Annotated in this window: 61 protein-coding genes, 1 pseudogene and 1 riboswitch (1 of these 63 cut by a window edge); of the genes and pseudogenes, 17 read left to right on the top strand and 45 right to left on the bottom strand. The window is 40.0% G+C overall.

The annotated features are described in order from the left end of the window. The 3 genes from sauS to ACO1D1_RS14760 form a co-directional block, all read right to left on the bottom strand. A protein-coding gene (sauS, locus tag ACO1D1_RS14770; protein ID WP_423336356.1) for an acylating sulfoacetaldehyde dehydrogenase crosses the window boundary here: on the bottom strand, positions 1-1,218 show its 5' portion. 219 nt of this gene lie to the left of the window's left edge; the window shows 1,218 of its 1,437 coding nt (coding positions 1-1,218); its start codon is at positions 1,216-1,218; the stop codon falls past the left edge of the window. Positions 1,219-1,461: 243 nt separating this feature from the next. Next, positions 1,462-2,367: a selenium metabolism-associated LysR family transcriptional regulator gene (locus ACO1D1_RS14765; protein WP_423336355.1), complete on the bottom strand. Its 906-nt coding sequence runs from the start codon at positions 2,365-2,367 to the stop codon at positions 1,462-1,464. A 196-nt stretch (positions 2,368-2,563) separates the two neighbouring features. Continuing rightward, positions 2,564-2,791 carry a hypothetical protein gene (locus ACO1D1_RS14760; protein ID WP_423336354.1) on the bottom strand — a complete coding sequence of 76 codons (228 nt, stop codon included), beginning with the start codon at positions 2,789-2,791 and terminating at the stop codon, positions 2,564-2,566. A gap of 717 nt (positions 2,792-3,508) precedes the next feature. Between ACO1D1_RS14760 and ACO1D1_RS14755 the strand changes: the two genes are divergently transcribed. Beyond that, a complete protein-coding gene (locus tag ACO1D1_RS14755) occupies positions 3,509-3,976 on the top strand; it encodes a DUF3291 domain-containing protein (protein ID WP_423336353.1) in 468 nt (155 codons plus the stop codon). A 93-nt stretch (positions 3,977-4,069) separates the two neighbouring features. On the opposite strand, the gene ACO1D1_RS14750 is transcribed toward ACO1D1_RS14755, so the two are convergent. Both ACO1D1_RS14750 and ACO1D1_RS14745 read right to left on the bottom strand, forming a co-directional pair. Then, positions 4,070-4,840, bottom strand: coding sequence for a hypothetical protein (locus tag ACO1D1_RS14750; protein ID WP_423336352.1), 771 nt, complete (start codon positions 4,838-4,840; stop codon positions 4,070-4,072). Then, complete coding sequence (locus ACO1D1_RS14745) at positions 4,827-5,906, bottom strand: hypothetical protein (RefSeq protein ID WP_423336351.1); 1,080 nt, start codon at positions 5,904-5,906, stop codon at positions 4,827-4,829. Before ACO1D1_RS14745 ends, ACO1D1_RS14750 begins: the two co-directional genes overlap by 14 nt. A gap of 239 nt (positions 5,907-6,145) precedes the next feature. On the opposite strand from ACO1D1_RS14745, the gene ACO1D1_RS14740 reads away from it, so the two are divergent. The 4 genes from ACO1D1_RS14740 to ACO1D1_RS14725 all read left to right on the top strand — a co-directional run bounded on the left by ACO1D1_RS14740 (position 6,146) and on the right by ACO1D1_RS14725 (position 9,163). Beyond that, positions 6,146-6,562 carry a DUF1284 domain-containing protein gene (locus tag ACO1D1_RS14740; protein ID WP_423336350.1) on the top strand — a complete coding sequence of 139 codons (417 nt, stop codon included), beginning with the start codon at positions 6,146-6,148 and terminating at the stop codon, positions 6,560-6,562. A gap of 211 nt (positions 6,563-6,773) precedes the next feature. Continuing rightward, a complete protein-coding gene (locus ACO1D1_RS14735; protein ID WP_423336349.1) occupies positions 6,774-6,932 on the top strand; it encodes a hypothetical protein in 159 nt (52 codons plus the stop codon). 170 nt (positions 6,933-7,102) lie between these two features. Then, positions 7,103-8,071 carry an NAD(P)-dependent alcohol dehydrogenase gene (locus ACO1D1_RS14730; RefSeq protein WP_423336348.1) on the top strand — a complete coding sequence of 323 codons (969 nt, stop codon included), beginning with the start codon at positions 7,103-7,105 and terminating at the stop codon, positions 8,069-8,071. A 141-nt stretch (positions 8,072-8,212) separates the two neighbouring features. Beyond that, on the top strand, positions 8,213-9,163 hold the full coding sequence (locus tag ACO1D1_RS14725; protein ID WP_423336347.1) for an aromatic acid exporter family protein: 951 nt from the start codon (positions 8,213-8,215) through the stop codon (positions 9,161-9,163). A gap of 86 nt (positions 9,164-9,249) precedes the next feature. Here ACO1D1_RS14725 and ACO1D1_RS14720 read toward each other — a convergent pair whose 3' ends face one another. Further along, positions 9,250-10,005 carry a TerC family protein gene (locus ACO1D1_RS14720; protein WP_423336346.1) on the bottom strand — a complete coding sequence of 252 codons (756 nt, stop codon included), beginning with the start codon at positions 10,003-10,005 and terminating at the stop codon, positions 9,250-9,252. Positions 10,006-10,229: 224 nt separating this feature from the next. Beyond that, a riboswitch (guanidine-I (ykkC/yxkD leader) is annotated at positions 10,230-10,326 on the top strand. Positions 10,327-10,390: 64 nt separating this feature from the next. Between ACO1D1_RS14720 and ACO1D1_RS14715 the strand changes: the two genes are divergently transcribed. The 3 genes from ACO1D1_RS14715 to ACO1D1_RS14705 all read left to right on the top strand — a co-directional run bounded on the left by ACO1D1_RS14715 (position 10,391) and on the right by ACO1D1_RS14705 (position 11,870). Next, a complete protein-coding gene (locus ACO1D1_RS14715) occupies positions 10,391-10,732 on the top strand; it encodes a DMT family transporter (protein ID WP_149870055.1) in 342 nt (113 codons plus the stop codon). Beyond that, complete coding sequence (locus ACO1D1_RS14710) at positions 10,732-11,046, top strand: DMT family transporter (RefSeq protein WP_149870054.1); 315 nt, start codon at positions 10,732-10,734, stop codon at positions 11,044-11,046. The genes ACO1D1_RS14715 and ACO1D1_RS14710 overlap by 1 nt, the downstream gene beginning before the upstream one ends. Before the next feature lie 140 nt (positions 11,047-11,186). Next, positions 11,187-11,870 (top strand): diphthine--ammonia ligase, encoded by a 684-nt coding sequence (locus tag ACO1D1_RS14705; protein ID WP_149870053.1) that lies wholly within the window; start codon positions 11,187-11,189, stop codon positions 11,868-11,870. Positions 11,871-11,879: 9 nt separating this feature from the next. Here the strand turns inward: ACO1D1_RS14705 and ACO1D1_RS14700 are convergent, their stop codons facing one another. The 22 genes from ACO1D1_RS14700 to ACO1D1_RS14595 all read right to left on the bottom strand — a co-directional run bounded on the left by ACO1D1_RS14700 (position 11,880) and on the right by ACO1D1_RS14595 (position 34,844). Beyond that, entirely contained in the window at positions 11,880-12,314 is a 435-nt protein-coding gene (locus ACO1D1_RS14700; protein ID WP_149870052.1) for a DMT family transporter, read from the bottom strand. A gap of 197 nt (positions 12,315-12,511) precedes the next feature. Next, entirely contained in the window at positions 12,512-14,455 is a 1,944-nt protein-coding gene (locus ACO1D1_RS14695) for an NAD(P)/FAD-dependent oxidoreductase (protein WP_149870051.1), read from the bottom strand. Positions 14,456-14,550: 95 nt separating this feature from the next. After that, on the bottom strand, positions 14,551-16,197 hold the full coding sequence (locus tag ACO1D1_RS14690; protein WP_149870050.1) for a purine-cytosine permease family protein: 1,647 nt from the start codon (positions 16,195-16,197) through the stop codon (positions 14,551-14,553). Positions 16,198-16,400: 203 nt separating this feature from the next. After that, entirely contained in the window at positions 16,401-17,192 is a 792-nt protein-coding gene (locus ACO1D1_RS14685) for an SDR family oxidoreductase (protein WP_149870049.1), read from the bottom strand. Positions 17,193-17,207: 15 nt separating this feature from the next. After that, on the bottom strand, positions 17,208-18,047 hold the full coding sequence (locus ACO1D1_RS14680; protein ID WP_149870048.1) for a carbon-nitrogen hydrolase family protein: 840 nt from the start codon (positions 18,045-18,047) through the stop codon (positions 17,208-17,210). Between the two features lie 14 nt (positions 18,048-18,061). Beyond that, positions 18,062-19,111: a leucyl aminopeptidase gene (locus ACO1D1_RS14675; RefSeq protein WP_149870047.1), complete on the bottom strand. Its 1,050-nt coding sequence runs from the start codon at positions 19,109-19,111 to the stop codon at positions 18,062-18,064. Between the two features lie 48 nt (positions 19,112-19,159). Continuing rightward, positions 19,160-19,825: a hypothetical protein gene (locus tag ACO1D1_RS14670; RefSeq protein WP_423336345.1), complete on the bottom strand. Its 666-nt coding sequence runs from the start codon at positions 19,823-19,825 to the stop codon at positions 19,160-19,162. Continuing rightward, positions 19,794-20,738 carry a hypothetical protein gene (locus ACO1D1_RS14665; RefSeq protein ID WP_423336344.1) on the bottom strand — a complete coding sequence of 315 codons (945 nt, stop codon included), beginning with the start codon at positions 20,736-20,738 and terminating at the stop codon, positions 19,794-19,796. The genes ACO1D1_RS14670 and ACO1D1_RS14665 overlap by 32 nt, the downstream gene beginning before the upstream one ends. 114 nt (positions 20,739-20,852) lie before the next feature. Then, positions 20,853-21,650, bottom strand: coding sequence for an SDR family NAD(P)-dependent oxidoreductase (locus tag ACO1D1_RS14660; RefSeq protein ID WP_223820948.1), 798 nt, complete (start codon positions 21,648-21,650; stop codon positions 20,853-20,855). 12 nt (positions 21,651-21,662) lie between these two features. After that, complete coding sequence (locus ACO1D1_RS14655; protein ID WP_423336343.1) at positions 21,663-22,562, bottom strand: VOC family protein; 900 nt, start codon at positions 22,560-22,562, stop codon at positions 21,663-21,665. Positions 22,563-22,597: 35 nt separating this feature from the next. Continuing rightward, positions 22,598-22,828 (bottom strand): hypothetical protein, encoded by a 231-nt coding sequence (locus tag ACO1D1_RS14650; protein ID WP_423336342.1) that lies wholly within the window; start codon positions 22,826-22,828, stop codon positions 22,598-22,600. A gap of 32 nt (positions 22,829-22,860) precedes the next feature. After that, positions 22,861-23,370, bottom strand: a complete 510-nt coding sequence (locus tag ACO1D1_RS14645; protein WP_149870044.1) for an aromatic-ring-hydroxylating dioxygenase subunit beta — start codon at positions 23,368-23,370, stop codon at positions 22,861-22,863. A 15-nt stretch (positions 23,371-23,385) separates the two neighbouring features. Further along, positions 23,386-24,735 carry an aromatic ring-hydroxylating oxygenase subunit alpha gene (locus ACO1D1_RS14640; protein WP_190284884.1) on the bottom strand — a complete coding sequence of 450 codons (1,350 nt, stop codon included), beginning with the start codon at positions 24,733-24,735 and terminating at the stop codon, positions 23,386-23,388. A 76-nt stretch (positions 24,736-24,811) separates the two neighbouring features. Next, positions 24,812-26,752: an FAD-dependent oxidoreductase gene (locus ACO1D1_RS14635; protein WP_423336341.1), complete on the bottom strand. Its 1,941-nt coding sequence runs from the start codon at positions 26,750-26,752 to the stop codon at positions 24,812-24,814. 79 nt (positions 26,753-26,831) lie between these two features. Then, on the bottom strand, positions 26,832-27,581 hold the full coding sequence (locus tag ACO1D1_RS14630) for a maleate cis-trans isomerase family protein (RefSeq protein WP_423336340.1): 750 nt from the start codon (positions 27,579-27,581) through the stop codon (positions 26,832-26,834). A gap of 42 nt (positions 27,582-27,623) precedes the next feature. Next, the gene (locus ACO1D1_RS14625; protein ID WP_149870040.1) at positions 27,624-28,322 is read right to left on the bottom strand and encodes an isochorismatase family protein; all 699 of its coding nucleotides are present in this window, start codon (positions 28,320-28,322) and stop codon (positions 27,624-27,626) included. A 55-nt stretch (positions 28,323-28,377) separates the two neighbouring features. Beyond that, the gene (locus ACO1D1_RS14620) at positions 28,378-29,037 is read right to left on the bottom strand and encodes a GntR family transcriptional regulator (RefSeq protein WP_423336339.1); all 660 of its coding nucleotides are present in this window, start codon (positions 29,035-29,037) and stop codon (positions 28,378-28,380) included. A gap of 197 nt (positions 29,038-29,234) precedes the next feature. After that, positions 29,235-30,077, bottom strand: coding sequence for an aldo/keto reductase (locus tag ACO1D1_RS14615; RefSeq protein ID WP_423336338.1), 843 nt, complete (start codon positions 30,075-30,077; stop codon positions 29,235-29,237). A gap of 76 nt (positions 30,078-30,153) precedes the next feature. Next, the gene (locus tag ACO1D1_RS14610) at positions 30,154-31,188 is read right to left on the bottom strand and encodes a DUF3231 family protein (RefSeq protein ID WP_423336337.1); all 1,035 of its coding nucleotides are present in this window, start codon (positions 31,186-31,188) and stop codon (positions 30,154-30,156) included. A gap of 321 nt (positions 31,189-31,509) precedes the next feature. Then, positions 31,510-33,816 (bottom strand): RNA polymerase recycling motor HelD, encoded by a 2,307-nt coding sequence (gene helD / locus ACO1D1_RS14605; RefSeq protein ID WP_423336336.1) that lies wholly within the window; start codon positions 33,814-33,816, stop codon positions 31,510-31,512. A gap of 131 nt (positions 33,817-33,947) precedes the next feature. Further along, complete coding sequence (locus ACO1D1_RS14600) at positions 33,948-34,385, bottom strand: cell wall hydrolase (protein ID WP_423336335.1); 438 nt, start codon at positions 34,383-34,385, stop codon at positions 33,948-33,950. A gap of 48 nt (positions 34,386-34,433) precedes the next feature. After that, positions 34,434-34,844, bottom strand: a complete 411-nt coding sequence (locus ACO1D1_RS14595) for a hypothetical protein (protein ID WP_423336334.1) — start codon at positions 34,842-34,844, stop codon at positions 34,434-34,436. Between the two features lie 138 nt (positions 34,845-34,982). Between ACO1D1_RS14595 and ACO1D1_RS14590 the strand changes: the two genes are divergently transcribed. The 4 genes from ACO1D1_RS14590 (at position 34,983) to ACO1D1_RS14575 (ending at position 36,747) form a co-directional block, all read left to right on the top strand. Continuing rightward, positions 34,983-35,177 (top strand): hypothetical protein, encoded by a 195-nt coding sequence (locus tag ACO1D1_RS14590; protein WP_149870034.1) that lies wholly within the window; start codon positions 34,983-34,985, stop codon positions 35,175-35,177. Next, positions 35,177-35,374 carry a YwbE family protein gene (locus ACO1D1_RS14585; protein WP_423336333.1) on the top strand — a complete coding sequence of 66 codons (198 nt, stop codon included), beginning with the start codon at positions 35,177-35,179 and terminating at the stop codon, positions 35,372-35,374. The genes ACO1D1_RS14590 and ACO1D1_RS14585 overlap by 1 nt, the downstream gene beginning before the upstream one ends. Before the next feature lie 346 nt (positions 35,375-35,720). Next, positions 35,721-36,578 carry an SPFH domain-containing protein gene (locus ACO1D1_RS14580; RefSeq protein WP_423336332.1) on the top strand — a complete coding sequence of 286 codons (858 nt, stop codon included), beginning with the start codon at positions 35,721-35,723 and terminating at the stop codon, positions 36,576-36,578. Positions 36,579-36,591: 13 nt separating this feature from the next. Continuing rightward, the gene (locus tag ACO1D1_RS14575; protein ID WP_149870031.1) at positions 36,592-36,747 is read left to right on the top strand and encodes an Arc family DNA-binding protein; all 156 of its coding nucleotides are present in this window, start codon (positions 36,592-36,594) and stop codon (positions 36,745-36,747) included. Between the two features lie 73 nt (positions 36,748-36,820). Here the strand turns inward: ACO1D1_RS14575 and ACO1D1_RS14570 are convergent, their stop codons facing one another. The 6 genes from ACO1D1_RS14570 to ACO1D1_RS14545 all read right to left on the bottom strand — a co-directional run bounded on the left by ACO1D1_RS14570 (position 36,821) and on the right by ACO1D1_RS14545 (position 43,537). Then, positions 36,821-37,522: an ABC transporter ATP-binding protein gene (locus ACO1D1_RS14570; RefSeq protein WP_149870030.1), complete on the bottom strand. Its 702-nt coding sequence runs from the start codon at positions 37,520-37,522 to the stop codon at positions 36,821-36,823. An 11-nt stretch (positions 37,523-37,533) separates the two neighbouring features. Continuing rightward, a complete protein-coding gene (locus tag ACO1D1_RS14565) occupies positions 37,534-38,310 on the bottom strand; it encodes an ABC transporter ATP-binding protein (RefSeq protein ID WP_423336331.1) in 777 nt (258 codons plus the stop codon). Between the two features lie 3 nt (positions 38,311-38,313). After that, complete coding sequence (locus tag ACO1D1_RS14560; RefSeq protein ID WP_423336378.1) at positions 38,314-39,609, bottom strand: branched-chain amino acid ABC transporter permease; 1,296 nt, start codon at positions 39,607-39,609, stop codon at positions 38,314-38,316. 9 nt (positions 39,610-39,618) lie between these two features. Then, positions 39,619-40,605 carry a branched-chain amino acid ABC transporter permease gene (locus ACO1D1_RS14555; RefSeq protein WP_149870028.1) on the bottom strand — a complete coding sequence of 329 codons (987 nt, stop codon included), beginning with the start codon at positions 40,603-40,605 and terminating at the stop codon, positions 39,619-39,621. An 86-nt stretch (positions 40,606-40,691) separates the two neighbouring features. Continuing rightward, positions 40,692-41,882: a branched-chain amino acid ABC transporter substrate-binding protein gene (locus ACO1D1_RS14550; RefSeq protein ID WP_423336330.1), complete on the bottom strand. Its 1,191-nt coding sequence runs from the start codon at positions 41,880-41,882 to the stop codon at positions 40,692-40,694. A 212-nt stretch (positions 41,883-42,094) separates the two neighbouring features. Then, a complete protein-coding gene (locus tag ACO1D1_RS14545; protein ID WP_423336329.1) occupies positions 42,095-43,537 on the bottom strand; it encodes an MDR family MFS transporter in 1,443 nt (480 codons plus the stop codon). A gap of 243 nt (positions 43,538-43,780) precedes the next feature. Here ACO1D1_RS14545 and ACO1D1_RS14540 point away from each other — a divergent pair, with 243 nt between their 5' ends. Both ACO1D1_RS14540 and ACO1D1_RS14535 read left to right on the top strand, forming a co-directional pair. Beyond that, complete coding sequence (locus ACO1D1_RS14540) at positions 43,781-44,128, top strand: PadR family transcriptional regulator (protein WP_423336328.1); 348 nt, start codon at positions 43,781-43,783, stop codon at positions 44,126-44,128. Beyond that, entirely contained in the window at positions 44,115-45,125 is a 1,011-nt protein-coding gene (locus ACO1D1_RS14535) for a hypothetical protein (protein WP_423336327.1), read from the top strand. Before ACO1D1_RS14540 ends, ACO1D1_RS14535 begins: the two co-directional genes overlap by 14 nt. Positions 45,126-45,193: 68 nt before the next feature. Here the strand turns inward: ACO1D1_RS14535 and ACO1D1_RS14530 are convergent, their stop codons facing one another. The 3 genes from ACO1D1_RS14530 to ACO1D1_RS14520 form a co-directional block, all read right to left on the bottom strand. Further along, a complete protein-coding gene (locus ACO1D1_RS14530) occupies positions 45,194-46,189 on the bottom strand; it encodes a hypothetical protein (protein WP_423336326.1) in 996 nt (331 codons plus the stop codon). Positions 46,190-46,485: 296 nt separating this feature from the next. Continuing rightward, positions 46,486-47,043, bottom strand: a complete 558-nt coding sequence (locus ACO1D1_RS14525) for a hypothetical protein (protein WP_149870022.1) — start codon at positions 47,041-47,043, stop codon at positions 46,486-46,488. 104 nt (positions 47,044-47,147) lie between these two features. Next, on the bottom strand, positions 47,148-47,783 hold the full coding sequence (locus ACO1D1_RS14520) for a pentapeptide repeat-containing protein (RefSeq protein WP_423336325.1): 636 nt from the start codon (positions 47,781-47,783) through the stop codon (positions 47,148-47,150). Between the two features lie 159 nt (positions 47,784-47,942). Between ACO1D1_RS14520 and ACO1D1_RS14515 the strand changes: the two genes are divergently transcribed. Together ACO1D1_RS14515 and ACO1D1_RS14510 are read left to right on the top strand one after the other, a co-directional pair. Continuing rightward, positions 47,943-48,053 (top strand): YjcZ family sporulation protein, encoded by a 111-nt coding sequence (locus tag ACO1D1_RS14515; RefSeq protein WP_149870020.1) that lies wholly within the window; start codon positions 47,943-47,945, stop codon positions 48,051-48,053. Positions 48,054-48,095: 42 nt separating this feature from the next. Then, entirely contained in the window at positions 48,096-48,233 is a 138-nt protein-coding gene (locus ACO1D1_RS14510; protein ID WP_149870019.1) for a YjcZ family sporulation protein, read from the top strand. Between the two features lie 74 nt (positions 48,234-48,307). Here ACO1D1_RS14510 and ACO1D1_RS14505 read toward each other — a convergent pair whose 3' ends face one another. The 8 genes and pseudogenes from ACO1D1_RS14505 to ACO1D1_RS14470 form a co-directional block, all read right to left on the bottom strand. Then, positions 48,308-48,463 (bottom strand): hypothetical protein, encoded by a 156-nt coding sequence (locus ACO1D1_RS14505; RefSeq protein ID WP_423336324.1) that lies wholly within the window; start codon positions 48,461-48,463, stop codon positions 48,308-48,310. Between the two features lie 97 nt (positions 48,464-48,560). Then, positions 48,561-49,268: a response regulator gene (locus tag ACO1D1_RS14500; protein WP_423336323.1), complete on the bottom strand. Its 708-nt coding sequence runs from the start codon at positions 49,266-49,268 to the stop codon at positions 48,561-48,563. After that, positions 49,246-50,856, bottom strand: coding sequence for an ATP-binding protein (locus ACO1D1_RS14495; protein WP_423336322.1), 1,611 nt, complete (start codon positions 50,854-50,856; stop codon positions 49,246-49,248). The genes ACO1D1_RS14500 and ACO1D1_RS14495 overlap by 23 nt, the downstream gene beginning before the upstream one ends. A gap of 72 nt (positions 50,857-50,928) precedes the next feature. Then, positions 50,929-52,458, bottom strand: a pseudogene (locus ACO1D1_RS14490) (tripartite tricarboxylate transporter permease). Positions 52,459-52,485: 27 nt separating this feature from the next. Then, positions 52,486-52,938 carry a tripartite tricarboxylate transporter TctB family protein gene (locus ACO1D1_RS14485; protein ID WP_423336321.1) on the bottom strand — a complete coding sequence of 151 codons (453 nt, stop codon included), beginning with the start codon at positions 52,936-52,938 and terminating at the stop codon, positions 52,486-52,488. A 56-nt stretch (positions 52,939-52,994) separates the two neighbouring features. Beyond that, complete coding sequence (locus ACO1D1_RS14480; RefSeq protein ID WP_149870014.1) at positions 52,995-54,026, bottom strand: Bug family tripartite tricarboxylate transporter substrate binding protein; 1,032 nt, start codon at positions 54,024-54,026, stop codon at positions 52,995-52,997. Between the two features lie 283 nt (positions 54,027-54,309). Beyond that, positions 54,310-55,341 (bottom strand): threonine aldolase family protein, encoded by a 1,032-nt coding sequence (locus ACO1D1_RS14475; protein ID WP_423336320.1) that lies wholly within the window; start codon positions 55,339-55,341, stop codon positions 54,310-54,312. A gap of 129 nt (positions 55,342-55,470) precedes the next feature. Further along, a complete protein-coding gene (locus tag ACO1D1_RS14470) occupies positions 55,471-55,938 on the bottom strand; it encodes a CoxG family protein (RefSeq protein WP_423336319.1) in 468 nt (155 codons plus the stop codon). Between the two features lie 172 nt (positions 55,939-56,110). On the opposite strand from ACO1D1_RS14470, the gene chrA reads away from it, so the two are divergent. After that, the coding region (gene chrA / locus ACO1D1_RS14465) for a chromate efflux transporter (protein WP_423336318.1) at positions 56,111-57,088 on the top strand (978 nt) is incomplete at its 3' end.

Below are 57,088 nucleotides of genomic sequence, written 5' to 3'. Positions count from 1 at the left end.
TAACAGTCTGCATACATCCATTTCATACCCTATTTGCTCCATATGTTTTTCATCGGTCGTATGCAGTCCGCATGAATGGCCTCTGCCCTGGTAATTTAAAATTTCCTTTGCTTGGTTAATGGCTTCTTGGAAGTTAGCAGCTTTATACACGGTTAAGACAACGGCTAATTTTTCCCCGGAAAAAGGATAGTCCCTTCCAATTCCAGTTTCCTCCACCATAAAAAAGGTAGCCCTTTGTGCATCTGGATGAGCCAAACCTGCCTCCTGTGCAATCACATGAGGATCTTTAGCTAGTGTTCGAGCATTTCTTTTTCCATCGATCCACATTGCACCTTGCAAGAGATCTTTTTCTTCCGTATTACAAAGGTATCCACCTTGCTGTTTTAGCGCTTCGAGCATTTGATCATAAATTGCCGCTTCGATCACAACTGAGTTATCGTTTGAACAGCTGGTGGCATTGTCGAAGGTTTTACTTAAGAAAATTTTACGAGCGGCCTCTTCAATATTTGCTGTTCGATCCACAATAGACACGACATTTCCGGCTCCTACACAGGCGTTTGGCTTCCCGCTTGTCTGTCCGTTATGAACATTGTTAGCTGAACCCGTCACCGTTAAAAAATCCGCCTGACTCATTAATTCTTTTGTAATCGCTTTATTTACTGGGGCAGGGAGTACTTGGAATAGATCTTTAGGTGCACCGATTTTTTCGAATTCTTTGTGTATATAATTGAGAAGTAGTTGACTTGTGGAATGTCCTTTTGGTGAAGGGGCGATAATAATGGCATTTCGCCCTTTTAATGCCATCATAGCAATATTCGCAGGTGTTGCACCCGGGTTTGTAGATGGTACGATTGCCGCTACCACCCCAACAGGTTTGGCAATTTCAGTGATTCCCTTTGCCTCGTCAATATGAATGATCCCTACCGATTTTGCTCCTTTAAGGTCACGTAAGGTACCCATTGTTTTCCGGCGTTTTTTTAATACTTTATCTTCATATCGACCCAATCCTGTATCTTTTAAGGCCAATTCAGCCAAACTTTCAGCATGACCGGGCTTATAGATTGCCCATGCCACAGCTTGAACCACTTCATCGACCTGTTCCTGGCTATAGTGATGAAAGATTTTCATCGCTTCTCTTGCTTTTTTGACCATTTCTGAGACTGTTTGTTGAACATTCACCTCGACAGCTTGCATTTCACGATTTTTAACTTCTTTCATGGATTCCCCTCCATCTCGTTCATTTTTTCTAAACCAGCTTTATAGGTTGACCTTGCATGTTTAATACTAATCGATGCAGGCGCAATAATTCAATAAATTTCAAATATTCGTTATATTCAGATATAAAATCAGAGTTATCCGAATTACTTATGAATCGTTCTTGACCTAGACAATAGTAGTATATAAAAGTAAAAAAGAGACCTGCGCTGACAAGTGAGCAGGTCTCGGATATCTAAAATATGTTTATTGTTCCTTATCCCTATGGATAAATGACAGGAATGTTTCGCCGGCAGGTGTTAATTTCCTTTCATCATAAACGGAATAAAAAAACCTCTTTAATTGTAAATCTTGGATGGATAATTCGCGGATGGTTTTTAAAGACAGTTCATGTTGGACAGAGGCTTTAGAGATGATGGAAATACCTATACCTGCTTCAACAGCCGATTTTATTGACTGAGTATTGTCTAGTTCAAGAATCACATTTAATTTTGAAGGAAACAAATTCATTTTGATTAGCTGCTCTTCAATTAATTGTCTAGTACCCGAACCTGCTTCACGAAGGATAAAAGGTAATGAATAAATTTCATCCAGGCTTAAGGTTTTCTGACAATCAAGTGAATCGTGCAGGATATAGTCCTTCGCAGCGATAAAGATGAGTTCATCCTCAAAGAAGTAACGCTGGCGATATTCTGGGGAATTGATCATAGATTGAACAAATCCAATATGAATTTTCTCGTTCTTCAGCTTTTCAATAATCTGTTCCGAATTGTTAATTTCTAATACAATTTGAACATGAGGGAATTCCTTTTTGAAATGTCCTATCATCCGGGGAAGTATTTGCTCTCCCAGCGTCAAACTGGCAACAATATTTAATACTCCGTGAGTGGAATTGGAAAGGAGTGTAATATCTTTTTGGGTTTGATGAATGATATAAATTATTTTTTCAGCTGATTGAAATAAAATCTCACCTGCTTGGGTTAAGTCAACTTTTCTAGTAGTCCTTTTAAATAGCTTCGTGTCCAAAAATTCTTCGAGTTGCCGAATTTGAGAACTGATATTTGGTTGAGACATATGAAGGATTTTTGCCGTTTTAGAAAAACTTTTTTCCCTTGCTACAGTATAAAATACTTTTAGATGGTCAAAATTCAATCCTTGTCCTCCTTTCTATCATTCTTATCACGAGCAATAACTTATGTAGAACTCTTTGCTTTATTTTTTGTATATTCAGATTATTGCACAAATAAACCAAAAAAGATAGTAGACAAGTCTAGTCAAGAAACTAACCTATCCGTATGAAGATAGGTTAGTTTTTTCCAGTGTATACATATTTACAACGTTTAAAAACCTAGATTCTTTTTTTAACCTCTTCCCTAATCGATTCGACTACTTCATCTGGAACAAACGCTGGAAATGAGGTACCATCCTCAAAAACCCATGCATTGATGATCTCAAGATCCGCTTTTTTAAATGTCAGGCTGTACATTTTTTGATTAAAGGAAAATTCAGCGGTCACATATTCCTCAACAGCAAAATCATCATCAATAATCATGTTGGTTATTTTATATGGCTCCATCAATTCATCTCCTTTTTTTATCAACTCCCTATATCGTTAGCCTAAAAAAATTGTTTATTCACTTTCAATCACCGTCCTGATTTAAACTATTTCCGTTATTTTTTAGACACTAGCTGATTTTACCTGAGAACGGGTACAAAACCTAAAGCATGTCCTACCGTTGAGACATATAAATACAGTACAAATCCACATCAGGGATAGTTGGAAGGGTGGTCCAAATATGGATTAACTATAGAGAAGGTTTCTGCAACGTCTATACAATAAAAAAATTCCCAAAAGGAGATGGATGATTATTAAAACAATTAGATTTGATAACACGTCATGTAGTGATGTATTATCAGCAATATTTGATGAAAACTGGAAGCGTGAATGGACAAATGATCATATAGTTTACATTGCTACATCGTACAACGCGGAAGTTACACTATATCTGAAAGGCGGCTATAGGCAAGACCTTGTTTTCGATTATGGCAGCGAAATATTGGTCGCAGGAAAGACCTATCATCTCCCCCCACACAAAGAGTTTAGATAAAATAAATAAATGAGAAGCAGAGGGTGTCCCACTTGAGGACACCTTCTTTTCTATAAAATAAGATGGTTTGACCATTAAAATGATTATCTATTCAGTTTTAATCTCTATAGCCATTTTGGTCAACAGGAATCAGTCCAGTCCTTCTTGAATATAAGTAGGTAAAAAGTGTAAATGGGGTAATCATTATGGCTTTTGTTGCGATCTTTACTATTGGCAGGCTAAAACATCCTTATGAACATCCTGCCTCACGTGAGTTTTTTGAAGCAGGATATAAAATCATGCGGCAGGCATCTATATCAGGGCAGCTTATAAAGGAATTTTCACCTGATAAAGCAGCAATCCCTGAGGAAGCGATCGTCGGAGAGGGTCCGCCTATTCTGACCCTAACAGTATGGGAAAACCTTCAGTCTTTATATCGCTTTACCTATTCAGGTAAACATCAACAAGCCTTACGGGACAGAAACAAGTGGATTGACCCTCATCAAGAGAAGCAGCCTACATATGTGGTGTGGTGGACGGAGAAGGTAAAGGATGTATCCTGGGAGGAGGCTTTCAAAAGATACAACTATTATATTCAGCATGGACCAACTCCTTTTGCGTTTGACTATAAGCACGCATTTGATGAACTAGGTGAGCCGTTCTTGATAAAATAGCAAGGGGCAGATCTCCTGTTCCCGAATAGGAAGATGACATTCCCCTAAATTAGAAGATCAATCAAAAAAGTAGTGGCATTGAATAAAATGCCACTACTTAAAAATAATAAACACCACCAATAATAGAATGGAAACCCCCTGCCCGACAGCTAGCCCAATGAGCCACTTTTTAAAAAGATCTTCTCTCTTCTTCGAGTTATCCTCATGCAGCTTCCATTTTTCTTCCCATTTCACTTGAAATTCCTTTTGGTCGTGCTGTTGCTGTATGTTCCACTCCTCTGCCACCGCCATAAGATTAGCTTCTACCGCGCTAAAGTTTTTAATAATATAGGATAACCTTTCACTAACGGATTCAAATTTTACATTCGTGATGGATGCCTGTTCATTCATCTCTTTTGTTAACAGAACATGGATCTGCTCCTGAGAGGATCGAATGGCCTCCAGCACTTTTTCGGTTTTCAATTCAATATACTTATAGTCATTCCGCTGCATTTCTTTTAACTCTGCCAGCAGCTTTTCGGTCTTCCCTACATATTCTTGATATTGCAGATGCCACAAGGATATCTTTTTCTCCAATAGGTTGATATTCTCATTGAAATGCTGCAAGCTGCTGTCAAACAGCTCTGACTGGGGAGTAATGATTTCTTCCTTCAGCTGTTCACTGATATTTATTGGAACCCGTTTCAACGATTTCTGCATATTTTCAACTGACTCGTATACTTCCTCATTCAATTCGGCAATCGTTTGTTCACGTTCTTTTAATAGATTCTTTAATTCATCATAAAATAAAAGGTTATTGATTTTTTTCAACGATTGAATCGCCTCGTTGTATTTTTCATCCACGATTGTATTAGGTGTACTCATGTCCAATAATCCTTTCTGCTTGTATTAAAATCAACTGGCTGTATTGATGATATACCCAGCGTTCTACATCTGTCGTCTCTGTGGCGAACAATTTCTCCTGCCATTCCGAAACTGCCTTCACAAACTCTTCCTTTAAAATTTCATCCAGTTTCCGCGGCCGTTCCATCTCGTGATTCCATTCCCAAAGAGCCCTGGAAAGTTTTTCTTCTAATGCTGCCATGCTCTTTTCTATTTGCGTTTTTTCCGCTTGTTTTTCTTCTATACTTTTTAAAACCATGCATCGGTGCTCCTTTTTACCACCACTCAGCTGCATGAGTTCTTTTTTTGCCTTTTGTTTAAAATGATTCAATTGGTCTCTATAATAATTGTAAACAATGGTGTTATTTTCGTTTAACGTATCCCGTAAAATCTTATAATCCTCTTCAAAATTTTTCGGTACGAAATATCGATCCAAACCTCGGCCATGTTTCAAGGAAAGAGCGATTAACGGCGGGGTGGATTGGAAATCAAACAGTAAGGAGGGAGCCGCATCAGGCAGCATTTGTTTTATCTTTCTAGCAATCTCTACAAGCTGCTCCCTATAAAACTCCGTCATTTCCCATTCCGCCTCCTTGAAGCTTTTGTTCAGCTTACTCGTTTTCCTCTCCTTCACCACAACTTGATCTTTTTTCGGATCAAATTGAAATTTCTTGTATAATTCGCACGTGAACTTTTCTAATTGGATTTGACCTAAATCCGTTAACAGTCCTTCATAGTGAGTAATATCCTCTTGTAAATATTGAGCGGACATGGTCAGATTGCGATAAACCTTCTCAGCTTCCTCAATTCTATCTTTGTTCCGCTTTATTTCTTTTTCCATCCGTTCCAAATCAAGTTTCTTCTGTTTGTATATGCTGTACAGTATATTTTTAATCTGCATAATCTGATTTTCCGGTGGTTTCACTGCTGTTAACTCATCTTGCATTTCCCCGTCAAAATGCAAGAAATCTTTATTAAATCGGGTAATCGCCCTGAATATCCATTGATCTTTTTCTTCCTCGAGCTTAGTAAGCAAATCGATGCTCATTCTTCTAATTCCACTCCTATGTGACGATATATACCATCTTACTATATTTTCTACTCTTTTCTAAACTTACTGTGAATTTTTAAACAAAAAACAGGGTTCGAAATAATCTTTTAACATATTTGAAAAGTTTCCAATCCATCTATCACCATGTGTTATGATAGAAAACATAGATGTTAACCAAATAAAACTTTTAGTTTACTTTTAAAACAAAAGGATTTAAACACACAGGGGGGAAAATTATGTATAAGCTGCGCGGACATCATCTTTTTTGCCTTCTAGGCTATCGGGGAATGGGGTATTCCCAAGAATATGTGAAAAATATGACACGTTTGCATCAAACTTTAAGAAACAACCCAAAAACGTTAATTCTACTTGTAAAGGGACCTGATCAATTGTGTGAAAAGTACCCAAACTCAGGTGAATACCATTGTCAAGACGACCAGATCTATGAAAGAGATGCCGTTATTTTAGACAAAATGAACCTTAAAATCGGGCAAATTCTGAAATGGGAGGATATTGAGTCTCTTATCCGGAAGCATGTCACCCCCTCCGATATTCAAGTGGTCTGTGAAACTTGCTCTTGGCGTTCCTTAGGGGTTTGCGCGGAAGGGATTCGAGAGATTCATGAAGGGAAGGGCTTAAGGGAAGTGAAATAAGCCCACCTCTATCATTGTACCGTTCGTTGTAGATAGCATAAAGAATTTAAATTATTACACCTAAAAAATCCTCTTTTAATACTGTAAATAATTAAACATCCCTTATCGTTACAACAATTACCAACAGCATTCAACTATCTTGCTCGTTAAAGCATTTCATCGAGCAGGATGGGAATGATAAGATTGTTAAATAAATTTGAGGAGGACTTATATGCAACAGGATCAACAAGCTAAAGAGAATTTGGGATCAGTGATGAAACCGGAATTTGGCGGGACTGATGCACAAAAAGTAAAACAAGAAATTCAAAAAGATGTAAGCGAAGGACAAGGTGCAATGACTTCCCGAGAGGCAGGAGCAATGCGCGATTAAAAAACCACTCTTTAAAGTGGTTTTTTATTTTTCTACTTCAGGCTGTTCAACAACTCCAACAAAACTGAATAAAGACCTATTATTTTTCAACGATGGTTCTTTTGTCAGTTCTTTTACGATATTTATTAGGTATCCCAATAGACTAATTGAATATTGTAGGAGGAATTTGCATGAAAGCGATCGTTTCCAATAAGTATGGTCCACCTGATGTTCTTGAATGGACAGAAGTAGAAAAGCCCGTCCCTAATGATCAGGAAGTTTTGGTAAAAATCCATGCAGCATCCTTAAATTATGGGAACTTGGTTCTTTTAAAAGGAGAACCATTCTTAGCTCGTTTTGCGTTCGGTCTTCTAAAACCAAAATACTCCATACCAGGCGGTGACATTGCAGGAGTGGTGGAAGCCGTCGGCAAAGATGTGAAGCAATTTCAACCAGGTGATGAGGTGTTCGGTGACCTTTCCGGTAGTGGTTGGGGCAGTTTTGCCGAATACGCAGCCGTACCCGAAACTGCATTAGCACTAAAACCGGCCAAACTGTCATTTGAAGAGGCGGCAGCGGTGCCAATGGCAGGGGTTACGGCATTACAAGGTCTGCGCAATAAAGGCAAGATTCAGTCGGGGCAGAAGGTATTGATTAATGGTGCTTCTGGTGGTGTCGGAACTTTCGCCGTACAAATCGCCAAATCATTCGGGGCAGAAGTTACGGGTGTGTGTAGCACACGAAATGTAGACATTTTGCGGGCAATTGGGGCAGACCATGTGATTGATTATACAAAAGAGGATTTTACCCAAAAAGCGGAAAGGTATGATCTGATTTTGGGAGTAAATGGACATCATTCAATTTCGGCTTATAAGCGAGCCTTAGCTCCCAATGGCATTTTTGTTCATGTCGGCGGTTCTGAGGCACAAATGTTCCAAGCTATGGTCCTCGGACCTTTGATTTCAAAGACTAGCGGGAAGAAGATGGGGACATTTTTGCAAAGGGCAAACCAAAGTGATTTGATATACTTGAAAGAACTACTTGAAACCGGCCAAGTAAATCCTGTGATTGATAGAAAATACAGGTTGAATGAAGTACCCGATGCTTTCAGGTATTTCGCAGAAGGTCACGCACAAGGAAAAGTTGTCATCACTGTGTGAAGCTGAGAAAAATCTGTGCCTGTCCCCGGATGCGCAAAAGCTTTTGCTTATCCGGGGACAGGCATCTTTATTTCAATAACTAGATGATTTTGGCATTTTTATTTATACTATTTAAAGATAAACAATGATTAGAGGTATGTTATGTTCTCATTGAAAATCGGTTATCGAACCGTGAAGACTGCTATAGGAGCCGCCGCAGCAATTAGTATTGCTCAATTCTTCGGCTTGAATTACTTTGCTTCTGCAGGAATCTTAACTATTCTTTGTGTGCAGAATTCAAAAAAAAAATCGTTATATGCTGCATATGCCAGATTTTTTGCCTGCATGCTGGCCATTTGCTTTTCTTTTCTCTTCTTTGAAATGATTGCCTACCACCCTGTTGTGCTTGGATTGCTGCTTTTGGTCTTTATTCCGCTTACCGTCCGTTTTAAAGTAAGTGAAGGGATTGTAACCAGTTCAGTTATTGTTCTTCATCTGTATACAGGCAAACAAATAACGCTTGGAATAGTATTAAACGAGATTGCACTTATTGCCATTGGAATCGGCGTCGCGCTCATTGTCAATTTATATATGCCGAGCCTTGATGCTAAATTGACACAATTTCAAGAAGCGATAGAAGGAAATTTCCGAACAATCTTTCAAGAAATGGTTGCCTACCTTCGGACCAATGAAAGCCGTTGGATAGGACAAGAAATCATTGAAACTGCCCGCCTGCTAGAAGAAGCGAAAAGTTTAGCGTTTCGGGATGTACAAAACCATTTTTTGCGAACGCAGGATTATTTTTACTATTATTTCAAGACGCGTGAAAAACAATTTGAAATCATTGAACGGATCCTGCCAATGGTGACATCCATTGATCTGCTTGTCACACAAAGATATATGATCGCGGACTTTCTTGAAGAATTAAGCGAAGCCATTCACCCTGGAAACACGGCACAGCTTCATTTAAATCGCTTGCATGATTTGCATAATCAATTCAAAGAAGAACCTCTCCCGAAATCAAGGGATGAATTTGAAGCAAGAGCCCAATTGTTTCAACTCCTAAAAGAGATTGAACAATATTTACTGATCAAGAAATCATTAAAAGTGTAATACCACACCAAAGGGAACATCACAGTGGACGGTTCTCATGGCTTTAATGAGGTTAATTTAGAAAACCAAAACCGTCCCTATGGCTTTTAAGGTGTTTTCCTTGGTGCAAACCAACCAATTAGGGCGATACCTATTAATACTCCATAGAAGATAAGTGTCCACACGGTACTGTGGGGAAAATGATGACTTAAGACGCCAATATCCTCATGGGCAAGGGTAATGACAGCGAGCTTGACACCGACCCAGGCAACGATGGCATAGGCTGTTGTTTCCAGTGCTGGACGTTTTTCAAGAAGTTGTACAAACCAGGTTGCTGCAAACTTAATCAAAATAAGGCCAGCAATCCCTCCAAGAAGAACAACAATGAATTGTCCTCCATCCATCCCGCCGAAATCGTTAAGTGGTGAATCTGGAAGGCCAAGCGCTAGAGCAACGGCAGCTAGAATGGAATCAATGGCAAAAGCGAGGTCAGCTAAAGCAATCTTCCCTACTGTCGGCCAAAAACCTTTACCGACGGATTCCTTTTCATCATCTTTATGTATCTTCTTATTTTCTTGTCCGAACCGTGCCTGTATGACATGTTTCAATCCCAGATAAAGAAGATATGCTGCTCCTATTGCCTGGATTTGCCAGACGTTTGCAATAAAAGAAATAACAAAAAGTGCAGCAAATCGGAATACAAATGCCATAATGATTCCATGATTGATAGCTCTTTTTTTCTGATCTTCGGGTAAATGCTTGGCTATAACTGCTAGTACGAGAGCGTTGTCAGCTGATAACAAACCTTCTAATCCGATTAGAATGAACAATGCCCAAGCGTATTCCACCCATAGTGACTCCATCCACTTCTCACCTTTCTAAAGCAAAAATGCCTGTAAAAGTTGTGCTAATAATAGAATTTCCTATTAGGCTACAGGAAATCCCACTGAATATAGTTTAGATTATTCAGAAACAATTCCCACTCTACTATTTTACCTTTTTATACCTTATAACATGACCACCCATGCAAAAATTTTAGTCTTGAATAAATAAGTAATGTGTGTAAAATTATAGTTAATTGTATATATTAAATGTTTTCTAGGGTTCCGTAACTTAAAGTTGGTCTGGTCCGAGAGAAAACTCACAGCTGTGCTGTGTCACGGAAGGATAAAAGCCTGGGAGAAACTGTAGTACAGTTTTCTCTCAGGTTTTTTTGTTTTTGGTAAAAAAAACGGAGGTGTCATTTAAGTGAACACAAACTGGATTAAAGTATTTGTTGCAGCGTTATTTGAAGTATTTTGGGTTATTGGATTGAAACACGCAGATGGCTTTTGGACTTGGGTTGGTACTATTATATCAATCATAATCAGTTTCTATGGAATGATTATGGCGGGACGAAAACTTCCCGTAGGAACTGTATATGCAGTATTTGTTGGCTTAGGTACGGCAGGTACTGTTATTTCTGAAATACTGTTCTTTGGAGAACCATTCAAAATGAGTAAAATCCTTTTGATTTTACTATTATTAGTAGGTGTAATTGGCTTGAAATTAGTGACGAAGGATAACATCAAGGAAGGGGCTGATTCCTAATGGCTTGGATTTCTTTAGTTTTAGCAGGTTTATTTGAAATGTTTGGTGTTGCAATGATTAATAAACTTCATCAGGATCGTAATTGGAAATCTTTAGCCTTATTAATTATTGGATTTGGAGCGAGCTTCCTATTGTTATCATATGCAATGGTAACACTTCCTATGGGGACAGCTTATGCGATATGGACGGGAATTGGTGCGTCCGGTGGAGCAATATTGGGAATGATTTTATATGGAGAATCTAAAGATTGGAAAAGACTAGTTTTCATTGGTTTGGTTTTAAGTGCAGCTGTAGGGCTGAAACTTGTTTCTTAATAAAGAAATGGGAAGGACCATATGGACGGTTCTTAGGGCTTGAAAGAGGTTAATTTAGACCACCAGAACCTCCAAATGGTTTTTGTCCACGGTTTTCTATGATAAACTATCAATAATATAACCTATAAGGATGATGAATCATGGAGAAACGAGTGGCATTATCATGGAGTGGCGGAAAAGATTGTTGTATGGCATTGGATACTCTTATTCAAACAGGATTTGAGGTCGCTTGCCTCGTAACCACTGTTCCAAAGGAGATTGGCCGAACATTTGGACACGGAGAGCGCACAGATATGATTCGATTACAAGGAGAGGCCCTTTCTATACCTGTTCATTTTATCGAATGCACGTTTGAAACATACACAGAAGAATTTGTTAAAGCTGTGCAAACCTTGAAGAATCAATATCAGATTACTGGTATTGCTTACGGAGATCTCTATTTAGATGGTCATCGAGATTGGGGCGAAAAGGTAGCAAATGCTGCAGGTGTGGATGCCCTCTATCCCCTTTGGAGCAAAAAAGAAGATGCTGGATCATTACTGGAAAGGTTTGTCGAATCGGGCTATAAAGCCATTGTTATTCGGGTAAGAGAAGATGTGCTCGATGAGACGTGGCTTGGCAGAATGCTGGATGAATCGTTCTTACAAGATGTACAAATGACGACAATTTGCCCAATGGGAGAATCAGGAGAATACCATACCTTTGTGTATGATGGTCCTCTATTCACGAAAAAAATTCATTTGGAATCTGCTGAATTCGTCCAACTTGAAACAACTAAAAAACTAGAATTTAAGAAATATTGTTTACTTGAAACAGATAAATAAACACAATGATCATTTATGGTTGAATAAATAAAGCGATATAAACAATAACATAATAGCAACCATTTTTTTTACGTCAATTGGAATGCGTGTTCCACCAAATAACCCGAAGTGGTCTATAATTGCACCCATTAGGATTTGCCCGGCAATGACCGCAGCTAAAGTAGGAGCGACTCCAATTTTCGGTACGAGGAATATAGTTGTGATCACATAAGTAACGCCTAACAGCCCTCCGATTAACTGCCATTTCGGAACTGTTGTCATCGCCAAAAGATTGCCTTTTCCAAAAAACAGGACGGCAAAGAACAAAGCAAGCGTTCCAATAACAAACGAAATAAACGAGGCTTCAAGGACTCCAACTCTTTTTCCTAACCCTCCATTTATTTGACCTTGAACCGCAACGGCTATACCGCCAATGATTCCAAGTATCGGAAATAGTATTTTCATAAGCTGAAATCCCCTTATCAATGTAATTCTTACGATTATTTTAGCACATTTTTTAACCATGGAAGCCGTCGGATATAATAATTTGGGAGTAAATTCATTTACTTGGAGAATACTAGATTAATTCGGAGAAAAAGGGTGCATAACATGAACTAGAAGTATGCACCCAAAATAATTTTTATTTAAAAATTCCGATACTTTTAAATGTATAGTCCGGTTACAAACCCTGCATGAATTGCATCGTATATTTTGCCCGGTTTTTTCCCGTCTCCTATGGAGTGTACATTTATATTCATTTGGTTCTTTAAAGAATGAGCGAAATCTTCATTAGACGTATAACCATGGGCAAGTATGATAGTGTCAGCGGCAATCTCTCTACGTTCACCCCCACGGTGGATTAAGAGCGCCCCCTGATCGTGAATTTCTTCTATTTCTGTCTCTTTGTAAATGAACACTTTTTGTTTACGTAACATTTCATTGTAAGAGGTTTTAAATGTTATCAAGTCATCATTCATGATGCTATCTGCTTTCTCAACGATAGTAACATGTCTCCCTTGATTGGATAAAAACAAGGCCGTTTCTGTTCCGGTTAATCCACCTCCTATGATCACTACATTTTCACCGACACTTGTTTTCTTTGAAAGAACGTCTTTCGCATGAACAACTGTCATTTTATCCATCCCCTTCACCTGGAAGGGCTTTGGCAGCTTGCCGGTAGAAATAATGACCTCTTCGTAATTCCCTTTTCGGACGGTATCAGCTGTGGCCTCTTCATGAACAATGTTAATATCTAGTTTTTCCAACTGAGAAATGTAATACGTTATTAAGTTATGGATATCCGGTTTGAATTTTGCTGCACCTGCAGCAACTAAAGCTCCTCCGAGTTCCCCTTTTTCATATAAGGTAACTTGATGTCCACGAAGTGCGCTTACCCTGGCTGCTTCCATTCCCGCAGGGCCCCCGCCAATAATAAGAATATTCTTAGGAGCAGCGGAAACTTTGATTGGTAATTCACCTTCTCTGCCCATATTTGGATTGACCGAACACCTGACAGAAAGATTGTTAAAGAAAGTTCTTTCCATACATCCATCATTACAACGAATACAAGGAATAATATCTTCTGGACGTCCTTCCTTAGCTTTCAACGGAAAATGTGGATCTGCCAATAAAGGTCTTGCTAAAGATACAAAATCTCCTTTTCCTTGACTAAGAATCTCCTCAGCAAATTCGGGCGTGGTAATAGAACCAGAAGCAATGACCGGGATCGAAACCTCCTGTTTGATTGACTCTGCAGCCCAAACGTTCGGGCCTTTCGGGATGGACATAGGGCTTACCTGGTAATGCATCGTGGTATGATCCCCACCCGATACATGTAAAGCATCTATCCCTAATTGTTCCGCCCTCTTACATACTTGAATCGATTCCTCCATCCTAAAGCCACCAGGTTCATAATCTGTCCCATTGACCCTCAAGATCACGGGATAATCATCTCCTACTTCTTCTTTCACACTTTTGACTACTTCCGTTAAAAATCTCATTCTGTTTTCTAAACTGCCGCCATATAAGTCCGTTCTCTTGTTCGTAAGTTGGGAAAGAAAGTTTGTTATTAAATAGCCATGGGCAGCGTGAATTTCAATACAATCAAATCCTGCCGTTTTGGCCCGTTTGGCTGCAGCGCCGTAATCTTTAACGATTTGTTTCATTTCCTCAATCGTCAGTTCTTCCGGCATCATTCCGGTTGTTTCATATTGTTCTGGCCACGGGATACGAGAGGCAGCTTTTACAGGAGGAATGCCCAGCATCCTTTGTCTCCCGCAGTGTGCAAGCTGTATTCCAACTTTTACTCCTTGATCATGAATGGTAGAAGCAAGCCACGATAAACCTGCGATATATTCATTATCACTAATCCCTAACTGACAGAAAGCTGTTTTACTTGCATCATTGTCGATAAAGACATATTCAGCAATAAGCAGCCCGACCCCGCCGCTGGCCAATTCTTTGTAATGTCTTATCTGCCTCTCCGATACCGTACCATCCCGATTACCAAGACCTGTGCCTGTGGAGGCTTTAACGATTCGATTTTCTATTTCCAGCTTGCCAATTTTCCCTGGTGTAAACAGATTAGAATAAGCAGCTACAGTCATTGAAAGACCCTCCAATCCATGTTTTTATTAAAGTGAAGTCTCTAGATCACTCGATTAAATCCGTCTACGCTCCACTCTATAGTAGCCAGCCCCTGTTATGCTTCTTTTTGTTGTGGAAGTTCTTTGGGAATGTTCATGAATTGACACATTTTCCCACAATTTGACTCGGATGCACAGGCTTTAGATGAAATCCATGTATTATTATGGAATGGACAGAGCACAAAATCGCTGCGATGCAGTGTTTCCCCTGTTATGGCACAATCCATCATATCCGAATCGCTTTCAGGGATTTCGGGAATTCTAGCAAAATATTGACGAACGACCTTTTCTTTTCCTAACAACATTGCAAGGATTGCGGGAAGAAAAAACGAACCAACAAACGTAACTGGAACCGCTGTTGCCTTGAATGAATCTCCAAACAAACCAATCACTCCTGCTAGGCCCAAAATGGTTGGGAACAAAAAGGATGCAAATCCAATCCAGTTCACTGCTGGTAAATACGCCCTCCGAAATTCACTCCATGATGGAATACCATATCTGCGTCTTACAAGCATTTTTTCGCCGAAGACTGCTCCAACCCATGCCGCAAACAGGACACTGGCCATCGAAGCTAGAGTCGGAAAATAACCCATGAATCCGGGGATAATGACAATGATATAGCCGATAATAGCAAACGGAACAAGCAGCCACGAACGGGCGACACCCTTATTACTCACCTGAGCCACGCTACTGTCAAATGCGAGCGTACCCAAGTACATATTCATAATATTGATGCGTAATTGTGTAATAATGATGAAAAATAAACCAAATGGTCCAAGAAGCCTAACGAATGTTACACCAGGATCAGGATTTGTGAATTGGGTGGAAGCAAGTAGAAAAATTCCCAGCATCCCAGCTATTACACAGCCGAACACCCCCAATATTATCGAGGATAGCACCGCTCCCTTCTTCTGCTCTTTGCGACGGACCATTCGCGTTACATCAGTGGATGCCCAAATGGAAACTAGCCCAAATGCTCCGATCCATGAACCTGTTGCAGACAATACAGTTGTAAAAGACAGGGGTGCACCTGACGGATTCGCTTTCCACCAGTCCCTAGCAAAATCAGCACTTGCTTTATCTGACCAACCGTAAAACAGTCCAACAAATCCGAGAATAAGCCCAATCGCATAAAGCCATAGGGTGAAATTTTGCAATTTGTTGATCAAAACCATGCCATATATGCCAAGCAGGACAAATACGGCTACAATCAAGGCGGCTGAGACCCAATAAGGTAAAATCGGAACATATTCAGAAAGCGAGTTTGCTAAAACAGTAAGTTCTACAGAAAACATAAGGACAAAGAATAGCGCTGAAAATAAACTAGTAACGATTGAACCATAATACCCCAAACTGGCTCTAGTCATTAAGTCCTTTCCAATACCCTCATTTGAAGCTTGCTTAGACGCATAGTAAATCCCGAAACTAACAATTATCCCAGTAATCAAAAATCCAATAATTGTCGCAGGAGCTCCAAAGGATAGCGTCAAGAGTGCCCCTGTTAGCGGAAAGGCAAGTCCAGTCGGTATGCCGGATAAACTCCAGAAAGCCTGCCAAGGACTAAACCTCCAATTTCCTGGAACTCTGTTTAGTCCGTAATCATCTGTGGCTGCTTCACTGTCCATTTCAAATGCCATATCTCGTGTGTCATAAAAATTTTGTTCATCCGCATGAAAAACCTTTTCTAATTTACTCGAATTCATATATCTGCCTCCGCTCAATACTTAATCTGAAATTAACCATTTATTCATCGTCGTCTGAATACTGGATACTGTCGACAGCTATTGATACAGATAGTTTTTAATCCTAATTGAATAACCCCATATTTAGTACGGCATTCTTAGCTTTTGCCAAATACAGGGTCATCGTCAATGTAAATATGCAATTACTAAAAAGTTAGAATCTATTAAACTGTTGCTTTTATTTGCCCGCCGTCCACTTGCAAGGCTGCCCCTGTGATAAAGGATGCTTTTTCTGAAGCTAGAAAAGTGACGGCATTAGCGATCTCTTCTGCTGTACCATATCGGCCAAGAGGAATTTCCTCAGCAATTTCTTCTTTTATGACTTCTACAGGTACCCCGCGTGCTTCTGATAAACGTCTGGTAATTTCCCTAGATCGATCCGTCCATGTTGGACCAGGCAAAACTTGGTTGACTAGGATATTATCTGGCGCTAATTCATTTGACAGGTGCTTTGATAATCCCGAAACGGCACTGCGGGCCATCGTCGAAATAACCCCGCTTTTCCGTGGCTGTTTCACCCAGGTGGAGGTCATAAAGATAATTCTGCCCCATTTGTTTTCTTTCATTTTAGGTACAACTCTTTTTGTCATTTGAAGGACTGGGAACAGCATCATATCCATTCCGTTTTTCCAGTCACCCTCTTCAGTATCAACAAAATCAGATGTTTTCGGACCACCGGTATTACAGATTAAAATATCCACTTGACCAAAATGATGGAGAACTTGATCCATTAACCGCTCCACATCATCCGGCTTTGACAAATCGGCAGCGACGGAAAAAACATCATGTTTGCCGCCTTTAGATAATTCTTCAGCTGCCTTTTTAATGCTTTCCTCGCTCCTTGAACTGATGGCTACACGTGCCCCTTCAGCGAGCATTGCTTCGGCTACCGCATATCCAAGACCTTTACTTGCTGCCGTTACGAGCACAACTTTTCCATTCATCCCTAAATCCACATTACACCTCTCCTATCAATGATCAAACTCTGCCCAGTTATAGACATCTGGTCTTCGCTGGGATAAAGACGGTACCCGTTTCCTGACATCCTCGACCAAATCTAAATCAAGGTCCACTGTGACAACTCCGTCTCTGTCAGATGACTGAGCAATCATGAGCCCCCAAGGGTCGATGGCCATACTGCGGCCGTAACTCCAATCATTATGCGGCGGGAACTGTCCATGGGTAGCAGGTGCCACCATATACACCTGGTTCTCAATAGCCCTGGCCCGTAAAAGGACTTCCCAATGGTCCATCCCCGTATGCAGCATAAAAATGGCTGGCACGAGAATGACTTTTGCACCTTTTAAAGTAAGAATACGGAACATTTCCGGAAAACGAATATCGAAACAAACGCTTAGGCCAACTGGAACTCCCTTTATGTTGGTAACGACAATCCGATCGCCAGCATCTTCTACTTGACTGCCAGCATGGGTTCTGCCGCCTATTTGGGCGTTAAAAGTGTGGATTTTATCATACACATCTTGAATTTCCCCTTCTGGGTTAATCACACAGCATGTATTTTTTAATTTTCCTTCTTCCTTCACCCGAAGCTTCATTGTCCCTGCAACAATATAGGTACCTAATTCCCGGGCCGTCTCCTTCAACTTCGTTATGGTAGGACCATCAATCGTTTCTGCTTTTTCAAAAAAGTCCTGTTTGGTCCCCATTAAATGAAAGTTTTCTGGAAGGACGATCACATCGGGATTACTCTTTGCTGCTTCCTTTGTTAATTCAATAGCCTTTTGAACATTTATTTCCACCTGATCGGTTACTTGCATTTGGACCATTGATACCTTTAGTTTATTCGTCATGTTATCCGCCCTTATTATGGTTTTAGTCGTGGATCCACAATCGTGCCTGCTGTAATAATTTCTTTTCCATCAAGTTCGATTGAGCAGCCGCGCATCGGAATATCATAATGGCACTTGGTAAAACGCTTTACATGCGCATTTGGGCCTGTTGACCACATAAAATTCCCTGCAAAGGCACGTGCATCCATCCCGTATGTTTCATTACCATAAAAGCTAAGAGCTTCCCAAAGGGCATTTTCATCTAACCCCCAGCCGAAATGGGACGTCCCGTATACATCCTTATCATTCCACGACTCAAAATACTGTTTAAATAATAAAACATCCAAGCCTTCGCCCTTAATATCCGTGATAAAACCTTTTTCAATCGTGATGTCAATTGGAGAGGAAATATAACGATTCAGCGGCAATAAAATATCCCCCGCATCTAAAACGATTCGCCCGTTCACACTTTCCTCAATCGGATAAAAGGCCGCAAACCCGCCAGCAAAATGATCCCATCTTCCAGGCTGATCGGTATAACCATATTGCCCAATAATCGGAGTATCACTTGCCAGTCTAACAGAGATATCAGTGCCGGCTGCAGAAGTAACTCTCATGGTTTCCGCTTGTTTCAACATATCCATGCTCGTTTCTACACGCTTCCTTAATGATTCTCTTGGGAACATTCTTTCAAGGATTTCAGCCTTTTCCCAAACCATTAGCATTCTTGCTCCATTACTTAGAGTAACGGCTCTTGCTTTTGTATGGACAAGACCTTCCGCTGTTACATCCACTACCATATCCGCTTTTCTTAAGGTTTCCATCGCTTGAGGAGTTGAATCTATAAAAATATCAATATCCTGTGTTTGCCGGCCGATATAAGGCAAATGGGCATGACGAATGCCTGGGAACTGTAGATTCATACCATGGGCACCTAAGGATTCAATTGCCGCTAAGAAAGCATCAACATATCCAACGCGTGATTCCGGCTGGCTGGCCACGACAACAAATTCACCTTCTTTTACTCCGCAAAGAACCAATTCATCTCTAAACAGTTTCGTTAATTGTGTAAAATTCGTAAGCATTACATCCACTCCCTTAGGAAATTTTTTGTTAACAAACATGATTGATCATTACAATGATTGATCGATTGGTACTGTATTTGGTACAGGTTTGACTTGGCACATTTTATTACATCTTGTCTCAGTTGCGCATGCTGTAGACGAAATCCAATTATCACTATGAAATGGGCATAAAACAAAATCACTTTTGTGCTCTGTCTCACCTGTTACAAAACATGTCATGGTATCAGATTCAACTGAAGGAATTTCAGGGATCCGTTTAAAGTACTGCTGAATCGTTTTTTCTTTTCCAAGAGCAGCGGCCATCACTACTGGTAAAATAAATGCTAACAGTAAACTGACAAACACGGATAATGCCTTTAAAATATCTCCCCATATGCCCAATGTTGCCGCCATACCGACAATGATAGAAACTAGCAGGGAAGTAAAACCAATCCAATTGATATTCGGCAAATACGCACGGCGGAATTCCGACCATTTTGGAATGTTATAAAGCGGACGGACCAGCATTGCCTCGCCAAAGGTTGATCCTACCCAAGAAGCAAAAATCACACCGGCAAACGTAGCAATCGTCGAAAAGTACTGTAAAAATGGGCTGACTACCATGATAAAGCCGATGAGGACAAAAGGAATTAAAAGCCAGGAACGCATGAAGCTCTTCTTTGTTAATTGGGCTAAAACATTATCAAAAGCTAGAGTTCCTAAATACATGTTCATGACATTTCCTCTTAATTGCGTAACAAAAACTAATAGCAGCCCTAATGGCCCTAATACCCAAACAAATGTTACTCCCGGATCCGGATTCACACCATTTGATGATGCAAGGAAGAAAAATACCCATTGCCCCAATCAGGAATGAATTAATACATGAGTTGATAATGACTTGAAGAACAGCAATCTTTTTTCGTTCACTTCGGCGGGTCATCCTTGTAATGTCGGTGGAAGCGAAAATATTCATGAACCCAAACGCACCCATCCAAGCTCCGGTTGCACCGATAATCGTCATCCAAGATATTGGAACATTATTCGGATTCAGCTTCCACCATTCACCCGCAAAAGCGGTACTTGTTAGTTCAGACCAGCCGGTAAAAAGACCAATAAAAACGAGTCCGATTCCCACTACATAAAGGACAAAGGTAACGGTTTGAAGCTTTGCAATCCATACCATTCCGTAGATTCCTAATGGTACAAATACTGCGATAATGAGTAGAACAAGCAGCCAAAAAGGTAAAGATGGTAAAAATTCTGCTAAAGATCCAGCAATAACTGAGGTTTCAAGCGAAAACAGTATGGCTAAATAAATGCCAACAAACAATGTGTTAAGAACTGAACCGAGGTACCCATATGATGATCGGCTCATTAAATCTTTTCCAATACCCTCATTTGCCGACTTCATCGATGTGTAATACACTCCAAAACCTACTAAAACCATTGAAATTAGAAAGCCGATAATGACAGAAATGGCTCCGAATGCCAGAGTTAATAATGCTCCTGTTAGCGGATAGGCAATAGCCGTTGATAGCCCCATCCAGCTCCAGGCACTGCTCCAAGCTCCAAATCTCCAATCACCAGGCACTCTAAGTGTTCCATAATCATCCTTGTCACTTGCAGAATGAAGCCTTCGCTCCATATCCCTCGTATCATCAAAAAAGGCTCTCCGAATGGTTTGCCAAATCTTTTACATCGCGATTTGCCATCTATTAACCTCCAAATATAGTAGGAATTATTGGTTACCTTTCTTCATTTAAAGACCGCCGGATGTCCTTACTAATCCTCTTATGCTTATTCCATTGTCAGCCTGGATGATGGTTCCAGTCATTGCCTTGGCACCTTCAGAGGCGAGTAATACATAAAGCTCTACATAATCCTTAGATTCTGGAATGAATGGCAGCGGTAATGCCTGTTCCACTCCAGATATAATTGAAGGAGCCTCTGAACCTAAGGAATTCGGCATCCCCATAGCCGTCGCAATCACACCTGGTGCCACTCCATTCACACGGATCTTTGGCGCAAGTTCGTAAGCTAGTTCTTTGATTAAGCCTGCGATGGCATGCTTGGAGGCGGTATAAATAGGGCCGCCTCCGGCGGAATAAAAGCTGGCATGAGAGGCGGTGAAAATCATACACCCTTCTGTTTTAAGCAGCTCTTGAAGAACTACTTTTGCCCCTAGTAAGTATCCTTTGACATTGACATTCATGACTTCATCAAATGCTGCCTCTATTCGGTTAAGAGAAAGGTCATTAATTCCCATATTTCCATCATAGATCCCTGCATTGCCGATAAAAATGTCTACCCTTCCAAATTTCTCAACGGTTGCCTCCACCATTTTGATATTTCCCTCTAAAGTGCTTACATCTGCATGGACAGTAATAATCGCTTCCCCTAAAAGAGTCTGCATTTCCTCAAGCCGTTCCTGCGATTTATCGACAATACATACGTGAGCACCTTCTTCGACAAAGCGCTCTGCAACTGCCCTGCCTAACCCAGAAGTCGCACCTGTAATCAAAGCAACTTTACCATTTAAGCGTCCGATCTTTTCCACTCTCCTTCTAGACTACATTCCTTTAATAAAACTTCCCGGGGGTTTTCTAAGTTTAGACCATGATTCAAGGGTATCCGCCATGCTTCTCCATATTTTCGTCGGAGAATCCGGATCTAAATAGGCTTGTTCAGCCACGTATTCAAAGCGATTTCCACCCGGTTCCAAGTAATAGGCATATAAATTCGGACCAATTGGATGACGACCCGGCCCCAATTCCACATCAATTTCAAATTGTGCCAAAACATCACAGGCAACCTTAATATGTTCAAAATTACTCATCGTCCAAGAAAGATGATGCAATGTATCGTTAGGATTCTTCGTAATTGTTGTTGCGACATCATGATGGTAGCCGCGAAAGCGCATGAAGGTCATCATATATTTCCCATTCATCTCGGGATCGACAATATCAGAGATTTTAAAATCCAGTACTTCGCGAAAGAAATCTGTTTCTTTTTTCACATCTACCGTCATCAAATTAATATGGTCAATATTCAACGGCGCAGATGCCACATTTCGAGGGTAAGCTGGCCTTGCTGGATTGACATAACTATTATCTTCAACCAGAACAAACTCCATCGGAATGCCGCTGGGCAAATTGAAGCGAATTCCCTTTACCTGCCCTGGTTCTGTTCCGTTATGACGGTCCACTCGTACACCAAGATTCGATATTTTTTTATAGAAATACTCCACTTCTTCTTCGTTATCTGCCCGGACCGCGAAATGGGAAACGCCAGTTCCTCCTTCAGAGATGGCCAAATCGTAGTTTTTATCATAGCCACAGCCTAAATAAATAACACCATTTTCTCTTGCTATTTCTACTAAGCCTAAACCCTCTTTATAAAAATTCATGGCCTTAGAAATATCGTTCACTTTCAATTCTACGTGTTCAAATCTTTGGGCTTTCGAATGCATAACCTTCACCCTTTCTACTAGATTAGTTGGTTTAATTACTCTTTTGAAAAGGTATTATCCAAGCCAAAATGAATTTCAAAAAATTTCGAAAAATGTTCTGGTTTTAATAGCGTCAAGCTTTCCAATTGCATTGCATCCAATGTGATTTTTCCATCATTTTTTTTCGACTCGATTTCCAGTAACTCACCATTTTTTGTTTGAATTTTTCGAACATGGATACACGTAAATTCATTTGCAATTTGTATTGAATCATCCTTTTCTGACATTTTCATTCTCCTTCGGGTAATTTTTCTCTTGTCTAAATAAAGATCGCCAGGTTATTCATTGGTATGGTGGCATGATCAAGTAAAATAAGCCTTTTAGCTATTTTCCACTGTCCATCCACTCGGCGGATCGTATCATGCCTTTCACCGCTTAAAAACTGAAAAGTCGGCAAATCAAATTTCCCTCTATATAATAGGAAGTTTGTTTTATAGTGGATTTCGTTTTCATCGATTTCATCCATCGCAGCTCTGAAATTGGTTAAAAAATGCCTTGTTCTTGATACAGGATCTTCCGCCCAGTTGTATTCTGAATAGGCACGAATGACACGCATCTCCATTGTGTTTTTTGTTTCGTCCATATGACTGGCCAAATCGCTGAATTCAGTTGGGGCTGCTTTCTCACGTGTCACTCTTACTGGAATTTTATACGTAAAATCATCTGTCATCAGTTCCAGCCAATCCCTGAATTTCCCGTCATCAATCAATTCAGCTTCTTGCAGAAAGAATTCAATTCCTTCTTGATATAGATCAAAAGGCACCTTCATTTTGATTCCCCCCTTTTACTCTTCTGAGAGCATTTCCTTTAAATAGTGGCGATACAAATGCCGCTGATTTCCTTCTTCATAACGTGGATAATAGGCTGTTCCAGGAAATGGCCAATCCATGACTTGTTTCGCCGTTCCCATCCCTTCCATCCCCATCTGTAGATTTAATTTCATGTTTTTCTTAGCAAACGTCCCCTTGGCATTTCTTGTAATAGTTTCCCAAGGGATGGCATCATCTAGTTCGAACGTTCCGGCAATTCCGAATGACGCCATTGCTGCGCGATAAGAGGCCCTTTTAAATTCCTCTGAGGTATTTTTGTACATCATGAACCAGTTCCAAACCTCAATTTCATCCTTGCCTTTTGGCTGCCAAACTCTCCACGTAAACAGCGGGGTAGGCGGAACATTTTTAGGATCAGGACTTAACGGAAGCATGAGGAATGAAATATTCGGGAATATATTTCCGACACAAACGCGTGAGCCACGTGCTAGTTCGAGCTGTTTTTCAGATAAATTTTCCAAATTAAAGGTTTTGACAATTTCTTCTGGATAGAAAAAGAAAAGCGGGTCCTTACTTTCTAGATCAATAGAAAAGCTGATTCCATGACCATTTCCTGCCTGTATATGATAGCCCTTCATATTTTCTCTAAGAGGGATTTGCATGACCCCAATATCATAGGTTGATTTATGGAGAGTCATTAAGTGATAATCGTCGCCAGAAAAGTTTTCGGCAGCAATTTTCCAGTTCGCCTTAATGATGAAGCGTTGGGGTTCTCCCAAAACTTCCATACCTTGATCTTGCAAAGAAAAGATCATATCCAAGTACCAACCCATGCCGGCTAATGATTCTTTCAGGTCAGGACAGTTCTCATCTAACGTCGCAAAAACGAAGCCATGAAATATTTCTACCCGAGGTGCCTGAGTAAGTCCCCATTCCTTCCGATCCAGACCGCTATAAGCATCCTTAAACGAAGGGGTTCCCACTAAATCACCATTATTTTTAAACGTCCAGCCATGATAGGGACAGGTAAAATGAGAAGAGCTTCCTTTTGCGGCCCGGCAAATGCTCGCTCCGCGGTGTGGACAAACATCCAATAATACGCGGATTTCACCGTCACTTCCCCTGTTTACAATAAACGTATCGTCTCCAATAGACCGAAGAACGTAATCATTATTGTTCGGTATTTCCGATTCATGTGCAAGAAAATTCCAGTTTCTCCCGAAAACTCTTTCTAACTCTGCTTGATGTATTTCCTCATCATTCAAGACTCCAATTTTTGAGATTCCTTGCTCAAGGCTTGCCTGAAAATCTTCTAATATGGTTCTAGCCCTATTAGAAAGCGGCGACTTCAATTCCTTACACATATTGAGCACTCCCATTCCCCAATTATTTATATGAATCTTTATTTGCTGCCTAATCTATTCGGTTTGATTGTCATGGCTAGATACGCAGTCCGGTTACATAACCATCATGAATGGCATCGTATATTTTTCCTGGACGCTTTCCATCTCCAATCGGAAAGACCTTTAGATCTGTTTGTTCTTGTAATTGCCGTGACAAATCAATATTTGCTGCATATCCTGTTGCTATAACGACTGTATCAGCAGTTAAGATTTGCTCCTTACCAGACCTATTTATAATCGTTATTTCCGTTTCATTTACTTCTTTTATTTCTGATGAAGTATAAATGGCTATGCCTTTTTGAGTTAAAAACTCCCTATATGACATTTTGAAAGTAATTAAGTCATCATTCAAAATATCCTTCGACTGCTCTATAATAGTGACGTTTCGTCCCTGATCAGCTAGAAATAAAGCGGTTTCAACCCCGGTCATCCCTCCGCCAACTATGACTACATTTTGTCCAGTTTTTTCCTTTTGGGACAAAACATCTATTCCATATATGGTCTTTGATGGGTTCATACCCTTAATATGAACAGGTTTTGGTATCTTTCCAACTGCAATCACAGCGGCGTCAAAGTCACCGGCTTTAATCGTATTCAGCGTTGCTTCTTCATGCACTATTTTTATCTTCAACTTCTCTATTTGGGCAGAGAAGTAGTTTTCTAGCGTTCGGATATCCGCTTTAAATGGAGTAACCGATGATGCCGGCAAAGCTCCGCCTACTTTTCCTTTTTCGAATAGTGTAACCTTATGGCCACGAAGTGCACTGACTCTAGCGGCCTCCATTCCTGCAGGTCCACCTCCAACTACCACAATATTTTTAGGAGCACTAGCGGGTGTTATTGGAAGCTCACCTTCTCTACCCGTATTTGGATTGACCGAGCACCTAATAGATTGATAGTTGAAGAATGTTCTTTCCATACAACCGTCATTACAACGAATACAAGGAATAATATCTTCCGGCCGGCCTTCTTTCGCTTTTAATGGGAAGGAAGGGTCCGCAAGTAAAGGTCTACCTAGAGAAACAAAGTCGACATTTTTATCTTGGAGGATTTCTTCTGCAAATTGCGGTGTGGTAATGGATCCTGATGCAATGATGGGAACAGAAGCAGTTCGTTTAATGGCCTCTGCTGCCCACACATTTGGGCCTTTTGGTACTGTCATGGGGCTTACTTGATAATTCATCATGTGATGATCGCCGCCTGACACATGGAAAGCGCAGATGCCCAGTTGTTCAGCCTGCTTACAAACCTCTATCGATTCCTCAATGGTAATGCCATCGGGTTCATAATCTGTCCCATTTATTCTCATGGTTATCGGGAATTCCTCACCTACTTTTGCCTTCACGTTTCTAATGACTTCCAGTAAAAACCTCATTCGATTCTCTAAAGTCCCACCGTATAAGTCTGTCCGTTTATTTGTGTGAGGGGAAAGGAAATTTGTAATCAAATAGCCGTGCGCAGCATGTATTTCAACTAAATCAAATCCTGCAATCTTTGCACGCCTAGCTGCATCGCCAAAATCTTCTACAATTTGTTTGATTTCTTCTATAGTGAGTTCTTCGGGTACATTTCCGGTTTGTTCATAAAGCGTTGGCCAGGGGATTCTTGATGGTGCTTTAATAGGTGGTGTACCTAAGAATTTTTGCCTTCCACAATGTTCAATTTGAATGCCTGCTTTTGCCCCTTCATCGTGAATCGAAGAAACCAGCCAGGATAAACCTGCAATATGTTCATTATCACTAATTCCTAATTGGCAATACGCTGATTTACTCGCTTCATTGTCGATATACGTATATTCCACAATAATCAGACCTGTACCGCCGCGTGCGATTTCTTTATAATGTCTGACCAATCTTTCAGAGACTGTACCATCACGATTACTTAGACCCGTCGATTGCGGCGCTTTTACGATTCTGTTTTTTAATTCAAGGCTGCCTATTTTCCCAGGTGAAAGTAACTTAGTAAACTGCTCACTCATCAGATAACCCCCGTTTTCACTAATTTAAAGTGTGTTACAACAAACTGACATCCTTTTGAAAGCTTTTTGTTTCAGATTTTTAATAAGCACCTGATAATAACTTCCCGGCATTTGGAACACTCGCTTTTAGATCTAAACTCTTAAGAATTTGATAGACTGTTGCCGTACTTGCTGAAAGAACAGGTAATCCAATCCTGTCTTCTACCTTTTGAATGGCCGGCAATGATGGCATTTGAACACATGCAGATAAAACCACTGCATCTGCTTGACTAACATCTAAATCCTTCACTATTTCTAGCAGGTTGAGAGGATTTAGCCTTCCCACTTCCAGGTTATCAGCCACTTCCAAACTGATTGAATCCAATACCTCAATCTCGCTTTCTTCAATATAGTCAACTACCATTTTGGTAAGCGGTTTCATATACGGCGTAATAATGGATACTTTTTTTGCACCTAAAGTGTAGATCCCTTCTACCAGTGCCCCAGCACTGCTTATGACAGAAATATCGGTCCCATTTTCCTTTGCTATGCTTGAAAGACGCGACTCGGAAAGACAGTGGTAACCAGAGCCTTGTGACATAATCGCGACCAAACAGGCGTAAGCAATCGCATCACATCTGGCATCAGATAGTTCGACCGCGCAGCGGTCGCTCTCCAAATCCATTTTCGTTAATTCTTCCTTTGTTACATGAAGCATCCTCATACGGCTGGAGTGAAAGGTAAACGTCTCCTCCTCATTGCCCCTTGCATTTAGCATCGCCGGAATTTCTGTTTCCATAGTCGTGTTAGAGCTTGGAACAATAAGGCCAATACGATAATTCTTAGTCAAATTTTGCACATCCCTTTTCTCTGATTATTTTGCGAAAAAGTTTCATTTAACCGGTGAAAGCAGAGTTAATTCCTTTATGAGTTCATCCGTTTTTACCACATCTGCATATTTCTGCTGCATGTCAAAGAGGTTAATAGCATGCGAGGTTATACTCCTGTCAAATACACATTCCTCGGGAACAATCACTTGATAGTTATAAGAGAATGCATCTACCACAGTGCTTCGTATGCAACCGCTTGTTGTGCACCCGACTACAATGACGGTATCGACCTGGTCGGACATTAAATGGGAAATTAATGGTGTACCAAAAAAAGCACTTGGCTTCTTTTTAGATAAAACAACTTCCCCAGGTAATGGCTTTATTTCATCCACTACCCACGTTCCTTTTTCCCCTTCAAGAAGGGAGGGGTGTGAAAATAGATTTCCCTTAACGGCAACCCGCTCATTAGAAGAATCTTTATACCCTTCGATAATGGTATAATACACAGGAATTTCAGCATTTCTAGAAGTCTTTAATAACGCTTGAATATATTTAATAGCTTCCCAGCTTACTTCTCCACAGCTTGCCGGATACTTTTTAATTGACTCCTCAATTGGCTCCGCTTCTTCACCTGTAAAACCATATGTAACATCAACAATAATCAAAGCCGGATTTTTCCCTATCCCATATTTTTTTCCAAACCCACTGGCAGAATAGTTCTTTAAATCTCTTTCATCGAGATATTGGTCCCAAATACGCATCTTCGTTCTCCTTTCTTTGACTGAAAACTAAGGGTGAAGCCTATCCCATTTAATTTCATTCATCTAGGTGCGTACTCAACCTTTCTTTTAATTGATCTAAATCATTAAGAATGTGCTCCCTCATTTTTTCAGATGCCACCACTGGATTCCGCGTTTTCATTGCTTCAACCACTTCATGGTGTTCATGTATGAAAACATCACTTCCATAAAATTTTGCGAAAAAATTATTACGGTAAAGGAGGATTAAATTATTTATTTTACCCATCATTTCTAGAAGCCTTTTGTTTCCGCTGCTCTTTACGATACATTCATGAAAAAAAGTATTTAACTTAACGACTTCTGCCATTTTCTTTTCTTTTATTGCGTTTTTAACCTGTACTATGGATTCACCAAGTTCATCAATCTGTTCGTCTGTCATTGATTGTGTGGCCAGAAATACGGCCATGCCTTCAAGCCCTGCTCGAACTTCAAAAAGTTCAATGACGTCTTCTACGTTTGGCTTATACACAAAGGTGGTACCATCTTGATTGACGATTAATCCATCTTGTTCAAGCTTTCTGAATGCTTCTCTTACCGGACTTCGGCTTACTCCTAATTTTTCTGCTATCCATCCATCAACAATTCTTTCTCCTGATTTAAATTCACCATTAATAATAGATTCCTTTATATTATCGTAAATTTGTTCGTATAAAGGATTAGACTTTTTTACAATCATTTTAACCTCTCCATTCAGTCAACAGTATTCTGTATGCTGTCGACAGTATCCATTACATTCATTATACAAATAATCAGAAGATTTACAATAGTGTTTTGAAAATAATTTATACATTCTTAAGAATGCCTTGTGTTACATGCAAAAAAGCGCATCACTTTAATAGTGTGCGCTTTATCGATTTTACTATCGATGATAGTTTAAAATTCTTCGTATGTAGCAGGGTCCTGATTGTTAAGCCTGCCATCAGGGCGAGTTAAGCCTGAAAGAATATTCATTTCTTTCTCATCTAGGGAGAAATCAAAAATAGATATATTTTCAAGCTGCCGTTCAGGCGATGCTGATTTAGGAATAGAAATGGCGCCAAGTTGATAGTGCCAACGTAAAATTACTTGTGATATTGATTTGTTATGTTGATCAGCAATCTGTTGAATCGTATCATTTTCTAAGATTTCGCGAGCTCTAACTAAGGGACTCCACGATTCCGTTACAATCTTATGCTCTTCATGCCACTTTCTTTGTGATGCTTGATTAAAAAATGGATGCAATTCAATTTGGTTCATGCTGGGTTTTACGCCAGTTTCCTGTTCTAACCGCTCGATATGTTCAGGTAAGAAATTACAAACACCAATCGAACGAATTAGTCCCCATTTTTTTGCATCAATTAATGCCTGCCATGCTTCCACATATCTGTCCTGTATTGGGTTTGGCCAATGAATCAGATACACATCATAATAATCTAAATTTGCACGGTATAAAGATTCTTGCATAGTCTGAACTGCCTTGTCATAGGAATGATATCTGCCCGGTAATTTGGAAGTGATTTTAAGGTCTTTTCTTGGAACAGAAGTTCGTCTAACAGCTTCTCCTACCGTTCCTTCATTTTCATAATTATAAGCAGAATCGATTAGTCGATAGCCATTATCAATTGCACTTAAGATGGAATGAACCCCTTCATTCCCTTTAAGATTATAGGTTCCCAAACCGATTACCGGTAAAGTTATCCCATCATTTAGTGTAATCTCCGGAATTGACTTACTCATACCCACTCACTCCTTTCAGTAATTATCATAATGTTAGCACAATTATGAATTACTTTCATTTGTGAAAGGTCGATCCTCAACTAGACGCCAAATTTTTTCTATCAACAGCACGTGGCGGTTGTTCCATCCAGCCTTTTTCAATATAAATTTTTGCTGCCCCTTCTACAAATTGTCCAATTTTCAATAACGACTTGGTATACATTAGCCCAATATCATGCCTTCCATTTACTGCAACTGAATTTCCAAATGCCCTTATTTTCATTGAGAACATATCCATTTTGTGAAACAACATTAATTTATCTGAAAAGGGTGAAAAAGTTGATGTTGTCACCAAATCGTCTAAAAAAGAAGGTGTAGGTAAATTTTCATCATGCAGCTTTTGCATATAACGTTCAACACTTTTGGTGGTCATATCCCTGCCCCATTCAAACAACTTTCGTGTCTTTTCATCCTTTACAACTTGGGCAAATGCCATAATGAGTGCCTTGCTCGTTACATTATTTTCAATATTGTCGTATAGATGAGCAATTTCTAATGCATGTAAAGAGCGAACATGTCCCAAGAAACCATTTAAAAAGTCCTGATGAACAATCTCCACTTTTTCAGGGACTGGAATGAAAGGAGGCTTGATAATAAATCCTTTATTCATTAATATTTCATTGATTTGCTCCATCAGGTCCATTGTGGCATCCATACAATACCTAAAGAATTCTTTCACATCTCTCCTAATGATAAGCGGTATTGCAACGTTATAGATACTCATTCCCGCTTTTGCAACGTATTTCAAATAATGAACATAGTAACGATCTTGAAATAAACGAGGTGCTCCAAGGTTTACGTCTTCTTCCCCAAAACCTTTAGGAATAGGGAAGTTCTCCTTTTCAAAAATTCCTTCTATTGTATTCATAAATTCTAACGTTAATTTTAATGCATTTTCTAATAAAGTTTTTATATCCTTATCTTCAACATGTTGGAGATAATAACTTAAAATGCATTTTGACATGCTGTTTCCCATATAAGTAGCCCATAGTTTACCCATTTCTGCAGAAGTTAATGGTTCGCTAGTTTCTTCTTTGCTTGAACCTAATTTAATCGGCTTAATCGTTTTCATGATTACTCCCTTCTTGCACACTTTAGGTTAGTATTCCCTTCATTTGGAATCATACTCGATAGGTACACTAATTAAACGTAAGGGGGGAAATTTTTCCATCCTTCCTTAATAAAGCTATTTCCATAGATTAAATAAAAAAATGAAGAACTTTGCAATTTAACAAAATCCTTCATTTATCTATCATCTTATTGTTCCATAACATTTCTAACAAACAAATGCTTATTTTTATGAACAATCGCATATACAATCACCAGCAATAATCCTTAAATAACGAAACGATTCTAATTCCCATATGTTCTAACTTTCCTTGATCGATTTATTTTAACGATCGAAATGAAAATCGTCCGCATGTTGTAATAAAAAGTCTGACGAGTGTCTTCCGTATAAATACAATCGATGCATCGGTCTTGTCATGGACACGTACAACAATTTGATATCCAGATCTACTTTAGCAAACTGTTCATCCAGGCATACAATCAATACGGCATCAAATTCCAGCCCTTTCGATAAATAGGATGGTAAAATCGTGATGTGTCCCTTCTTCATATCTTCTTTTTCCTCTGCTAGTTGAATCGGAAGATGACTATTTTCCAGTATCTGATTGATTCTTCGGCATTCTTTGTCCGTTCGTCCAATAATGGCAATGGAATGAAGCTCTTCCTCTTTAAGTAAGACAATATCATGTTCTAGCTGCAGGCGGATTTGTTCTAGATTCTTAGTGTCAAAGGTTATAAATAATGGCTTTTGACCATGTCGAATAACGGGTTCTACTTTTGGCAGATCTTGATCAATCAACTGAAGGATATCGTTTGCCAAATTCATAATTTCAACGGTTGTACGATAGCTTTTTTGTAGGGTTTGATAATTCGCATTAGGGAATATTTCATTCAATACCGGCACCCAACTATTCAAGCCGCGATACGAATGAATCCCTTGTGCTAAATCTCCGACAATGGTAAACAAGTCGGTTTCAAAGCCTTCTTTTAATGCGGCGAATTGGAAATAGCTGTAATCCTGTGCTTCATCAATGAAAATACTGCGCATTTTATATTTTTCATCAATACCTTCCAGTTTTGCCTTCAGATAAAATAATGGAGCTAAATCCTCTAATTCATATGCACCTCTGGCAAAAATCTTTTGACAAAACGTGCTTAAGACCGAACATTGCTGATCGGAGAGAGTGGTGGCATGCTTTTTTAGCAATTCGGGTGAAGACATCAATTCCTTATATAAGGTAAAAATATCTTTCATGACAAGCGGTTCCATATATTTTTTTACCGCTGTCTTTGCCTCTTGCTCCACCTGCTTCAATCTTTCTTTTTTCCGATCCATCAGCATGACGACTTTTTGCTTTCTTCTTTCCGAATCGAGCCTCCTGCTATAAAGGACCTGGTCTAAAGCTTCATCGTATTTCTTAATCAGCTTTGTTAGCATAATGGCTTTCTTCTTTTTCAAATCATCTTCTAATAAGGATTTCAATTTACTGATCCTTTTGTAGATTGGTAAGTATGTATATTCTTTTAAAAATAGTTTATTAAGCTTTTGCCCTTTTAATAGAATGGATTTTTCCACTCGAAAATCCTCTTTAGGTGCAAGATTAGATTCTAATTCCTTTATATATCGATCCATTACTGTCTTAAATTCGAGAGACCCCTTATAGCCGGAAACCCATTGGAGCGATTTGGATGCTCCTTTCCTTTCAAGAAGCTTGATTAGTTTCGTATTGGGAGAAAATAGTTTTATTTTCTGGCCCAAGCAGCCTTTCATAAAATCAGTATAGGTGGTTTGATTTATTTTGTTGACCCCTAATTCCGGCAATACGGCAGATATATAATCAATGAACAATCGATTGGGTGCAAGAATCATTAATTTTTCTGGAGGAAATTGAAACCCAAAGGAATAGAGAAAGTAGGATATTCTATGGAGTGCGATGGTTGTTTTCCCGCTTCCGGCGGCCCCTTGAACGATTATGGGGTGCTTCAGTGATGCCCGGATCACTTCATTTTGCTCATTTTGAATGGTCGCAACAATTTCTGTTAAACGATTGTCTGCTTTACCTGATAGAGATTTTTGCAAAAGTTCATCGTGTGTCGTCAAATCGATATCTCTGATGTCTTTTAATAATCCATCAACGATTTCATACTGCCTCTTTAAGGAGAGGAAACCGGTTTGTGTCTCCCCATACGCTTCATATGACACATCACCCAGCCGGCCGTCATAGTAGACATTGGCAATCGGTGACCGCCAATCCACGATAATGGGCTGCTGTGTCACTCGATCAAATAAGGATACCTTACCTATGTACAACACTTCTTCGGTATTCGTACTATTGCTCGTAAAATCGATCCTTGAAAAATATGGTTTGCCAACCACGCTCTCCAGCCTTTTCAGTTCACTTTCAGCTAGTTCAAGAAATCTTGCATTCGCGAGGAGGTCCGTGTAACTTGTACTGCTATCTTGAGGGTCCAGATCCGCTAACGCTTGTTTCATATTTTCAACGAAAAATTCTTTATTCCCCTTCGAAATCTCTAAAACCGTTAGCATATATTCCTTTGTAAACTCTAAGCGCTCCACTTCTGTTTGATAATCTTTATGGTCACGGACAGATACTTGATCTTTGGCACTCATCCTATTCACTCGCCACCTCTCTATCTCATTTTCGCAGTATGGGATATTAAGATTAAACTAAATGTTTTGTATGAGTCAAGTTTGAATTTGCAAAAAATTGAAAAAAGCTTACTCAAGGAGTAAGCTTAAGTTCACCGATAAACGCTATCACATGTTCCAGCTTTTGGTTCATAATAACAATGCTGTTTAAATTGACCGGAATGAGGTTGACCATACCATGTTGGAGGGCATGGAGCATACGGATTGAAATACCAAAGGGAATATTTTGATGGGTGTTCTCTCCAATATTCCAAATTCTGTTTGGCTAATCTTTTTTCAGCCGTTCTCGCTCTTTGATAAAATACATTCCCTTTTTGAACAGCTTCAAAGGAATAATTTCCTCCTTGTACTTGAAAAATAACTTGTGGGATTGTTCTTACTTTTTTAAAGTCTAAACAATCGGCTTGAACCCGATTCACTATTACATTTCCGACCATTAGCATGCCTTGTTTGCCTTCACCCTCGGCTTCCGCCCTCATCATCCTTGCCATTAAGTCCACATCTGAACTTCGGTAATTTACTCTTGGCATATTATCACCCCAAACATATAGTATGCAAAAGCCGTAATGACTGTTCTTTTATGGAATGATTTGCGTTATTTTGGCTGATTCCGCTTCTAGTACATGAATTCCACCGATTACTTCATAAGCGGAACCAATTGACACAAGAAAATCTCCTGTGATAGCTATTTGTTGTTCTTGGAGAAGTTTATACCAATCCGTTTCGCCTAATTGTCTAGAAACAGATACTGCCTCAAGGATCTGGCCAATTGTCCTAATCCAAACACCAGTTAGTATTTGTTGTTCACCTATTGTATTCGGGTTATCTTCTAAATGAAAAAGTTCTGATAACCCTTTGAGTTCAATAATCTGGCCCAAGACTTGAACCCAAAGCCCCAATGAAACCTGTTTTTCTAGTTGTAAAATTTTTTTACTTTTAGGATCGCTAAATCCTTTTCCTTTATGATTCATATTCTTTGAATTATTCAAACGTACCAACCCCAGAACAATTTTTCTTTATTTTATGTGAATCACATGCAATTGCTAATTTCGATAATCTATTTTCAAATTCCCTAAAAATATATTATACTTTGACTAACAAAAAAGTAATTTATGGAGGATGTTTATATGTCTGAGAGTAATCAAACCGATGGAACAAAAAAGAAAATCAGCCTGCAAGAGGCAATGAAGCAGCAGCTTGCAAACAAAAAGAACCAGAATTCAGCTGGTAATGGAAAGACGAATGGTGATCTTTCCACAAAGAAATTGAAAAGTCAGCAATCCAAAAAGCCGAGCAATACCCGCAGAAAAATGGGTGTATAATGAACGGCCAAAACAGGAAAGATGTAACATTAGGGCTTTTGGTTGATATTGTATTAAAAGCTGATCAAAAAACTGGCAAGCTCACCCGTGGAACTGTGAAAGATATTCTCACCAAATCAAGTACCCATCCACATGGAATCAAGGTCAGGCTAACAGATGGACAAGTCGGCCGGGTACAAAAAATCCATGCTGACTAACGAAAATGCAAAGCATTCTAGGATGCTTTGCATTTTTTATTTTTAGGCTATGTTAAAGATGAATGCTGATTTCCGTTCCAGGCGCAAGCGGTTCGCGGGGCGGGCGGTGAGCCTCCTCGGCGCTAAAGCGCCTGTGGGGTCTCACCTGTCCCGCTGCTCCCGCAGGAGTCTCGCGCCTTCCACTCCAATCAAAATGTGCTTAAACACAGTCTCATTATTAAAAATCCACCTTCCTTTATGGAAAAGTAGTGGAAATTTATATATATATTTACTTTTTCAAACCATTGCCTTATGATATAAATATGATATCACTTTTATATCATATTTTTCATTTGGAGGGGTTCAAATGCAGGAAAAGTCAATATTTAAAATGAATGGTTTTGCAGCACTTATTATTGCGCTTTTGTGTATTGGTTTTGGAATTTATTTAATCGTAACCGGAGAAATTTCGGTTAAAATTACCGGAATCGTCGTCTTATTGATTGGATTAATTATTGCCACCAGTTTAACCATTGTTCAGCCAAACGAAGCAAAAGTATTGACGTTCTTTGGAACTTATCTCGGAGTTATAAGAGATCAGGGTTTATGGGCCACCATTCCATTCACGTTCAAGCGAAGCGTATCATTACGTGTGACCAACTTTAACAGCGAGAAGCTAAAAGTAAATGATTTAGAAGGAAATCCGATTCAGATTGCAGCCGTTGTTGTGTATAAAGTAAGGGATGCTGCAAAAGCTTTATATGATGTAGAAAACTATGAAAAATTCATTCAGATTCAAAGTGAAACCGGTATTCGTCATATTGCGAGCAGATATGCATATGATTCGTTCGGCCATACAGAAAGCACATTGACACTTCGGCAAAATAGCGACGAGGTAGCCGAAGTCCTTATGTATGATTTACAGAAAAGACTGGATGTTGCCGGTGTTGACGTCATCGAAGCTCGGATAATGCACCTTGCCTATTCCTCCGAAATCGCTTCTGCCATGCTTCAAAGACAACAAGCGCAAGCTGTGCTGTCTGCACGTAAAGTCATTGTTGACGGTGCAGTAGGGCTAGTAAAAGCAGCGATTGACCAGCTTGCAGAGCAAGAAATTGTTGAACTCGATGAAGAGAAAAAAGCGCAGATGGTCAATAACCTGATGGTCGCCATTGTTTCTGAAAAAGGAACCCAACCCATTATTAATACAGGAAGCATCTATTAAGGTTGTGTCGTAAATGACGAAAAGAAAATCATTTCCGCTTCGCATTGATCCCAAGTTATATGAAGTGCTGGAAAAATGGGCGGAAGATGAAATCAGAAGTGTAAACGCCCAAATTGAAGTCATCTTAAAAGAGGCAGCCAAAAAGGCAGGAAGACTAAAAAAAGATTAGATAAAAAAGAAGCCTGTATCTCTAATTTATAGATTTACAGGCTTTTTCTTCCATTTGAACCTCATTTCCCTTTTTAAGCCAAATACGCCTCCCGAACTTCATCATTTGTTATCAGATCATGTCCGTTTCCTTTGAGCTTAATTTCTCCTGTTTGAATGACGTAACCGCGGTCAGCGACTTGTAAGGCCTGGTAGGCGTTTTGTTCAACGAGCAGGATCGTTATCCCTTCTCCGTTTAATTCCTTGATGATTTCAAAGATTTGTTCCACTATAATGGGTGCAAGACCCATGGAGGGCTCGTCTAACATGAGTAAATCCGGCGACATCATAAGGGCTCTACCAATCGCAAGCATTTGCTGCTCCCCGCCGCTCATTGTCCCTCCCTTTTGCTCCAGTCGATCTTTCAGCTTAGGGAAATAATGAAAGACACGCTCCATTCTTTCTTCAATCACCTGCTTACCTTTGACTGAGAAAGCTCCCATTAATAAGTTTTCTTTGACTGATAGTCTTGGAAAAATCCTCCTGCCCTCGGGAACATGGGCAATTCCTAATAGTGTTGTTTCATGAGCCGGTTTATTGGTAATGTCCGTTCCATTATAAACAATGTTTCCTGTTTTTACTTTTGTCAGACCGCTGATTGATTTTAATGTCGTTGATTTACCGGCACCATTACTGCCAATTAATGTAACAATTTCCCCTTTTTCAACAGAAACATCAATTCCTTTTAATGCCTGTATGCCGCCATAAAAGGTTTCTACGTTTTTTAATTGAAGCATGGATTTCCCCCCTATCCAGCATGAACAGCCCCAGATCCTAGATATGCCTCAATCACTTTTGGATTATTTCGGATGTCTTCGGGCCTTCCTTCTGCAATTTTTTCCCCATGATCGAGTACGAAGATTTGTTCAGAGATTTCCATGACAAGCTTCATGTCATGTTCAATTAAAATGACGGTTAAATTGAATTCATCCCGCATTCTTTTAATCAGCCCGGTCAGCTCTTTTGTCTCCTTTGGATTCATACCTGCAGCCGGCTCATCTAATAATAGAATCTTAGGACCGACAGCAAGCGCCCTGGCAATCTCTAATCTTCTTTGGGCCCCGTAGCTTAAATTGCACGCTTTTTCATTTAAAAAGGATTCCAGCCCAACATATTCTAATAATTGATACGCCTTTATTTCCGAAGCAACCTCTTCTTTCCGTATGGTCGGTAGATTGAATAAAATCCCAATAAAACCTGCTTTTAACCGTGTGTGCATTCCAACCATCACATTTTCAAGCACGGACATTTCATTAAATAACCGGATGTTCTGAAAGGTTCTTGCGATTCCCTTTTGACAAACCGCATGGGGATTTAACCCATTTATTTTTTCCTTTTCAAGTAAAATGGTCCCTGAAGTAGGCTGATAGACACCCGTAATCATATTAAAAAAGGTTGTTTTTCCAGCTCCATTTGGTCCAATAACGGCTGTAATTGAATGTTTCTCCACTGTCATCGAAACATCCTGATTTGCTGTCAAACCGCCAAATTTCTTCGATAAATTCTGCACTTCTAAAATGGCCATTTGCTACACCTCCTGAGTTTTCTCGATTGGTGAATTTTCTGATCCAGTTTCACCGGCAGCCTCCTCGCTTCCCTTACGTAATGCTTTTTCATTATATTTTCGATTCTTAGCTGGAAGGAGCCCCTGTGGCCGATAGAGAGCAAATAGGATTAGGAGCAATCCGAAGATCATCCTTTGCATTTTTGAAGGAGACAGTGCGTCTGGAATGGAGAAAGCTCCTGATGTACTTAGCTGATTTAACCAATTTGTTATCTCTGTTAATACTTGAAGGTTTAGAATCGTCATAACCGCAGCTCCAAGAATCACGCCTGGAACACTGCCCATTCCACCCAAGATGACCATGACGAGAATCGTAATGGACTCAAGTAAGGTAAAACTTGTCGGATCAACAAATGCTTGTTTAGCTGCAAAGACTACGCCCATCATTCCTGAGAAGGAAGCGCCGATAGCAAAGGCCAGTAATTTTGTTTTTACTAATGGGACACCCATTGACTGTGCAGCAATTTCATTTTCTCTTACGGCTTTCCACGAGCGGCCTATTTTCGAATGTTCAAAACGACGGACAGTAAAAATGGTAAATACGAGTATGATCAGCACAACGTAATAGAATTGACTTGGATAAAGAAAGTCTATTCCGAACAAACGGGGCGGTGTAACCGAAGGGAGTCCCATTGCTCCGTTTGTAATATTAATGGGTCGATCCAAGTTATTAAAGATAATTCGGATAATCTCACCAAAGCCCAGTGTAACAATCGCCAAATAATCTCCTTTCACCCGAAGCACCGGTATTCCCAGTAGAACCCCGAACAAGGCGGCAACAAAACATCCGATTAAAATAAAGATCCAGAAGCTTTCCCCTGAAAGTGGAAATTGACCAAACGGCATAAAATTATTGGCTTGCGCGGTAGCAAATATTCCATAGGAATAAGCCCCGACGGCAAAAAACGCGATAAATCCTAAATCAAGAAGCCCGGCCATCCCTACGACAATATTTAATCCCAGTGCCATAGAGATATAGATTCCTACAAGTGTCGCCACTTCCATATAGGATTGATAGCCATCTCCATTACTGGCTGTGAAAGGGAGTAAAAATACTAACACCACTCCTGCAATGACCCATTTGGTGAGATTCTTGAAGTTAGTAAAGTATAATAGTAATAGCGATGCTAATAGGAGAAGAAATGCTGTTACTGATTTTTGTGCTAAAAATAAACCCAAAGATGTGACCCCGATGTAAATAAGAAGAAAAACCCCTTGTACTGATTTTTTTTGTTTATAGGTATTCCAGAGTGCTTTCATTCTTCTCACCTACACTTTCTCGGTTACCGGTTTGCCAAATAAGCCCTCCGGTTTAAAAAGTAGTACAAGAATTAGGATGATAAACGCAAATACATCTTTATACTCAGCACCAAATACTCCGTGAGATAAAAGGGTTAAATTAGCGGAAGCAAACATTTCTAATAATCCAAGCAGCAACCCTCCGAACATGGCTCCACGAATATTTCCAATACCGCCTAAAACAGCGGCCGTAAACGCCTTCAAACCAAGAATAAAGCCAATATAAGGGTCTATAGTTCCGTATTGTACAGCAAAAAGCACCCCCGTTGCTCCGCCCAGGGCTGAACCGATAAAAAAGGTCATCGAGATTACCTTATTCACATTAATGGTCATCAACGAAGCTGTTTCCCGATCTTGCGCGACAGCTCTCAGTGCCATCCCCCACTTTGTTCGATTAACAAAGAGGTCAAGACCAATCATCATAATCACCGCCGCCACAAGAACAATCACAAACGATGTTTTAATCGTGGCATCATTAAATATCGAGCTTACTGATGAGGCTTTAATGGAAATCTGATTGGTAAATAAACTTGGGCCTGTTACGATGTAATTTCCTTTTTTTAATTCTGCAATGAATCGAACAATATCCTGTAATAAGAATGAAATACCAATTGCCGTAATCAGCGGGATTAACCGAGGTGCATTCCGAAGCGGCCGATAGGCCACCCTCTCGATTCCCATTCCGAGGAAGCCAGTAAGAATAGCTGTAAATAAGAGGACCGCGATCAGCATCACGATTGCCGGTACGGATGAAACCCATCCGATTCCCGTTAAAACGATTAATACCGCCGTTCCAATAAATGCACCTGACATAAAAATTTCACCATGTGCAAAGTTAATTAATTCCAAAATCCCGTAGACCATGGTGTAGCCGATCGCAATAACAGCGTACACCGCTCCCAAGGTAAGACCATCGATCAACACCTGCGGGATTGATTGGAGTATTTCGTTAAACAAAAGCTTTCCCCCCTTGTCCCAATTAACCATAGAAAGAAAAGGGTACTCTCACTCTGGAAAAATGAGGTATACCCTTTTCAATCTTGTTATTTACTAACTTCTCCCACTAATTCAGCTGGGTATTTTGCTTCTTTAAAACTATAAATAAACACTTTTGCATAATTATTGTCACCGATATCATCGAAGCTGACTTTTGTTAACACACCTTGATAATCCTTCACACCGCGAACGGCATCCCTTACTTGTTCACGAGTTGGCATTTTGTTGTTATTTGCTTTGATGGCATCCTCTATTCCATTTAAAACCACGCCCATCGTATCATAGCCGTATACGGAATACGATTCCGTACTTTTGTTGAATTTTGATTTATAGCTCTCCGTAAACTTCTTTCCTTCTTCTGTTTTCGTTGAATCCCCGGCCAGCGAAGTAATATACGTATCTTTAATCGCACCGCCTGCTATTTCAACCAGTGTAGAAGCATCTAAACCATCCCCGCCAAGAAATGGGACAGTAATGCCTTTTTCACGAGCTTGTTTAATAATGAGTCCGCCCTCAGCGTAGATTCCTCCGAAATAGACCAAATCAGGCTTTTTGGAAACGACCTGATTTAGAACACCATTGAAATCTTTTTCTCCAACGGTAATCCCTTCAAAGCCGAGAATTTCAGCACCTTTTTCCTCTGCAGCTTTTTTGAAAGCTTCTGCAAGACCTGTCCCGTATGCCGTTTTGTCCTGGATGATAAAAATTTTCTTCGCTTTTAATGTATTTACGGCAAATTCAGCACCTGCAGGGCCTTGGAAGTCATCACGAGCGACAATACGGTTGACGGTTTTTAATCCCCTTGATGTTACTTCTACCGCAGAGTTTGCTGGTGAAACCATTGGGATCGCATATTTTTCATAAACCTCTGATGATGGGATGGCGACGCCTGAATTAAAGTGGCCAACCACCGCCATAATCGATTTATCTGCCCCGATTATTTGAGCATTGGCCACCCCTTTCTTTGGATCCCCCTGATCATCGTAAGGAACCAGCTGCAGATCAAATCCTAATTCCTTAAACTTTTTCTTTTCCTCATCTAGTTTCATTTGGGCACCCAGCTTTATGGCTTCCCCAATTGTCGCACTGCCCCCAGAAAGTGGAGTTTGTGTCGCAATCTTAATCATGTTTGAACTGCTTTTTCCACCATCCCCGGACTTAGAGCCGCAGCCAGCTAAAAAAATACTCGCAGCCAAGCCCCCCGTTAACAATAATGCTAATGATTTTTTCACCTTCATATTGCCCCTCCCCTTATTCTTTGTAATACAGGCTCCACCTTTAATATGTATATTTGTCCAAAGAATAAAATAGGACAATTTATTCATTCCAATTTTAGACAACTGGTGCCTGACACCCCACACGCAAAAACGGGACCCTATTGGAGAAAAACCAAATAAAAAAGGGAGCACCATATAAAAATATGGCACTCCCTTTTACAGCAGTTGATCTATTACTCCTGAAGTTTCACTCGGACATTTCTTTGTCTTTTTCCCTCCGATTCACCTTCAGCCTGTCGGTTATGCTTAATGAAAAAAGAGAGGATCAGCCCTATTAACGAAAGAATTGATACCACCATAAAGGCGATATTCGCTCCGTGCATATCCGGATAAGAGATCTCCGGACGGTGTTTCGCTGCTTGCGCTGTTGTTGTCATAACTGTTACAAGAATAGCGGTTCCTACCGAAGCTGAAATCATTTTCATCGTATTATCCATGGCAGCCCCGTGTGGAATTAATCGTTTTGGCAACTGATTCAGGGCAGCTGTTGCGATCGGCATCATTACCATCGAAAGACCAAACATTCTTATCGCGTAAAGGACCGTAATATAGGTCATCGTTGTCGACGGACTTAAAGTGGTAAACGCAAATGATGCAGCTGTCATGATGGTTAAGCCGATCATCACAAGCCATCTCGCACCGAATCTATCGAAGATTCTCCCTACAATTGGTGACATGAACCCACTCACAAGAGCACCAGGCAATAACGCTAAGCCTGCCTCAAAGGCAGAAAATCCCCTCATATTCTGCATAAAGAGCGGGATAATAGTTTCCGCTCCAATTAAGCCCATAAAGCCAATCATTCCAATGATAATCGCGAACGGGAAAATTGAAAACGTAAACACACGAAATTCCAGCATCGGGTGTTTTAGTCGTAACTGGCGGAAAATAAATAACAGCAATGATATACCGCCAATCACTAATGATAGAACAGTCGATACGTGTGACCAACCGTAATTGCCGGCACATGTAAATCCGTAAAGAAGTCCGCCAAACCCTATTGAAGAAAGAAGTATTGACAATACATCCACTTTTGGCCGGGAAATCTCAGTGACATTTTTCAAGAAACGGAATGCGACAAAGATATCGATAAGTGCAATAGGCAAAATAATAAAAAATAACACTCTCCATGAAAAATGCGATGTCACCCAACCGGACAGCGCTGGTCCGATGGCCGGCGCAAATGAAATTACAAGCCCGACAAGCCCCATTGCTGCACCGCGCCGATTGATCGGAAAAATGAGTAAAAATACGGTGGTCATTAACGGCAGCATCACGCCTGCCCCAATCGACTGAATCACTCTGCCTAATAAAAGAATTTCAAAATGAGGAGCGATTCCACAAACAACGGTTCCCGCTGCAAAAATACTCATAGCCGAGATAAACAATTGCCTCGTGGTAAATCGTTCTAATAAAAAGGCACTAATTGGAATCATAATCCCATTCACCAGCATAAAGACAGTCGTCAGCCATTGTGCACTGTTTGCGGTAATGTTCATTTCAACCATAATCGGAGGTATCGCTGTAATCATCAGTGTTTGATTCAAAATGGCAATAAACGTTCCAGCCAGCAAAAGTCCCACAATCATCGACTGTTTATTGTCCGATCTTTCCATTCATCCAACTCCCCTGCTACCCTAATTAAAAAATATACTGTTACAGATTACCTTGTTTTCCTTATGAATTCCAATGAAATGCTTTCGGGCCCCGTGGACAGTTCTTATGTTTTTTGCAAATAAAGAAATGTTTACTCAATGCCCGAATCATTTTACAAATCATTGAATAAGATACATTATGTATTGTTAGCGAAAATACAATAGTGTGTGATATACAGTATAGATAAATGAGGTGATAAACGCATGAGTTCTTTGTTAGATACATTTATGACCGAACTAAGAAGAGGAACACTTACACTTGCCGTTTTAAGTCAATTACGTACTCCCCAATATGGCTATTCACTCGTACAGCGGCTTGAACATGCCGGTGTGGCCATTGAGCAAAGTACGTTGTACCCCCTGTTGCGGCGATTAGAGAAACAGGAACTCGTAACGAGCAGCTGGGATACAACGGAAAGCAGGCCGCGGAAGTATTACGTTTTAAGTGACTATGGGATGGAGGTTTACCTGCAATTAAAGGATGAATGGACAAAGATGACGCTGGAGCTGACATCAATATTAAAAGGAGATGAAAACCTTGAATCTGATTGAGGTTTATGTGTACGAAGTAACAAAAAGACTTTCTGTGAAGACACGGGATGATGTTGCCCTGGAGCTAAGGTCCACGATTGAGGATATGCTCCCGGAAAATTTCACGGAACAAGATGTGAAGGACGCACTTACGAAACTTGGAAACCCTGCAGTGCTAGCTGCAAGCTATCGTGATACACCTATGTATTTAATTGGGCCGAATCTATATGATATTTATATTCTGACCATGAAGCGGGTAATACCATGGGCCATTTTGGTTACCATCTTCATTCATATTTTCGAGAATGTTATGTTCTTTTCCGGTAAAGAAGCGATTCTTTCTGTGGTCATTCACTCCATTGGGATCATTATTGCCAATGTCATTAATGTCCTCATCCAAGTGTTCTTTTGGTTCACCATTGTATTTGCCTTCGTAGAGCGAGTTGGTATTTCAAACGCTGAACTGCCGCATAAAAAGATATGCAACAAATGGACGCCTGAGGATTTAAAGTATGCCAAAATCATTCCTAAGAAAAAGGCTATTTCAAAAGGAGATCTTTTGTTCAGCTTCATCTGGACAGCCGTGTGGGCAATTGCTTATTTCTATGCTGATCACCTTGTTGGTGTTTACCGTTCCTCAGATGGTAACGGGTTGCAATTCATTATGCCCATTTTTAATCAAGATACCTTGATGTCATACTGGCCGATCATCGCGATTTTTATCGTTTTGGAATTAGGGTTAATTATTTATAAATGGAAAGCCGCACAATGGACGATGAAGCTTGTTTCTGCGAATGCGATCATTCATTTGTTAAGCGCGATTACTTTTATCGTCATCGCAAGTAACCCGCATTTGCTCAATGAAGCCCTCATTCCTTATTTGGCGGAATTGTTTGAAACCAGCTCTTCCGCTGTAGCCTCTTCATTGGTATGGATCTGGCGGCTCATCGTAGCCTCCTGCGTTGTCACTATAATAATTGAAATTTACGAGAGTTATCGAAAAGCTAGACTAAGATAATACAAGAAAAACCTCCGAACGGAATGAGTCAATCGGAGGTTTTTCTATCCACTAACATATTCGTATTCTTAAGCAAATCGATAATATAGTAACAAAAATGTCGCTAGCACGAATATGAAATTTAAAAAGACAAAGATAAATTGATCCGATTTCGTTTTGTGCATCTTAATCGGTGGGTTGTAAAAGGAAACACCTTCAATAATGAAGATGATTAAAACAATATGAATCATGAAATGGCCAATCACTTCTGTCATTCCAAAAAGCATAGTGGTCGAAATGAAAATACATGTAACGACAAACCCCAGCACGCGATTTAAAATTCCGACTACTAATAAATACCCGACAACAAATTCAATAAATGCAGCCATCACAACGAACAACCCTGGTTCGAAGCCAAATGTTGGCACATGATGATTAGCTACAATATCTAATGCCATGCTTGGATACACCCATTTTTCAACGGCTACCCAGCTGAGCGACAAACCAGTTCCTAGGTAGAGGAATGGGAATCCTGCTTTTTCAAGCTTCGTATTTCCAACTAATAGGACACCAATGATGGCAACATAAAATCCATAATCTAACATATAGAAAATACCGTGATGGACCGTTACATACATAAATAATCCTAATAAAATCAAAGCACCGATTTTTGTTGCGATATGATGCGGGATTAATAAAAATCCAATGGTTATCCATGTCAATACAACCACAATCGTATTTTCGATATGGAACTCCGGAGCAAATAACGTACCATTGGCAATTTGAATGATCAGCGCAGCAGCAGTCCCGTATTTTAGCAAATGACGTGAATATTTCCTTAAACTGGAGAGTCGATGCTCCCATGTTTTCACTGGTTTCCATTCAGCCATCTTCGGAATAAACAATGTTAATGAAGCCAAAACAACAGCAGCAACAAGGGCTAACATCATAAACGCCGGTGATAAAATATGTTCAATCGATTCCTTATGTGGCGCAACTTCTGTGAACCATTTCACATGTGCTTCTGTAAAAATTGGTGTCATGATCAGTCCAAGTATTAATAAAGTTTGAAATATCTTTCTCATTCCTAATCCCCCTAATAACATAAACAATATGATTATAGTGGTAATATACATTATTATCTCGTTTCATGACCGTCCTATTCGTGAACTTTATGTGAAATGTTTCACATTCATCAATGATTTTATATCCTTTCCTCAGCAGCGCGTTAGTACCATCATTTGTTTCGTCTAATGACCAATTGATCGAGTCTGGGAGTAGAATGAACAAAATCTCATTAAAAATCCCCGTAGCTATTGGAGCAGCAAGTACGAGGATTTTTATCTATGGAAATGTAATTGTGAGGAATTCCTTTGAAGTGTTAGTTATTTTTTAACTTATGAATTTCTCTGGAGTGTTCGGAAATCATCTGATCGTAGTATTCAAGATCATGTTTTGTAGCCATAGAAGTTTTGATATCTTGAACATCTTCAATAACAGTGTCTACTTTATTTTCAAGTCTGCCAACTCTTGCGTTTGTTTCAGAAATCTTTACATTCGTAGCTGCAACCGTCTCAATTAACTGGTAAATTAAATCCCCATGTCTCTTTAATTCTTGTTCCATTGTGTTTACCTTTTCATCCAGGCTGCTTACCTTTTGGTCCAGGCTGCTTACCTTTTGATCCAGGCTGCTTACCTTTTGATCCAAGCTGCTTACCTTTTGATCCAGGCTGCTTACCTTTTGATCCAGGCTGCTTACCTTTTGATCCAGGCTGCTTACCTTTTGATCCAAGCTGCTTACCTTTTGATCCAGGCTGCTTACCTTTTGATCCAGGCTGCTTACCTTTTGATCCAGGCTGCTTACTTTTTGGTCCAGGCTGCTTACTTTTTGGTCAAGGTTATTGAGTTTGTCCAAAATTAATTTAAGTGTTTCTTCCACTTTTCTCACCTCCTTCATTCATGATTATAGCAATTAATGTAAATATTTGTCGATTAAATTTATTTTTATCCTATTTATTAACGAACAGTCACGAACTAAATCCCCTAATCCTTGATCACCAACCCCATTAATGCGGCGAATTGAATCGCTTGGAAGGATGAGACTTTACAGCCTTTTAAATCATCCATCGACACCGTCAGCGAATTAAATGTTGAGGTACTGATATCGATGCCCTTCAGTGGCGTTTGTTCAAAGTTTGCTCCATCCAGATTACAAAACTGAAATTCAACGTTCTTCAGTTTACATTCAAAGAAATCGGTGCTTTTAAGTGACGTTTCATGAAACTTACATTTTTCAAGCTTTGAGTCCCCGAACGCCGCTAAGTTTAAAACAGCATTGTCAAACTGAACATTTCCAAACCGCGATTCAGTAAAATCCACACCCACTAATTTACTATTCTTGAATACAACCCGGTGAATGGAAGACTTGCTCAGATTGGTATTGGATAAATCGCAGTTTTCAAACCAAACATCGGTTATGTCAATCCCCCTAAAATCGGTATGGTTAAATCGGCAATTCTTAATCACCATATTGGATAAACGCACCCGGCCAATTTCTTCATTTTCAAAAACAGAGTCAATGACCTGGCACATTTCTAATTCCGGGTCTTCTTCAAATAAAATATCTTGGAAATTCTTTGTTGGTAAGTCAGCTGAAATCTTGGGAAAATCAATTTTCATACAATTGCCTCTTTCATCAAATTATTTAGTAATTGAGATGTTTTTATTTTAACCTATCCATCCTCCAAGTTGAAATAAATTAGGTATTTTTCATATAGCCCATTCGCATTTTGAATTTTTTCATATACATATTGAGTAGATGAAAGGAGGTTTGCATTTATGGATGGTGTAGGAGCAGGCGGAGGTTTTGCCTTAGTCGTTGTATTGTTTATCCTTCTCATTATTATAGGAGCTTCGTTCGTTGGAGGAGGATTCGGCGGTTTTTATTAAGAGAAAAAAATTACAAACAAAATTGAAAGGTGGATATTAACTATGTATGGATACGGTGGATTTGGCGGCGGCTGCTGCGGAGGCTATGGTTATGGTGGAGTTGGTTACGGTGGAGGTTTTGCTTTAATCGTTGTACTGTTTATCTTGCTCATCATCATTGGAGCAACTTGCTTCTATTAAAATAAAGTAAATGGAAAAAGCCCTTTACGAAGGGCTTTTTCCATTTCATTCAGTACTTTATTGCACCGAACGCATTAAAAGAAATACACCAGTAAAATCGTAATGATTAAGGATTGAGCTGACGTAATCATAAAATCATTTTTCCATTGTGTTTTTGAAAAAGGACTTAACATCCTTGCAATCACAAAGCTAAAAACCCAAATGATCAAAAATTGAAAAATAAAGCCCATTTTTTCCTCCCTCATAAAAAATTCCTCATTTTCATGGAGTTCCATCTTATTATAATATAATAAAATGTCAATGAAGGATTGCAAAACGACTTCACCGTTACTTTGTTACAACATATACCCGCTCCGGCCTGCCTACGGTTCCGTATGCGAGATCTGCTTCGATTTTTTCCTCTGATACAAGATGTTCTAAATACCGCCTAGCGGTTGTCCGGCTGACACCAATTTCTTTGGCAACTAATTCAGCCGTATGGCCGCCGCCTTCCCTGCTTAAAACCTCGAGCACCTTTTCGAGTGTGAGTGGATCAATTCCCTTCGGCAAATAAACCTTTTCGTTTGAGCCGATTTCAACTTCTTTTCGAAGAAGCTGATCAACCTGCTGCTGAGTGACATGGTAACCATCTTCTTCTAACTGTACCAACTTTCGATGAAAATCCTTAAAACGGAGTAAGGATTGTTTGAAACGTTCAAACACAACAGGTTTAATAATATAATCAAATACACCAATTCGAATGGCTTCTTGCACTCTTTGAATCTCTTTTGCTGCCGTAATCATAATGACGTTCATTTGTTTCTTCTGCTGCTTTGTTTCCTTCAACAAATCCAGTCCGTTCATATCTGGAAAAAAGACGTCAAGTAAGAGCAAGTCAGGCTGCATGATCTCAATTAACGTTTTAGCCTCTACATAACTTGCAGCAATCCCGACTGTTTGAAACCCTTCAATCTGCTCTAGAAAACGTTTTTGAATCTCAGCCACCCTTAAGTCGTCCTCTACAATTAATACTTCAATGTCTCGGTTCCCCTTCATCCAAATCCCCCCTGCTTTTTGGTATTGCCACAGTAAAAATTGTGCCTTCTCCCTTTGCCGAAGAAAACGTGATCGTTCCGCCTAATTCGTTAACCGCCTTTTGAACTAAACTTAGTCCAATTCCAGCATTACTGCTTGTGTCTTTTGTTGTGTAACCTTGTTTAAATATCAGATTGCCGCTAGTTTCCTCTATTCCATTACCGTTATCTTCTACTTCCATAATCAATTCCTTGCCAAGATCGGTTAAAAATAGGGCAACCTTCTTTTCCTCTTTGTCACTCTCTCTTACAGCTTCAAAGGCATTATTCACAAGGTTTCCAATAATGGTTATTAACGAGTCCCTGCTAATCGCTGCAGGTACATCTGTAAAGCTGCTCTCTCGGTCGATTGAAAATTGAATTTTTAATTCACTTGCTAAACTTACCTTCCCTAAGATAAAGGCGGCAATAATCGGGTCAGGTACTTCCTTCATTAAAAATTGAATGAACCCTTGGGCCACATCTACTTCCTTTGAGATAAAATCAATCGCTTCTTTATAGGAACCGAGCTGGATCAAGCCCAACAGGGTATAAAGCCGATTAGAATATTCGTGGGTTTGGGCCCGCAAGCCCTCCGCATACGTTTTAATATGCGATAATTCCTTTAGGAGCTTGGTAAGCTCGGACTTATTCCGAAAGCTGGCTACCGCACCTATTACTTCATCCTTATTATTGAAAATAGGAATGCGATTGGCTAAATAAACTTCTCCTGAAATCAAAATTTCCTGATCATACTCGGCTTGTCCCGTTTCAACGACTTTAAGCAGATGTGTATTTTCCAGGACTTCTTCAATTCGTTTTCCGCGAAGCAATGTTTGCATTGGTACCTTTAAAATGGTGTGGGCTGTTTCATTTACCACCGTGATCCTGCCGTTCGTATCAATGGCAATGATTCCTTCATGAATGGATTCTAGAATCGCGTGTTTTTCCTGATACATCCAGGCAATTTCCTTTGGTTCCAATCCAAAAATGGCTCTTTTAATATTGAGCGAGATTAATAGTGCAGCGATCAGCCCGCCGAATAAAATAACTAATGTAGCAACAAAGATCTTTTTCTGGATTTTTGCTACTTCTTTTTGAATATCAGTTTGGAGGTAACCCACAGAAACAACACCGATTACCTTTTCCCCGCTGAAAATCGGTGCCTTCCCCCTCAGGGAAGGTCCGAGGGTTCCGGTGGACTCTGAGGTGACCGATTCCCCTTTAAACACACGGCCATTATCTCCACCTACCATTTTCTGTCCTAACCGTTTGGGATTCGGGTGAGAGTAGCGGATTTCATTCCGGTTTCCAATGACGATAAATTCCGCGTCAACCTGCTTGCGAATTTTTTCAGCAATGGGTTGAATAATCGCTGACGGATTATTTGCGCTAAAAGCAGCTTCGATCTCCGGCATACTCGAAATCGATTGTGCAACAGATAATGCTTTAGAACCGATTTCATGTTTCAAATTGGTTTCCAAAATATTTTTAAATGTAAATTCAATAATCGTTCCAAGGACAATAATAAGTATGGAGATTCCAAGCATTAATTTCGTATGTAATCGCATAAAAGCACCTCTTCTTTATCATATAAAAAAAAACTCCTTTTAAAAAGGAATTTTTTCTTAATCTTCTGAAATCTACCCTTCTACATTAATGATGACTTCTTTCCCTTTCCGTTTCAACAGCAATGGTACAACAAGCCAAAGTACCGTAATCAGTAGAAATACCAAAGAAAGCGGCCGGGTAAAAAATACACCGTAATCTCCATTAGATATGGTTAATGCCCTTCTAAGATTATTCTCAATCATAGGTCCTAATACAAGACCGAGAACAAGCGGGGCAATCGGATAGTCATGTTTACTAAAGAAATAACCAAGAACACCGCATGCTAATAAAAGCAAAAGATCATATGTTGATACTTGTACCGCATAGACACCAAATATCGAGATGGCGATAATCATCGGAATCAAATATTTCTTCGGTGTCTCAATGATTTTGGCAAATACCTTTACAAGTGGCAAATTTAAGATTAATAACATAATGTTTCCGATAAACATACTAGCAATCAGACCCCAGGCAACCTGTGGATGATCCTCAAATAATAATGGCCCGGGCTGGACATTGTACATCATTAACGCTCCCATTAAAATAGCAGTGGTTCCCGAACCCGGTATACCTAATGTCAGTAAAGGGATCATCGCGCCGCCGGATGCGGCATTATTCGCAGTTTCCGGTGCCGCTACACCAGCAATTGCACCTGTTCCAAATTTCAAGAGGATTTTTGGAAATCTTTTTTTCGAGAATATAAGAGAAGAAGGATGCCAGTGTCGCACCTGCTCCCGGTAAAATGCCGACAAAAAAGCCTAGAAGGGAACCACGGGCAATCGGTCCTGCCGATTCCTTAAACTCTTCTTTAGATGGAAGCATATTATTTATTTTCGCAATTTCCCCGTCTTCCTCTTCTTTTTCTAAAATCGTTTTAAACACCTCACCGAGCGCAAACAGCCCAACAGCGATGGTTAAGAATTCGATTCCTTGGTAAAGCCACGGAACATCGAAGGTGAATCTGGCAATTCCCGAAACGTTGTCAATCCCAATCGTTCCGAGTAATAACCCGCAAATAGTCATAATTAATGCTTTTGTGACCGATTTCCCTGCTAACCCGCTAACTGCAGCAAGCCCTAGAAGCATTAACGAAAAATATTCAGCCGGGCCAAATTTAAGCGCTATATTGGATAAAGGCTTTGCTAAGACAATCAATGCAATGATTGTCACAAGTCCACCAACAAAGGAGCCAATTGCGGCGATCGATAGGGCGCTTCCAGCTCTTCCTTTCTTCGCCATCTGGTATCCATCTAATGTCGTTACAACAGACGAGGACTCCCCCGGTGTATTTAATAGAATAGAAGTAGTCGAACCCCCATACATCGCTCCATAATAAACGCCTGCCAGAAGGATAATCGCGCTTGTTGCCGCTTGTTCCGGCGGCAGTCCCCCAGTGATAGAGAAGCTGTTACCGGGATTAGGAGTGCTACCCCGCTCATAGGACCAATCCCTGGCAAAACACCAACCGCCGTCCCTATTAACACCCCTATAAAGGCAAAAATGATATTATACCAAATAAGTGCTGTTCCAAATCCATGGAATAAATAATCAAGAGTACTCAAAAGATATTCCTCCTTTCTACAGTGGTGTTAAAACAAAATGGGCCAGCCTGGCAATGTGCCCTTTAATACTTCAACGAAAATGAAATAAACAACTCCTGAAAATACTGCAGAGATGATTAGTGATGTAAGCCACTTAGACCGTTCCATTGTTTGAAAGCAAATAAACAAAAACAGAAAGGTTGTAATCACATAACCGATCATTTCTAAGGTTAAAATATAAACCAATGTGGCAGCTGCTATTATTAAGAATGGTTTGTATTGTAAAGGTTCCTTCTTTTCCCCTTCCCCGGTACTTGCGGCAGACTCGAAAAATAAACGGATACTTAATAAAACCAGCATAATTCCAAGAATAAATGGAAAGATATCGGGCCCAACCACACTTCCGTATGATGTGCTGGATAAATTCCTGCTCCCGACAATAAATAAAATACCAACAACAAGAAATGCTACAGATGCAATTCTGTCAAATTTTATCGCCATTTGAACTCCCCCTTTAAAAAAATTTGGAAGGAGAAAGTTACTCCTTCCCACTTTTTTTATTTTTGCATACCCAGTGCTTCTAACAATTGCTGAACTTGTTGATTTTGTTCCTCTAAAAACGTTTTGAAATCAGCACTGTTTTTATATTCCAATTCCCAGCCTTGCGTTTCCACTTCTTTTTTCCACTCATCTGTCTTCACTAGCTTATCGATTGCTGTTTCCCAATAGGCTTTGGCTTCCTTAGACATTTTCTCAGGGCCAAACACACCGCGCCAAATGGTGAACTCTGCATCGACACCTTGCTCTTTCGCAGTTGGCACATCTTTAAAGTCACCTGCTAATCGCTCAGATGAAGTCACCGCCAGCACACGGACCTTTCCAGCCTTTAAAAATTCCTTCACGCTGGAGGCATCGGTGCCAATGACATCCGCATTGCCGCCAAGTAAGGCGGTAATGGCTTCCCCTCCGCCATCATAGGAAACGTATTTGATTTTTGTCGGATCGACTCCGTATTTATAAGCAGGAAGAATCGAAATTAAATGGTCCATGGAACCTGGTGCTGATCCACCTGCAAATGTAAGTTTACTAGGATCTTTCTTCACTTCTTCTAATACCGATTTCAAGTCTTTATATTTGGAATCTGACTTGACAACAATGGCACCAAAGTCTTTTGTTAACTGCGCGAGAGGTGTGGTATTTTTGTAACCGTAAGGACTGTTTCCTTCCTTTTTAAGGTTATTAATAATAATCGGTGGTGAATTCACAAAGAGCATATCGTTATTTGCAGCTTGCTGGGTCGCGTATTCTGCCATAAATACGGCACCGCCCCCGCCCGGTTTATTCTCAACCGTCAATGGCTGTGAAACTAGTTTTGTTTCGCTCAGTATTTTTGTAAACGAACGTGCGGTTAAATCCCAGCCGCCTCCCGCACCAGATGGAGCAACAACTGTAATGGCTTTAGTTGGATAGCCTGTCCCTTTTTCCTCCTTCTTACCTGGGCTGGCTGTTTCTTTGCTGCTGCAAGCCCCTAAACTTAATGCCAATGCTCCAGCACACATAACTGCCGAAATTTTTTTCAATGAAAACATGTTAAATCCCCCTTGTAACCGTTTTCTTAATTTTACAAAGATTTTTATAAATTAAAATATTTTACCTATAAACAGCATTAAAATCTTATTAATCATTTTGTTCATATTGTTCACAGTAGTTATATTGGGTCTAGTCATAGCAAAAAAAAAGCGGTCTCCCAATTGGAGACCGCGCGAACTCATAATAGAATCATGCTTTATTTAGTTTTCTTTTGCTACACCCTTGCAATGACTCCAAAGGATGTTTGGGACTCCCTTTTGAATTCATCCCTCTTGAATGCTACTACATTTCTTTAAGATGTTTTAGATCTTCAATAAATGCCTTGACGGCCTCCTCTTTCGTTGCCCACGAGGTCACCAAACGAATGGCTGAATGGTCGGTGTCGACCGGTTCCCATATATGGAAAGCATACTTACTCTGCAATTCTGCAATAACTGTATTAGGCAGAATCGGAAATAGTTGATTCGATGGTGAATGAGTCAAAAACGTAATATTGACTCTCCTTAGTTCGTCTCTTAGCAAGCCAGCCAGCCTATTCGCATACGCGGCCAAATCAAAGTACAAATTGTCCTGAAAAAGTTCGAGAAACTGTATGCCCAGAAGTCTCCCTTTTGCCAGTAATGCCCCTTTTTGCTTGATATGAAAGCGAAAATCTTCTTTAAGTGAATCACGGCAAATTACTAATGCCTCGCCTATAAGGGCGCCATTCTTTGTGCCGCAAATATAAAAGGCATCTACAAGTTTGGCGATGTCGCTTAACTGAAGATCATTTTCTTTCGAACAGAGCGCTGATCCAAGCCTTGCCCCATCCATATACAAAATGAGATTTTTTTCATGACAGAAATCGCTTAATCGCTGCAGTTCGCTCTTATTATAAATGGATCCAATTTCTGTCGAATTAGATATGTAAACGAGCTTCGGCTTTACCATATGCTCATCCGTATGAGCGTCGAGTACCGCTTTCACGTGTGCTGGGGTCAGCTTCCCTTCCGCTGCTTCGATCGAAATGACCTTATGGCCGGTCGCTTCGATCGCACCCGTCTCGTGAGTAAGGATATGGCCGGTACTCGCTGCGATTGCGGCTTCATGCGGTCGTAAGAAAGCTGAAATAGCAATCAGATTCGTTTGGGTCCCGCCGGACATTAAGTGGATATCCACGTCAGTTTTCCCGATCTTTTCCTTTAGCAACTCAATAGCTTTTATTGAATAACGGTCTTCACCGTAGCCTTCTTCTTGCTCGTAATTGGATTCGATTAATGCATTCAAAATTTTAGGATGTGCACCCTCGCTGTAATCGTTCTTAAAACTGTACATATGATTGCCTCCGTGATAGTTTTTCCATTTCATCGTATCATATTTTTTTAATTTTCTTGAAAAAAATGTTGAAAATAATCGATTCGGAACCTAGCTGCATAAAAAGCAGATGACTTAAGATAGACTATGTCATCTGCCGCTCCTTCTTAATTGATAAAGCGTTCCTTTTATTTCTTTTTCAACTGTTTGAAAGAAACTGTCCAGCCCCTTTTTCGCTCCTGATTCCTGTATTCTCTCGCCAATTAGTGCCAAGGCGCCTGTTATCTGTGCTTCAGCGAGACAGTTTACTTTAGTGGAACTCCCTGATTCTTGTAAAAGCATGTCGGCTGTACCATGGATCTCTCCAACACCGCCCTTCCCTTGCATATATAGGCGGAAAGATGATGGCTTCTCTTGATCGCCGATCCGTATTTCTAGAGTAAACACATCTTGCAATGGTCCGATACTCATCTCCACTTCAGCATCGTATACTCCTTTCGAACGCTCTACAAACTTTCTGCATCCAGGAATCGATTTTTTAAGAACATCTTTATTCATTAAATACTTCCAGACAATATTCCTTGGTAATCCGAAGGTATACTTATGCTCGATTTTCATAAAGTTCCCCTCCACTTTTTATCAAATATCCCCTCCATTTATTGTTATTCCAAGGTGTGGGAAGTTGTTAACATTTAGGGTATCAGCAATTTCACAAATCACATATCATTTGCAGGAATTAAGATACATTTATAGAATAGAAGGTGGCTAGTAAATATAAAGGATGGCAAAAATGAACAATACCTTCAATAATCAATTTAAAAGACTATTAGAAATTCTATGGATTTCAACTAAGCTTGGTTTAACTTCATTTGGGGGGCCCATTGCTCATTTGGGTTATTTTCATAATGAATATATCCGCAAAAGAAAATGGCTGGATGAACGCAGCTATGCGGACCTCGTGGCACTATGTCAATTCCTTCCTGGACCGGCTAGCAGTCAGGTTGGTATTGGAATTGGAGTCATGCGTGCCGGTGTATTAGGCGGAATAATGGCATTCATTGGCTTTACCTTTCCCTCAGTAATTGCTCTCATTTTATTTGCGCTCCTTCTAAATGGGATGAACGTGGAAAATGCGGGCTGGATTCATGGATTGAAAATTGTCGCTGTTGTTGTCGTAGCACATGCCATTTTAGGGATGGCACAGAAATTGACTCCCGATTTAAAAAGAAAATCCATTGCCCTGTTCGCCCTTGTAGGAACTTTGATCTGGCAAACCACGTATACGCAGGTAGGTATAATCCTTGTTTCTGCTATTTTTGGTTATCTATTTTTTAAACAAACGGCATCAGAAGAGGACACGATCATAACGGTTCCATTATCACGTGGATTTGCCTATATTTGTTTAACCCTTTTCTTTGGCTTACTTATCATACTTCCCATTCTTAGAGAAATAACATCTTATGAATGGATTGCGCTTTTTGATAGTTTCTATCGGTCAGGTTCGCTTGTTTTTGGCGGTGGGCATGTTGTATTGCCCTTACTTGAGCGTGAATTTGTTCCATCAGGCTGGATCAGTAAAGAGAATTTTCTCGCAGGTTATGGATCAGCGCAGGCCGTTCCTGGACCGCTTTTTACTTTGCAGGCATCCGGGGCGGTTGAAGCGGCGCACGAAAAACGCGAAAGCGTTTCACGAGAAATGCGAAAACGCCTATCTAGGTTCGTTGGGGTTCGGCGCGTCACATCGGCGGCAATGCCAAGCGGTCACATA

Origin of the sequence: Neobacillus sp. 19 (assembly GCF_049463095.1) — a bacterium.
Lineage (GTDB): Bacteria > Bacillota > Bacilli > Bacillales > Cytobacillaceae > Neobacillus.
This window is presented reverse-complemented; position numbering and strand designations above follow the sequence as displayed.

What these genes read in the sequence shown, in the direction of transcription:
- ACO1D1_RS14665 (WP_423336344.1), bottom strand. Translation starts at nt 20,738, where the DNA reads ATGGAGCGAAGGCTTCATTCTGCAAGTGACAAGGATGATTATGGAACA.
- ACO1D1_RS14565 (WP_423336331.1), bottom strand. Translation starts at nt 38,310, where the DNA reads ATGGCCATTTTAGAAGTGCAGAATTTATCGAAGAAATTTGGCGGTTTG.
- ACO1D1_RS14720 (WP_423336346.1), bottom strand. Translation starts at nt 10,005, where the DNA reads ATGGAGTCACTATGGGTGGAATACGCTTGGGCATTGTTCATTCTAATC.
- ACO1D1_RS14740 (WP_423336350.1), top strand. Translation starts at nt 6,146, where the DNA reads ATGTATAAGCTGCGCGGACATCATCTTTTTTGCCTTCTAGGCTATCGG.
- ACO1D1_RS14755 (WP_423336353.1), top strand. Translation starts at nt 3,509, where the DNA reads ATGGCTTTTGTTGCGATCTTTACTATTGGCAGGCTAAAACATCCTTAT.
- ACO1D1_RS14580 (WP_423336332.1), top strand. Translation starts at nt 35,721, where the DNA reads ATGCAGGAAAAGTCAATATTTAAAATGAATGGTTTTGCAGCACTTATT.
- ACO1D1_RS14515 (WP_149870020.1), top strand. Translation starts at nt 47,943, where the DNA reads ATGGATGGTGTAGGAGCAGGCGGAGGTTTTGCCTTAGTCGTTGTATTG.
- ACO1D1_RS14670 (WP_423336345.1), bottom strand. Translation starts at nt 19,825, where the DNA reads ATGAACATGTATTTAGGAACTCTAGCTTTTGATAATGTTTTAGCCCAA.
- ACO1D1_RS14625 (WP_149870040.1), bottom strand. Translation starts at nt 28,322, where the DNA reads ATGCGTATTTGGGACCAATATCTCGATGAAAGAGATTTAAAGAACTAT.
- ACO1D1_RS14585 (WP_423336333.1), top strand. Translation starts at nt 35,177, where the DNA reads ATGAACGGCCAAAACAGGAAAGATGTAACATTAGGGCTTTTGGTTGAT.
- ACO1D1_RS14735 (WP_423336349.1), top strand. Translation starts at nt 6,774, where the DNA reads ATGCAACAGGATCAACAAGCTAAAGAGAATTTGGGATCAGTGATGAAA.
- ACO1D1_RS14510 (WP_149870019.1), top strand. Translation starts at nt 48,096, where the DNA reads ATGTATGGATACGGTGGATTTGGCGGCGGCTGCTGCGGAGGCTATGGT.
- ACO1D1_RS14675 (WP_149870047.1), bottom strand. Translation starts at nt 19,111, where the DNA reads ATGCTTACGAATTTTACACAATTAACGAAACTGTTTAGAGATGAATTG.
- ACO1D1_RS14750 (WP_423336352.1), bottom strand. Translation starts at nt 4,840, where the DNA reads ATGAGTACACCTAATACAATCGTGGATGAAAAATACAACGAGGCGATT.
- ACO1D1_RS14705 (WP_149870053.1), top strand. Translation starts at nt 11,187, where the DNA reads ATGGAGAAACGAGTGGCATTATCATGGAGTGGCGGAAAAGATTGTTGT.
- ACO1D1_RS14495 (WP_423336322.1), bottom strand. Translation starts at nt 50,856, where the DNA reads ATGCGATTACATACGAAATTAATGCTTGGAATCTCCATACTTATTATT.
- ACO1D1_RS14540 (WP_423336328.1), top strand. Translation starts at nt 43,781, where the DNA reads ATGAGTTCTTTGTTAGATACATTTATGACCGAACTAAGAAGAGGAACA.
- ACO1D1_RS14730 (WP_423336348.1), top strand. Translation starts at nt 7,103, where the DNA reads ATGAAAGCGATCGTTTCCAATAAGTATGGTCCACCTGATGTTCTTGAA.
- ACO1D1_RS14475 (WP_423336320.1), bottom strand. Translation starts at nt 55,341, where the DNA reads ATGTACAGTTTTAAGAACGATTACAGCGAGGGTGCACATCCTAAAATT.
- ACO1D1_RS14610 (WP_423336337.1), bottom strand. Translation starts at nt 31,188, where the DNA reads ATGAAAACGATTAAGCCGATTAAATTAGGTTCAAGCAAAGAAGAAACT.
- ACO1D1_RS14640 (WP_190284884.1), bottom strand. Translation starts at nt 24,735, where the DNA reads ATGTGTAAGGAATTGAAGTCGCCGCTTTCTAATAGGGCTAGAACCATA.
- ACO1D1_RS14615 (WP_423336338.1), bottom strand. Translation starts at nt 30,077, where the DNA reads ATGAGTAAGTCAATTCCGGAGATTACACTAAATGATGGGATAACTTTA.
- ACO1D1_RS14725 (WP_423336347.1), top strand. Translation starts at nt 8,213, where the DNA reads ATGTTCTCATTGAAAATCGGTTATCGAACCGTGAAGACTGCTATAGGA.
- ACO1D1_RS14470 (WP_423336319.1), bottom strand. Translation starts at nt 55,938, where the DNA reads ATGAAAATCGAGCATAAGTATACCTTCGGATTACCAAGGAATATTGTC.
- ACO1D1_RS14620 (WP_423336339.1), bottom strand. Translation starts at nt 29,037, where the DNA reads ATGATTGTAAAAAAGTCTAATCCTTTATACGAACAAATTTACGATAAT.
- ACO1D1_RS14690 (WP_149870050.1), bottom strand. Translation starts at nt 16,197, where the DNA reads ATGAATTCGAGTAAATTAGAAAAGGTTTTTCATGCGGATGAACAAAAT.
- ACO1D1_RS14700 (WP_149870052.1), bottom strand. Translation starts at nt 12,314, where the DNA reads ATGAAAATACTATTTCCGATACTTGGAATCATTGGCGGTATAGCCGTT.
- ACO1D1_RS14695 (WP_149870051.1), bottom strand. Translation starts at nt 14,455, where the DNA reads ATGACTGTAGCTGCTTATTCTAATCTGTTTACACCAGGGAAAATTGGC.
- ACO1D1_RS14745 (WP_423336351.1), bottom strand. Translation starts at nt 5,906, where the DNA reads ATGAGCATCGATTTGCTTACTAAGCTCGAGGAAGAAAAAGATCAATGG.
- ACO1D1_RS14545 (WP_423336329.1), bottom strand. Translation starts at nt 43,537, where the DNA reads ATGGAAAGATCGGACAATAAACAGTCGATGATTGTGGGACTTTTGCTG.
- ACO1D1_RS14480 (WP_149870014.1), bottom strand. Translation starts at nt 54,026, where the DNA reads ATGTTTTCATTGAAAAAAATTTCGGCAGTTATGTGTGCTGGAGCATTG.
- ACO1D1_RS14600 (WP_423336335.1), bottom strand. Translation starts at nt 34,385, where the DNA reads ATGCCAAGAGTAAATTACCGAAGTTCAGATGTGGACTTAATGGCAAGG.
- ACO1D1_RS14650 (WP_423336342.1), bottom strand. Translation starts at nt 22,828, where the DNA reads ATGTCAGAAAAGGATGATTCAATACAAATTGCAAATGAATTTACGTGT.
- helD (WP_423336336.1), bottom strand. Translation starts at nt 33,816, where the DNA reads ATGAGTGCCAAAGATCAAGTATCTGTCCGTGACCATAAAGATTATCAA.
- ACO1D1_RS14590 (WP_149870034.1), top strand. Translation starts at nt 34,983, where the DNA reads ATGTCTGAGAGTAATCAAACCGATGGAACAAAAAAGAAAATCAGCCTG.
- ACO1D1_RS14570 (WP_149870030.1), bottom strand. Translation starts at nt 37,522, where the DNA reads ATGCTTCAATTAAAAAACGTAGAAACCTTTTATGGCGGCATACAGGCA.
- ACO1D1_RS14655 (WP_423336343.1), bottom strand. Translation starts at nt 22,562, where the DNA reads ATGCATTCGAAAGCCCAAAGATTTGAACACGTAGAATTGAAAGTGAAC.
- ACO1D1_RS14645 (WP_149870044.1), bottom strand. Translation starts at nt 23,370, where the DNA reads ATGAAGGTGCCTTTTGATCTATATCAAGAAGGAATTGAATTCTTTCTG.
- ACO1D1_RS14575 (WP_149870031.1), top strand. Translation starts at nt 36,592, where the DNA reads ATGACGAAAAGAAAATCATTTCCGCTTCGCATTGATCCCAAGTTATAT.
- ACO1D1_RS14500 (WP_423336323.1), bottom strand. Translation starts at nt 49,268, where the DNA reads ATGAAGGGGAACCGAGACATTGAAGTATTAATTGTAGAGGACGACTTA.
- ACO1D1_RS14760 (WP_423336354.1), bottom strand. Translation starts at nt 2,791, where the DNA reads ATGGAGCCATATAAAATAACCAACATGATTATTGATGATGATTTTGCT.
- ACO1D1_RS14485 (WP_423336321.1), bottom strand. Translation starts at nt 52,938, where the DNA reads ATGGCGATAAAATTTGACAGAATTGCATCTGTAGCATTTCTTGTTGTT.
- ACO1D1_RS14560 (WP_423336378.1), bottom strand. Translation starts at nt 39,609, where the DNA reads ATGAAAGCACTCTGGAATACCTATAAACAAAAAAAATCAGTACAAGGG.
- ACO1D1_RS14710 (WP_149870054.1), top strand. Translation starts at nt 10,732, where the DNA reads ATGGCTTGGATTTCTTTAGTTTTAGCAGGTTTATTTGAAATGTTTGGT.
- ACO1D1_RS14530 (WP_423336326.1), bottom strand. Translation starts at nt 46,189, where the DNA reads ATGAGAAAGATATTTCAAACTTTATTAATACTTGGACTGATCATGACA.
- ACO1D1_RS14505 (WP_423336324.1), bottom strand. Translation starts at nt 48,463, where the DNA reads ATGGGCTTTATTTTTCAATTTTTGATCATTTGGGTTTTTAGCTTTGTG.
- ACO1D1_RS14550 (WP_423336330.1), bottom strand. Translation starts at nt 41,882, where the DNA reads ATGAAGGTGAAAAAATCATTAGCATTATTGTTAACGGGGGGCTTGGCT.
- ACO1D1_RS14520 (WP_423336325.1), bottom strand. Translation starts at nt 47,783, where the DNA reads ATGAAAATTGATTTTCCCAAGATTTCAGCTGACTTACCAACAAAGAAT.
- ACO1D1_RS14680 (WP_149870048.1), bottom strand. Translation starts at nt 18,047, where the DNA reads ATGACGAATAAACTAAAGGTATCAATGGTCCAAATGCAAGTAACCGAT.
- ACO1D1_RS14635 (WP_423336341.1), bottom strand. Translation starts at nt 26,752, where the DNA reads ATGAGTGAGCAGTTTACTAAGTTACTTTCACCTGGGAAAATAGGCAGC.